Source organism: Streptomyces sp. NPDC058678 (assembly GCF_042714835.1).
Classification (GTDB): Bacteria; Actinomycetota; Actinomycetes; order Streptomycetales; family Streptomycetaceae; genus Streptomyces.
The window spans coordinates 57,672-104,372 of sequence record NZ_JBHXSG010000037.1; the positions used below are offsets into that span (position 1 = coordinate 57,672).

Genomic DNA, 46,701 nt, shown 5'->3' on the forward strand with positions numbered 1-46,701 from the left:
CGGACGGCGCACGCTCTTCCACAGGGGGGTGGTCAGCCGCCAGATGAACAGCGCCGCCAGGAACCAGGTCAGATACAGGGGATCCAGAAGACTGACCGGTCGGTCCGGAACGTTGTCGGTCCACCTGGTGAAGAGGGTGTACGCCGTCTCGAAGACCACGTAGGGGACGACCACACCGGTGACCAGGCGCTTGATCTTCTCCGGGCTCGCGTCGAAGCCGCGCGAGAAGTACCCGGAGATGACGATGAACGCCGGCATGTGGAAGGCGTAGACGATCATGTAGAGCGCGGTGACGGTACGGCTGCCGGAGCGCAGCGGCTCCCAGGCGTGGCCCATCGCCACCAGCACGATCGCCAGGTACTTGGCGTTGTCGAAGAGGGCGTCGCGCTGCTTGGCGGGGCTGGGTGTGGCCGGGGCAGTGGTCGGCGCCCCGACCACCGTCACAGGGCTGTGCGCAGCCTGCGTGGTCTCGCTCACCGGGGCCCCCTCATGCCATGCGGGGAACGCGCACAGAGGAAGACGCGTCGTACGGCAGTTGCGGCTGTGGCGTTCGAGCAGGGCATCCCGGCCGCCTCACCACTCACGGGCGACGTAAACCCGTGTTCCATGTCACGTGGTGCGGACGCCCGTTGCGCGGAGGGAGTTGTCCCCCGCCGCGTAGCTGAAGAATCCCTGTCCGGACTTGCGGCCGAGCAGTCCCGACTCGACCATGCGGCGCAGCAGTGGGGGAGGCGAGTACAGCGGCTCGCGGTACTCCTCGTACAGCGCCTCCCCGATCGCCACCACCGTGTCCAGGCCGATGAGGTCCGCCAGCCGCAACGGCCCCATCGGGTGGGCGCATCCGGCCGTCATGCCGGTGTCGATGTCGTCTGCCGTGGCGGTGCCGGAGCTGACCAGGCGTACCGCCGCCAGCAGGTACGGAACGAGCAGGGAGTTCACCACGAAGCCGGCCCGGTCCTGGGCGACGATCGTCTTCTTGCCCAGCACCTCGGCCGCGAAGGTACGCACGCGCGTCTCCGTGGCCTTCGAGGTGTGCAGCGAGGGGATCACCTCGACCAGGGGCAGGACGGGGACCGGGTTGAAGAAGTGCAGGCCGATCACGGACTGGGGACGCCCGGTCGCGGCGGCGAGCCGGGCGATGGGGATCGAGGAGGTGTTGGTGGCCAGCACGGCGGCCGGGTCGGTGACCACCGCGTCCAGTTGCCGGAAGAGCGCCGTCTTGGCCTGCTCGTCCTCCACGGCGGCCTCGACGACCAGGTCCGCTCCGGCCAGGTGGGACAGGTCGGCGGTGGCGGCGATGCCCGCGAGGGCGCGGGCACGGTCCCCGGGGGCGAGCGTGCCCTTCTTCTCCGCCCTGAGCAGTGAGTCCGCGATGCCGGTCAGCCCGGCGCGGGCCCTCTCCTCCGTCGTGTCGCACAAGGTGACGGACAGTCCCGCGCGGGCGCAGACCTCGGCGATGCCTCGGCCCATCTGCCCGGCGCCCACGATTCCCACGCGCTTGATCGCACTCATGTGTGCCTTCCTCCGGCGACGGATCCGGGCGTCGCCACAACCCGTGGTGCAGCGGTGAGCGTAGTCCGGCCGTACCCCCTCCGACCTGCTTGGACAGTGCGTATTCCGCGCACAAAGATGCGCCGGTTGGTCGTTGACCGGAGTGCCGCGCGGGGCCACGCTGATCGCGCGGGGCAGGCCGCAGACTGGTGGTGACGATCACCGGGAGGCAGACGCGGGCACCGACGACGGGCACCCCCGGCTGACTGGCGGCGCGCCCTGCACGGGTCGCGGACTTCTCCCGCCGCGTGCGCCGGACACCGCGATGGCCGACCCGGCGTCCGGCAGCCGTAGCCTTCGACCGGGAGCAACGCGCGGATGCGCGCGGCCTCGTGGACCTCGAGGGCCCGACGGCACGCACCCCACGCCGGATGCCCGCGTCCGTGCCGCTGAGCCTGCCCACCGGCGCGGAGGGAGCGGCGCCCCTCGCGCACCGCGGCGTCCACCCGGTGACCATGGCGTCCCCGCTGGTCGGCGCCGAAGCCGACCGCCGGCACGACGAGACTGGGGACCGGCCCCTGAGTGCCTCGGCCGGTCACGGCGGTTCAGCCGTGCAGCAGGCCGCGTCCGAGCCAGTCGGATCGGTCGCGCACGCCGGGAAGTGCGAAGAAGTACCCGCCGCCGGTGGGAGTGATGTAGTCGACCAGCGGCTCGTCGACGAGTCGCTGCTGGGTGGCCTCGAACTGGCGGATCACGTCCTGCTGGTAGCAGCAGAAGACCAGCCCCATGTCGAGGTTGCCGACCGTGTCGATGCCGCGGTCGTAGTTGTAGCCGCGGCGCAGGATGCGCGAGGAGTCCGTCCTGGCGGTGCGCGGGTTGGCGAGCCGGATGTGGGCGTCGAGCGGGATCGCCTGGCCGTGCGGGTCCTTGGCGTAGTGGGGTGTGTCGGTCTCCTGGGCGCCGTCGAGCGGGGCACCGCTGTCCCGGCGCCGGCCGATCATCTGCTCCTGCTCGGTGAGGGAGACCCGGTCCCAGAACTCGACGCGCATGCGGATGATCCGGATCACCTGGTAGCTGCCGCCGACCGCCCAGGACGGCTCACCGTCGGTCCCGGTGACCCAGACGAGATGGTTCATCTCGCGGGCGGAGGAGATGTCGGGGTTGGCGATGCCGTCCTTGAAACCGAGGAGGTTGCGCTGTGCGCCGGAGGGGCGGGAGGGGTTCTGGAAGCCGTCGACGCGCCACTTGACCTGCAGGGCGCCGCGGGTGTGCCGGGCGAGGTCCCGCAGGGCGTGCAGCACGGTGTCGGAGTGGCTCGCACAGATCTGGAGGGACAGGTCGCCGTGGCACTCGGTGGCGTCGAGATCGTCGTTGGGGAAGGTGCGCATCGGTGTGAGGTGCCGCGGCCTGGCGGCGCCGAGGCCGTAGCGGTCGTCGAAGAGTGAGGAGCCCACGCCGACGGTGACGGTCAGGTCGTCGGCGGGAATGTCCGGGCCGAGGATGCCGCTGTCGGACGGCGGGGCGCCCACGCCCAGATCCTCGGGGGTGCCGCCGGTGGTCAGGAACCGGGACCGGGTGGTGAGGGTGCGCAGGAGATCGGTGAGTTCGGAGCGGTTGTCGGCGATGACGTCGCAGGAGACGAAAGCGGCGGCGGTCGGCTGAGGGGTGGTGATCCCGGCCTGGTGGGCACCGTGGAAGGGCACCCTCCCGCCCGCCGTGGTGGCGCCTTCCGCCGCTCCGGCCCGCCCGCCGGTGAGTTCCGCCCCGGCGAGTCCGGCCCCCGCCAGTGCGGCGCCGGCCGCGCCGATGCCGAGGGCGGTCCTGACGAAGGTACGACGGCCCGCGGGGCGGGCACCGCCGTGACCTGCTTCCGGGCCCGGCTGCTGGGGCGTCATCGGATGGTTCCTTTCCTGGCATGCGGCGGTGCGGGCAGTGGTGAGGCGCAGTGGTGAGACACAGCGGTGTTCAGGCCGCCTTGCGGATTTCCAACAGGTCGGGAATGGGCGCGAGTTCCTCCAGCAGCTGGCCCATGGCGCCGTCGAGCCGTCGACGGGTGTCGGCGGGGAGTTCACCGACCGGCGTCCAACCCCCGTCACCGCGACGGGCGGAGAGCACCAGCTGCTCGGTGCGCCGCAGCCAGCCGCCCACCGCGGGGGAGACCTTGGGGTCGCGCTCGTCGATCAGCGGGCGCAGCAGGCCGAGCAGCTCCCGGGTGCCGTCGATGTTGGCCTCGGTGGTCGCCAGTTCGGTGCCGCTGCCGTAGTCGGTGGCACCGGTCAGCTCGTGCTGAAGAGTGCCCTCGAGGATCTCGTGGGTTCGCAGTGGCAGGTCGGCCGGGTCGAAGTCCTGATGGGGGAAGTCCTTCCGCAGGGCGGTGACGTCGGCGGTGAGCTGCCCGGCGGCCGGGGCGAGCGATCCGGCCGACTCGCCGTGCCACAGGCCGTACTCGACTCGGTGGAAACCGGTGAAGCCGGGGTCCTTCACCCCGCCGGGCCGTCCGGCCGTCGTCCCGTTGATCTGCGCGTCGAAGGTGCCGAACGTGCCGTAGGCGGCGCCGAGCGAGGCGTACTGCTCATGTGCGGGCAGCCAGTCCTGACGGGCCCGGTCGAGCCGGCCGGCCTTGATGTCGCCCTGCAGGGTCCGGGTCTTGGTCAGCAGGACGGCCAGACCCTTTTGTACGTAGGCGCGATAGGCGGCGAGCGGTGCGGCGAGACCCTTCTCGGTGACGGGCAGCACGGCTTTCACCGTGCTGCCGCCGGTGACCCTGACCGCGGCGGAGGTCACGGCCTCACCGCTGGTCGGCACGCAGCGCCAGGCGTAACTCCCGCCGCCGATCGTGGCGATCAGCGTGCGGGTCGTGCCGGGTGCGATGCCCTCGGCCTCGCCGTAGACGGCCGCCGTGGCCGGGTCGATCAGATACGCCTCGACGGTGATGCTGCCGTTGTTGCGCACCTGGAAGGACTGCCGCCCGCGTTCGGGGGCGGTGAAACCATTGCCGCAGTGCGCGGGGGAGACGGTGATGGTGGTGGCGGAGGCGGGCTTCGCGTCGCCGACGGCCACCAGTACACCCGCGAGCAGGGAGGGAACGGCGAGCGCGGCCACCGGCAGGACCCACCGGGGAAGGCGTCGCCCGGGGGTGACGGCGGGACGTGGGGCGGCCGGTTCCGCGACGGACACGGAAACGGGCGCCGCCGGTGCGGGAGAGGTGGCGACGGGCGCGTCCGCGCCGCGCACGCCCCGGACGAACAGCGCCATCACCACCGCGAGATACACGCCGTAGGCCGTGATCTGAAGCCATGTCATCTGCGGCGTCAGATTGAGTGTGCCGCTGAGCAAGGTGGCGTACCAGGAGCTCGCATCGATGCTTCCCGACAGGTCGACGGCGTACGCCGCAGCCCCCGGCAGCACACCGCCCTCCTGCAGATCGCGCAGCCCGTAGCCGAGCACCCCGGACGCGATCACGATCAGCGCGGCACCGGTGAGGGTGAAGAACCGGGTCAGGTCGAGGTGCAGGACCCTTCGGTACAGCCCCCAGCAGACGGCGGTGGCCAACAGCAGGCCCGCCCCCGCACCGATGAGCGGCCCGGTGGACTCGCCGGCCGCCTGCCCCGTGGTCCACAGGAACAGGGCGGTTTCCAGCCCTTCGCGCCCGACGGCGAGGAACGAGGTGACGACCAGCACGCCCGAGCCCATGCCCAGCGCCGCGGTGACCTTCTCCTTGATCTCGCCGGAGAAACTCCGCGCCGACCGGCGCATCCAGAACACCATGACGGTGACGAAGACGACCGCGACCAGGCTGAGCGCGCCACCGAACGCCTCCTGGGCCCGCCCGGACAGGCCGGCCGAGGTGAACGTCAGCACCGCGCCGAACCCCATCGACACCCCGACCGCGGCGAACACCCCGGTCCACACGTGCGGCAGCCGGGAGCGGTGCCCGGAGCGGACGAGGGTGGCCACCAGAACCGACACGATCAGGCCGGCTTCCAGGCCCTCACGCAGGCCGATCAGGAAGCTCGGTAGCGCGTTGTCCCACACCGGGGGAACTCCTCTCGGGCACGGCCCGGTCGCAGTCCGGCCAGGGCGAGCTGAGTGTAGGCAAACCTAACTAGCCATGACGATGATCCCTGGGTGGGATCCCGCGGCACTCAGGGCCCTGCGGTGAGGCAAGTGAACTGCGACGCAAGGGAGTTGAGGGAGGAGTAAGAGTCCGGTAGGAAGCCGGGGCACGTCACGCACAACGGGACATTTCAGGGGGCGGGCGGGCGGGCGGGCGGGCCGGATCGTGATCTCTGATCAGGCCTGCAGCGGGTTGGTGCGTGTCGCCGCCAGCAGGTACCAGGCGGTGGCGCCCGTGTGCCGGTAGGGGTAGTAGCCGAACCCGAAACCGGTGTCGAGCGGGCTGCTCGCCGAAACCACTCCGGAGCCCTGGGCGACCGCCTTGCCCCCGATGGTCTGGCCGTCACCCAGAAGGTGTTGGGCGCCCTCGATGGAGGCGATCAACCTGCGGGCGCGTGCCTCGTCTCCGGGGGCACGCCGGTTGCGCAGGGCGAGCGCGAGGTGGGCCGTTCCCTCGAACCAGACGCCGTTGCGGTTCGGCTTCGGCCGGCCCTCGGCGATCGGGACGTCCTCGTTGGCCAGGAGACTGGCGGAGCTGAAGGTGACCCCTTCGTAGGACTGGCCCGCGGGTACGGAACTGTTGGGCCGCTCGGCCGTGTCCAGGACGGCCAGTTGCCCCGCGGCCCAGTCCAGCGACCGGGCGTGGGCGGGAGAGGAGAGGGCGAGCTGGGTCCAGGTCTGGGTGTCCTCGGGAATCGGGGACTTGTTGATCGTCACGCCGTCGTTGGTGCCGGTGTAGAAGAAGCCTACGGACGGGTCCCACATCCTCGTGACGAAGGCTTCGGCACGCGCGCGCCGCGTCAGCCACGCCCGGTCCCCGGTGAGCCGGGCGAGCTGTCCGAACAGGCCGACCAGGTCGGTGTTGTGCTCGGTCGAGGTGAAGGGGAGCTTCTCGTCGGCGCCGTTGACGCCGAACTTGTAGCCGCCGAGGGGTTCGTCGGTACGGCCGACGCGCTCGATCCACTCACCGATGCGCACCGCACCCGTGAGGAAGCGGCGCCTTCCGGTACGGCGGGCGAGCGTGGCCAGCGCGATGCCGGCCCAGGCCATGTCACCCACGGCAGTGCCGGTGAAGCCGAACTGCGTCCCGACGTTGGCCGTGCCGTCCGTTCGGACGAATCCGTCCGGCTGCGGGGAACCGTCGTAGAAGGTGTACGGCCCGACGTTGTAGGCCTGACGCAGCCTGCCGTCGTCGTACACCGGGTCGTGGGCCTGGGCGTAGAGGAGCGCGTCGCCGAGGGTCACGGCTCTGGAGCGGCCGTCCGCGGTGCGGGAGGCGAGGTGGGCCAGGATCGTGAGGGCGTTGTCGTAGGTGAACGCCGTGCTGAACAGGCCGGCCTGGTCGGTGTGGCTCTGCGCCATCCGGATGGTGCCGTGATCCGGATAGGCGTCCATGGCGGCGGCGAGGAAGGCGTATGCCCGGCGCTGCGCGGAGCCGCCGCTGTCGGGCGAACGCTCCGCCGCCCGGGCCGCGCCGGATCCGGCCGCGGTGAGCGCCGCGGCACCGACACCGAGTCCGGTCCCGATGAGTGCACGGCGGCTGAGTCCCGGGCGTTGGCTGCCGGTCATTGGTCTCCTCGAAGGTGTGGGACGCGGTGCAGGACATGAGGCACAGCGGCGCTGAGAGCGCTCTCAAGCGTGCGCGCTCATTGTGCTGTCGCAGCACAAGGTGGTCAACGTATGTGACAGAGAAGCCAATTGGGGTCGAACGGGGACGGCGGCCTCGCACGGAAGGGCCCCGGTGCGGCGGTGCCGCTTCCCATGCTGAGAGGCATGGCCCTCTATGACACTCTGGGTGCCAGGTACGGGCGGACCCGGCAGCCGGATCCGCGAATCGCCGCGCGGATTCATGCCGCGCGGATTCATGCCGCGCGGATTCATGCCGCGCTCGGGAACGCCGCGCACGTGATCAACGTCAGAGGGGGGCACCGGCTCCTACGAACCGCGCGTACTCTTCGCGGTCGAGCGCAGTCGGGTCGTGGTCGCTCAGTGCCCACCCGGTGCCGCGCCCGTCGTACGCGCGGTCGCCGAGCGTCGGCCGCTGCGCGACAACGCCGCCGACGCCGTCATGGCACTGCTGACCGTCCATCACCGGACCGACCTGGAAGGCGGAATCGCCGAACTCCGCCGGGTCGCCCGGCATCGCATCGTCGTCCTGAACCTGGGACCAGCAGCTCTTCCGTGAGTGGTTCGGGCTCGTTCGCGACTACCTCCCGCGGGCGGCCGCCTTCGACGACACCCGCGCCGTCCCGATCGACCGGCTGGCCGGCCTGCCCGGGGGAGCGCGCCAGGAAGCCGTCCCCGTCCCGCACGACTGCACGGACGGGTTCGGCGCGGCGTACTGGCGGCGGCCCCACGCCTACCTCGACCCACAAGTGCGCGCCGGGATCTCCCTGTTCGCCAGACCCCGGCTGACGCTCGGCCCGGCCTGGGCAGCCCTCGCCGACGACCTGGCCACCGGCCGCCGGCACCACCACCACGCCGGCCTGCTCGCACGCGACACCGTGGACGTCGGCTACCGGCTCCTCGTGGCAGACAGCTGACCCGCTCGGAGAGGCCGCCGGAAAGGGTGACCACGCGTGAGCCGTCCCAGCCCCAGGTCAGGCGGTCTGTCGGGCGCGCCGGGCGGCGGCCGGCGATCCGGTGGCCGCCCGCAGCTTCCGGCCGCGGCGGGTCGGACCCCAGGGCTTGAGGATCGAGATCACCGTCATGAAGAGATAGGCGGACAGCGAGACGACCGGCCCGAACAGAACGTCGCCGGCGTCGGGCAGTGGTTCGCCCGCTGCTACGGCGGTGACCGCGGCGTTCACCCCGGGGCGCAGAGCGAGGACCGTGGCGGTGGTCGTGGCCAGAGTGAGCCAGAACTTCGTGTAGACCCAACGGTGCCGCGCCAGTCCCCACGGGGTGCCCAGGGAGAGCACCAGGCCGCTGAGAAGGGTGAGGAACGCGAGGGGGATCAGGAGCCAGTCGGCGAAGAGCTTCATGGCTCTGACGGAGCCTTCCACGGTCACCGCGGTGCCGGTGGTGGTCGCGGTGATCCCGAGTGCGAGCAGCCCGAGCGTGAGCCCGAGCCAGCCCGCGGAGGCGACGGCATGGACGACGAGGGAGGCCCGGCGTGCGGGGCGGCTGAGTTTCACCCGAAGCAGCGTGCCGGGTGGCGGTCATGAGGACGTCCGGCAGCGGGAGTAACCCCGCGTACTCGCCTCGGCGTACACGGCGAGAGGCCATCCAGCTCCTCGGCACCCGCCGACGTCCGAGGCCGCGCCGTCAGCCGAACTCCTCATAATGGGTCAAAATAGGTTTTTACACTCAAGGGGACGCTAACCTTCCGGAGAGGTCAATGTCCCGCAACCGCTCGACCGACGACGGAGACGCACTGCTGGCCAGGCTCGGGGCGCTGACCGCTCAGGCGCGTGAGCGAGCCGAGCTCCAGCGTTCCCTGGTCGAACTGGCCGTCGCCCTGCAACGCGGCATGCTGCCCGGAGACCTGCCCGTCGCCTCCGGCTTCCACCTGGCCGTCCGGTACTCGCCCGCCTTCCACGGTCTCAACGTGGGGGGCGACTGGTACGACGCCTTCAGCATGCACGACGGGTGCATCGGACTCTCCATCGGCGACGTGCAGGGCCACAACATCGAGGCCGCCGCGTTCATGGGGCAGGTCCGGGTCGGACTGCGCGCGCTCGCCTCGGTCACGAGCGAGCCGGGCGAACTCCTCTCCAGAACGAACGATCTGCTTCTGTCCCTCGGTACCGACCTGTTCGCGACCTGCACCTTCATGCGGCTCGATCCGTCCACCGGCGTGCTGGAGAGCGCCCGGGCGGGACACATCCCCTGCGTCTGGGCCACCGCGGACGGCAAGTCGGGCATCGCCGAGGACGAAGGGGGACCGCCCCTGGGCGTCCAGCAGGGCCAGGAGTACCCGGTGACCCGATACCGGCTCAACACGGGCGGAGTGTTCGTCCTGCTCACGGACGGCGTGGTGGAGGGACCTTCGCTGAGCGTCGACGAAGGCCTCGACCAGGTGGTGAGTCTCGCGGGTGTCGCCGCCGTCGCGGGCATGGACGCGGGCTCCCTCGCCGCCGCCGTGATCAAGGGAGCGGAGCGGGTGGGCCACGAGGACGACGCGGCCGTACTGGTCGTCGGGCACGACGGACCCGACGTCCGGCAGTAGGCAGCCCCACGCCTCCCGGCTCGCCGACCGGGCGGCCTCGGTATCTGATGGCTGTTGTGGTGGGTATCCAGGATCTGCGTCGACCGGCCCTCTACGCCCTCCAGACGCTGGCTGTCGCCGCTTGCTACTTCGCCGCGGGGCGGCTGGGCCTCATGCGGCAGCTCGTCGTCCAGGGCGCCGTGGTCACACCCATCTGGCCGCCCACGGGCGTCGCGGTCGCGTGCCTGCTGATCTTCGGGATGCGCTCCTTGCCCGGCATCACGCTCGGTGTCCTGCTCGTCGTCCTGTCCATCACCTCGCTGCGGCCCGCCGTGATCGGCACACTCGTCGGCAACACCGCGGCCCCCGTCTGCGCCTACCTCATGCTGCGCGGGGTGGGTTTCCGGAGGGACCTGAGCCGTCTGCGGGACGGTGTCGCACTGGTGTTCCTCGGGGCGCTCGCCGGCATGCTGATCAGCGCGACGGTCGGCGTCGGCCTCCTCGTCCTCCTGGACAAGCTCGACGAGTCCGGCTTCTGGCCCGTCTGGCTGGCCTGGTGGGTGGGCGACGCGATGGGCGTCCTGATCGTCACCCCCATCCTGCTCCTGCTCCACGCGACCCGATGGCCACCGGGCCCGTCCCGTTGGAAGGAGGCCTCGGGACTGGCCCTCATCGCCTGCGGCCTCGTGCCCCTGGCCGCCTACAGCGGCCTCAGCCTGCTGTTCCTCGTCTATCCGCTGCTGATCCTGGCCGCCCTGCGCTTCCAGCTGGCAGGCAGCATCCTGTGTGCCCTCTTCGCCTCCACCGCGGCCACCATCGCGGCGACGGACCAGACCGGTCCGTTCGCTCGGCTGACCCATGTCGAAGTGATGATCAAGCTGCAGGCGTTCAACGGATCCATGGCCCTGACCGCCCTGCTCCTGTCAGCCGTCATCACCGAGCAGCGCAACACCAGACGCTCGGTGGAACGCGCCTGCCAGGACCTGGTGGAGGTCCTGGAACACCTCACCGCGGGAGACGCCCCCCGCGGCCGGCCCCCGAAGGACGCCGACGGCCTGCGTCACCAGTAGTCCGGGCAGTGAGCCGGCGGTATCGGCACGCGGCTTTCGTGTCACCCGGGCCGCTCGGCCGGGCGCCACGTAGCGTGGCCGGCACAGCAAGGCGGATACACACGACGGTCGACCCCCATGGTGGCGTGATGTGCTGGAGTGCGACGGCCGATCTCGTGGCGGGCGTCGGTGTCGCGGCCGTCGGGGTGGCCTGTGTGGCGCGGGTGCGCAGCGGTCGGGACCTGCCGCTCGCCGCGCTGCCGCTGCTGCTCGGGGCCCATCAGATCGTCGAGGCGGTGGTCTGGGCCTCGGACGGAGGCAGCGGACCGGCCACCGTCATCTGGGCCGTCATCGCGCTGCCCCTGTTGGCGGTGTGGGTGCCCGCGGGAGTGTGGTGTGCCGCCCCGCCGCACGCCCGGCCCCGGCTGCTGGTCCTGCTCGCGGCCGGAGTCGCGTCGGCCGCGATGCTGGCGTACGGCCTTGCCGCCGCTCCGGTGACCGCCGAGATCCGCGACCGTACGATCGGCTATGCGGTCGACCTTTCCCATCCACGTCTGCTCGTCGTGGGCTACCTCCTGGCCACCGTGGGCTCCTTGCTGCTGTCCGGCGACCGGCGGCTGCTGGTGATGGGGATCCTGGTCGCCGTGGGCGCCTTGGCCTGCTGGGCTCTGTGGCGGCTGGAGTTCGTGTCGACCTGGTGCGCGTTCGCGGCAGTGTGTTCGGTGGTGCTGTTCGGTTGGGTTCGCGCACGGCCGCCCTCCTCGAAACGTGCCCCGCGGCCTGGGCAGACCTGAAGAGGCGCAGACAGCGCCCATGCGTCGGGGTGTCGTGGAGGCTCCCCCGTCAGGACGGCGCGAGGACGCAGAACTCGTGGCCCTCCGGGTCGGCGAGGCACCTCCACCGGACGTCGCCCTGGCCGAGGTCGAGGTCGGTGGCGCCGAGGGCCCGCAGCCGGGTCACCTCCGCTTCTTGATCGTCACCGGGGTAGGGCAGCAGGTCAATATGAACGCGGTCCGGCACGGTCTTCCCACCGGGCGTGCGGAGGAACTCGAGATACGGGCCGACACTCTTGCCGGAGCGCAGCAGCGCATGGTCGTCGGTCACCTCGTGCAGGGTCCAGTCCATCGCCTCGCCCCAGAACCGGGCCATGGCCCGCGGATCCGCGCAGTCGACCACCACCCGGGCGATCGGTCCGGTGTCCCTGTAGATCTCCCGAGGCTCCAGCACGCAGAACTCGTTGCCCTCCGGGTCGGCGAGGACCGTCCACGACACGTCGCCCTGACCCACGTGGGCGGGCGTCGCGCCGAGAGCCATCAGGCGGGCGACCAACTCCGCCTGATGGGCCGTAGAGGTGGTGGCGAGATCGAGGTGCACACGGTTCTTGGTTGTCGTCTTGGGTTCTCCGACGGTCACGACGTCGACGCAGACGGCGACCGGATCCGGCCAGACGAAGTCGCCGACGGGTTCTACGTTGGTCACGCCGGGTCCCTCGCTCGACACACCCCAGCCGAGCGCCTCCGCCCAGAACCGGCCGACCGCCGCGTCGTCAAGAGCCTTGATGTTCACCTGAACAGGTCGCAGTGCCATGCCGACGATCCTAAGCACTCGCTCGGCGACGGCGCAGGCACTGTCGCCAATCAGAGATCAACTCGCGCACCGACCGCAAGGCGGTGGGAACGAGTTGCGACGTGCGGCCGAGGCCTCCGGCCCGGCCCGGTGGGAAGTCGTGACCGGCTTACGGCCGCCCGTCCGAAGCGGCGGAGGTTACCCGGCTCGCGGCCTTCGGGGCGACGGCCGCCCACGTAGGCCAGGGCGACGTCCGGTGGAGGTGCCTGGCCCGACCCGGAAGGCCACGCGTTCCGCGTCCTCGCTCCGGCCTGACGCGGGGTCTCCCCGCCCGCTCCGCCGCGCCCAGGCGACCGAACTCATCAGTGACGGTGTGACCGTCGAAGTCGTTCACGGCCGCCCCGGCCACACCTCCACCGCGACCACCCAGCTCGCCGACGGAGTCGCCGACAACGAACTCCGCGCCGCCCGACGCCGCCGCCTTGCCGCGAGTGCTCTCCTGCGCCACCGCGAGCCGGACCACGGCAGTTCACGCCCTGGCCCGGCTCGCTCACGAAGGCGCGCCTCAGCGCCGTACGAGGTCGATCCGGTACTTCCGTGTCTGTGACCCGTCCTCACTGGTCACGGTGACGACGGCCGACGTCCGACCGGACTCGCCGGCCCTGTCGACGACCACGCTCGCGTAGGGGTCGCGTGCCGTCGCCGTGACGGCGCTCCGGTTCGGGTCGGCCGTGACGACCCGGTAGGTGGTCGTGTCCGGGTCGAACGACGCGATCGGGTCACCAGCCACCTCGATGGACGTGGCGGCGGCGTCCGAGGAGGCGCCAGGAGCCTGGGCGTACACCTCGATCTCGCTCATGGTGATGTAGCCGCCCTGACGTGCGGTCATGACCACGCGGACCCCGGTCGTCGGCCCTGCCTCCAGCGGGACGTCGACCACGGGTGTGCCCTCGGTCCCGACCGTGATGGCGTCGCTCGCGTCGACCCACGTCGAGTCGTCGGCGGACCGCACCTGCACCTTCAGGCTCTCGGGAAAGGAGGCGCTGCTCCCGTCCCGGTGGAAGTGCGCGACGATCCGGTTCAGGTCGCGTGCCTTCGGGAGGGCGAAGGTGATGGCGTCCGAAGGGTTCTTGGTGTTGCCCGGCTTCCAGTTGGACCAGGCCTTCTCGGAGAGGTCGCCGTTGCGCAGGCGCTCCGCGGAGTAGCCGCTCTCGGTGAACGTGGCGGCGACCGAGACGCCGTCGCCGGATGCGATGTTGGTCTCCGCCGCTTCCGTCACCTGCACGCGTACGGCCGCGTCGGCCGTGCCGCCGCCGACGACCTGCGCGACGCCGCGCAGCGTCACGACCCCGGCCGTGTCGAACGCCCCGTCGGATACCGGGTCCCAGGTCACCGGAAGGTCGGCCCGGCCGCCGTTCTCGCCGACGCCGACGACCGTGGCCGGCAGCTCCGGCTTCCCGCCCACGTAGGTCTTGGCACGGCCGGGCAGCGTCGAGGCGATCGTGTCGACGGTGACCACCGCCGTCGCGGGGATCTTCCGTCCGAGGGAGTCGGTCGCCGCACCCCTGACGCGTACCGTTCCGGCGTCGCGCCACCGCCGGTCCGACGGAAGGTTCCACACCACGGGGAGTGAGCCCCGGGCGCCGTCCCGGAACACCGGTGTCACCGTTTTCGGCAGCTCGGGACGCAGCCCCGGGACGGTGAACGCCTCGGCCGGCTCGGTGCGCAGCACCGTCTCGTCGGTCACGGCCCAGCGCTGGTTCGCCGCCGAGGTCGGGGTGTACGTGGACACGGGGGCGCCGTCGGCCGAGGACTGTCCGGCGACGTCGAGCAGGCGGCCGGTGGCGACGTTGACGAACGTCCAGGTGCTGTCGCCGGTCGTCGACAGGATCCACTGCGCGGCTTCGGAGACCTGGCTGCCCTCCGAATCCTCCAGGACGGCCCGGTTGTCGCGCACCGCTAGCCGCCTGCCGGTCGTGGCGGCGGTGAGGGCGTAGCGCTCACGGTGGTCGGAGCCGCGGGTCAACTTCGCCACGGACCACAGTTGTTCCGCACTGCCGGCGTCGGTCGTGCGGATGACGACACCGCTGCCGTCGTCCGACGGGGCCAACGACTTTCCGCTCTGCGCGCCCTGGAGCCTGTAGTGATGCCCGGGCTGGACGAGGGCGGCGTCCTTCGCCACGCCGCTGACGCCCTCGACCAGGAAGGTCGTGACGGACTTCGCGGGGACGGCGAGCGTGGCCGAACGGTCTTTCACTCGGACCGGTGCGCCCTGGACGAGGGCGCCGTCGGCGCTCGTCACCACGGGCGTGACGGTGGCCCGGGGCGCGACCGTGCCGAAGCGGGAGAGATCGAGGGTGACGGAGCGCGCGGACGCGCCGCTGTTCACGTGCACGACGGTCGCCGCACGTCCGGACTTCTTCACCGCGGCGACGCTGGACGGATCGTCGACCTTCACGAAGTGGTCGCCGGGGCGGATGTGGTGGGTGAAGTTCCGGATGGTGTGGAACTTCGAGTTGGCCCGGATCGGGCAGGTCTCCAGGGTGTCCTCGGCCGTGCAGTTGAACGGGACGTGGATGCTGCCCCAGTTCTTGCCCGCCGCGGCCTGGGGGACGGAGTCCTCGATCGGCTGCCAGAACACCCAGGCGGAGGGCTCCAGTTCACGCATGTCGTCGACCATCCGGGTGGCGATGCCGAGCCCTGGGTCCATGCCGGTGAAGTCGGTGCCGGTGCCCCAGGTGCCCTCGACCTCGCTCATCCACAGCTTCTGGTCCGCGCCCTTGGCGATGTCCCGTGCGCTGGTGCGCATGCCCGTGCCGTAGGTGTGCACGTTGAGCTGGTCGACGGCGGCTCGCGCGGGGGAGCCGTAGGCGTTCCAGTTCTGGGTGAAGATGCTGGGGTTGGTTTCGTCCATCGCGGAGATCTCGGCGTCGGTCCGCGCACCTTCGAGCGCCTTGTCGAGCGCGAGGAGCACGTTCTGCTGGAGCGCCGGGCCCGCGTGTGCGCCTTCTTGGCGTCCGCCCGTGGGCTGACCGTCCGCTCCGAGCTGGGTGCCCCAGTAGGGCGTGTTGGGTTCGTTGAGCGGGGCGATGGTGTCGAACTCGATGCCGTGCGTCTTCTCCAGCTGTTCGGTCACCCGCACCAGGTAGGTGGCGAACTCGTCGACGCGGTCCGGGCGGATCTGGTCCGTGCTCGCGTCGAAGCCCCCGGAGACGTAGCCGCTGACCGTCTGGAACCAGGGTGGCGAGTTGCTGAACGCCTCCCAGCGGGTGATCTTGTCCTTGATCTGGTCCACCCACCAGCGCTGGCCCGCGTCGGCGTCCCAGTCCCAGTGGTCCGGGTTGTTGGGATCCCACCAGTCCGTGTCCTGCCGGGTGGTTCCCTCGGGGGCCTTCCAGAAGCCCTCCATGGTCGCGCCCGTCTTCATGTAGTCCTTGCGGACGTCCGGGGCGTTGCCGCCGCCGATGTTGTACCGCGCGATGTTCAGGCCGAGACCGTCCTCGCCGAACAGCATGTCCACGAGCTGTCTTCGGATGGGCTCGGGGTAGCGGCCCGTGGCGTTGGCGAACCAGACGAGGCTCGTGCCCCATCCCTCGAACTCCTGCTGCTGGTAGGACGGGTCGATCCGCACGGTGACCGTGCTCTGCGGCGACGAGGCCGCGCTCGCCGCCGGTGCGACCACGAGACCCGCGCCGAGCACCAGGGGGACTGCCGGCGCCAACGCCTGGACGATGCGATGCCGATGGGACACGACACTTCCTTTCACAACACAGAGGTGAGCAAGCTTCGTTGACATGCCCAAAACACCTGCTTAGCATTCGGGAAATCGAGAAAGCGCTTTCCGTACTCTGTGTCACCGCTCCCGCACGACCCAGGAAGATCCGCCCAATCGCCCCGGGAGGAACCACATGAGGTCGTCGTTACGCGCCGCGCGCGGCGTTCCCGCTCTCCTGCTCGCCCTGTTGCTAGGCGCCACGGCGGTACCGGCCGGCAGCGGCAGCGCCGCCGCGCAGACCCCGACGCCGGCACCGCTCGCGGAGACGTCCCCCACCGGCTTCGCCGCGGTCAACGCGCTCGGTCAGAACGGCACCACCGGCGGAGCCGCCGGACCGACCGTGACCGCCACCACCACCCAGCAGTTCCTGGACTACATCGACACCACGGGCCCGCTGGTCATCCGGGTCCAGGGCACCATCGACATCACCAGCAAGCAGGGTGTGCGCCCGAACAAGACCATCATCGGAGTCGGTTCCTCGGCCGTCATCAACGGCGGCGGCCTGGACTTCTACCGCTCCTACAACGTCATCGTGCGCAACATCAAGTTCACCAACGCCGAGGACGACGCCGTCAACGTCGGCCAGGAGTCGCACCACATCTGGATCGACCACAACGAGTTCGTCGCGCCCCTCGACGGGGCGATCGACGTCGTCCGCGGCTCCCAGTACGTCACCGTGTCGTGGAACTGGTTCAACCGGACCGACAAGAGCATGCTGCTCGGGCACTCCGACGGCAACGGCAGCCAGGACGCCGCCAAGTTGAAGGTCTCCATCCACCACAACTTCTTCGACGGCTCACGTCAGCGGCATCCACGGGTCCGGTTCGGCGAGCCCGTGCACGTCTACAACAACTACTACAAGGGGAACGCCCTGTACGGCGTGGCCTCCACGATGAACGCGGGCGTGCTGGTCGAGGGCAACTACTTCGAAAGCGTTCCCCACCCCTGCTACTCCGCAGCCGGGTACGACGAGTCTGGACCGGGCCGGCTGGTGCAGCGCGGCAACGTCTTCAACGGTTCCGGTACGTGCGAGGTCAACGGCACGGTGATCGAGCCGCGCACCTACTACGCGTACACCCTGGACCCCGCGGCCGACGTCCCCTCCCTCGTGCGGGCCGGCGTGGGCGTCGGGAAGCTCGGCACCTGAACATCTCCCCGCGAATCCCCCGGGCCCTGCCCCATCCACCTGCCGGCCGCCTCCCGGCGGACGGACCCGTCATGCCGTCGTCCCCACGACTCGACGGCCAACCCCCCACAGGAGAACCCCACATGAGTCCACGACGGACCCCGGAGCCCGCCGGCGCACGCACGGCCGCACCCTGGCGCAACAAGATGGTCGTGGCCGCGCTGGCGGCCACCGTGCTGGCCGGTCCCGGCGTCGCGCAGGCCGTCCCACCGGCCGCATCCGCGCCCCGGGAACAGGTGGCGGCGGCAACCATCACCTGGACCCTCGAACGGGCGGGCAACCCCACGCAGGACCAACGGACGGCCTACGACCTCATCACCGCGGCCATGAACGCAGCGGTGGCCCGCTACAACAACCTCAGTGATCTGGGCAAGAGCATCACGGTCCGGTACGACCCCGGCGTGCCCACCGCCGACGGCAACATCAACGGAACCATTCGCTTCGGCAACCGCAGCTACATGACCGAGAGGACGGCGCTGCACGAGATCGCCCACACCATCGGAGTGGGCACCAGCTCGGGCTGGTCCTCCCACACCGGCGGAGGTACCTGGAGCGGCGCGGAGGCCACGGCCCTCGTCAAGCGGTTCGACGGGTCGGCCGCCAAACTGTCCACCGGCGGTGGGCACTTCTGGCCCTACGGCCTGAACTACGAGAACGAGTTCTCGAACACGGCGGGCGATCGTCACGTCCAGATCGTGGCCGCCATGGTTCGTGACGGCTTGTAATCTCTTGGCCGGCGCCTGGGGGCGTTGACCGTCCCCAGGCGCGAAGCGGCTCACTCGGCCGAACGGCGGCCTCGACTTTCATCTGATCCTATGAATTCCTGCGGAACGGGTTACCGCTGTCCGTCCAGCCTGATAGGAAACCTTCCTAACGATTCAGGTCCGGACCAACTGTCAGCCTCCAACCCCCCACCCCGCTTGGAGTTCCTGTGGACCCTGAGACAGCAGCACCCGCCCATCCCTCCCGCCGCACCCTCCTCGCCCTGATCGGCGCCCTGACCTCCGTCACCGTGCTCAGCGCCCCGCCCGTGGCGGCGGCACCGGCCGCCGCACCGGGCCTCGACGACGCGGCGAAGAAGGAGATCGCCATGAAACTGGTGTCGAGCGCGGAGAACTCCTCGCTCGACTGGAAGGCCCAGTACCAGTACATCGAGGACATCGGCGACGGCCGCGGCTACACCGCCGGCATCATCGGCTTCTGCTCCGGCACCGGCGACATGCTCGACCTCGTGGAGCTCTACGCCGACCGCAGGCCCGGCAACGTCCTCGCCAAGTACCTGCCGGCACTGCGCCGGGTCGACGGCACCGACTCGCACGACGGTCTCGACCCGAACTTCACCAAGGACTGGCGCGAGGCCGCTCAGGACACGGTGTTCCGGGCCGCGCAGAACGACGAACGCGACCGCGTCTACTTCGGTCCCGCGGTCAGGCAGGGCAAGGCGGACGGCCTGCGTACGCTCGGTCAGTTCGCCTACTACGACGCCATCGTCATGCACGGCGACGGGGACGACTCGACCAGCTTCCGCAACATCCGCAAGCGTGCCCTGCGCAAGGCGAAGCCGCCGGCGCAGGGCGGCGACGAGACGGCGTACCTCAACGCCTTCCTCGACGCACGGGTGTGGGCGATGAAGCAGGAGGAGGCGCACAGCGACACCAGCCGGGTCGACACCGCGCAGCGCGTCTTCCTGCGGCAGGGCAACCTCGACCTGAACCCGCCGCTGGACTGGAAGGTGTACGGGGACAGCTTCCACATCGGCTGACCTCGCGCTGCGCACGCCCGCGGGAAGGCGGGCCGGTGGGGCCGCCCGGTGACACGGTCACCGGGCGGCCTGCGCCCGGGGTCACTCTCCGGCAGGGGCGACGCCACTGCCCAGTCGGTCTGTCAGGCAGGCGAGGTACAGGGCCATGGCGGACCGGTGGTCGCGCAGCGGGCGGCCGGTGATCTGCTCGATCTTGTTCATCCGGTAGACGACGGTGTTGCGGTGGATGTGCAGGGCCGCGGACGCCCGTACGAGATTGAACCCGTTCTCGCACCAGGCGGTGATCGTGTCGCGGAGCACCGGCCAGTCCGGCTGGGCCCGCAGGTCCGCGGCGGTCCGTGCCAGCAGGCGGCTGCGGGCGGGTTGGCCGACGGCGGCCAGCACCTGGTGGACGCGCAGGTCCGTGATCAGGTGGACGGGGGAGTCGCCGCCCAGGCGGGCGCCCAGGCGGAGGGCGTCGCACGCGTCCTGGTAGGAATCGTGCAACCCGCCTACGGACGCGGCCGGTTCGCCGATTCCGGCGCGGGCCAGGAGCCCGTCCTGGGCGGCGATGACGTCGATGAGGCGCCGGCAGTCGTCGGCCAGGGACGTGGCCGGGCCGCGGGCCGGAATCCGGTGCAGCACGCCGACCCAACCCGGTGAGGTACCGGCCACAACGTCCTGCGGGTCGGCGAAGACGTCGCGGATCGTGCGGAGCAGTTCCGAGCGGACCAGCGCCATGTCGCGGGCGGGAGGAACGGCCTGACGGCGGGAGCCCGTGTCGGGCACGGGCGGCACGCTCACCTCGAACGCCACCGCGACCCGTTGCAGCCGTAGGTCGAAGCCCAGTTCGGCCGCCCGGAACTCGAGGAAATCACCTTCGACGACCTGGGGATCGTACGAGGCGATGTCGGCGAGCAGCTTCTCGGCCGCCCGCTCGGCGAGCAGGCGGGAACGCAGCATCACGGATTCCCTGAGCAGGATCTCCGTCTGGCGCTTCACCAGCAGTCCGAAGCGGCGTACCTGGGCGGGAGTCCCGGTGATGCCGACCGTGCCGACCGCCTGCCCGCCCGTGACCAGCGGCAGGGTGACTCCGGGGCGTACTCCGCGCAGTTGCTGGGCCTGCGACGCGCTGTGCGTCGCGGGCTCCTTGGTCCGTATGACGTCGACGGACGCCTCGTGGAAGGTACCGACCCGGCTGCTGTCACCGCTGCCGATGACCATGCCCTCCGCGTCGGTGATCAGCACGTTGAAACCGATGACCGCGGTGGTGTCCCCGGCGATCTCCTGCGCGAGTGACGGACTCAGCACGAACGTTCCTCCCGAGGCGGGGATGGACGCACCGTACAGCCGGGCGAGCGGTTTCAGCCATAAGTTCGTACGAAGTGACCGGTGACGTACCGCAGGCCGGTCCATAGCGTATGGCTCCATCACATCCCCGCCGGGGGCACAGCGCGGTGAACGGCGGGTCCCTTCAGCGCCGACGCCCATACGCCGTTCACGCCGTTCCGGAAGGCCCAAGCCGATGACCCGTGTGCGTTCACTTGTTGCCGCTTTGTCAGCGGTTCTCCTGATACCGACAGCCGCCGCCTGCGGCTCGGGCGACGACGACGCCCCGAAGAACGTGTCCGCGAAAACGGCCGCGTTGGGCACGCTCACGCCGGGCGTGATCAAGGTGGCCGTCCAGCCGTACGCCCCCTACACCAGCGTCCAGGGCGACAGAATCGTCGGCCTTGACGGCGACATCCTCAACTACGCGGCCAAGAAGCTCGGCCTCGAGGTCAAGCCCCAGGTCACCGACTTCGCCGGCATGCTCGCCGGAGTGCAGTCACGCCGGGTGGACATCACCATCGGCGGTGTCGCCTGGTCCGCCGACCGGCAGAAACAGGGGCTGTTCACGGACCCGCCCTACTACTCGCCCCCGGCGATGGCCGTCCGGTCCGGCAAGACGTACAAGACGGTCGACGACCTCGAGGGCCTCGACCTCGGAACGGTCGAGGGATACGTCTGGGTCAAGTCGATCCAGGCCGTGCCCGGTGCCAAGCTGCACGCCTACCCCGATGCCAACGGCGTGCTCGACGATCTCGGCGCCGGCCGGGTCGACGTCGGCTTCCTCGACCCGCTGATCATCATCGCGGCGCAGAAGGAACGGCCGGACCTGAAGATCGAGACGCAGTACCTGACGCCGCCGACCGCCGCGCAGGTCAAGGCGAAGCCCGCCTACGCGTACTTCCAGCCGTACCAGACCGGCTTCTACCTGCCCAAGAAGGCAACCAAGCTGGAGCAGGCCATCTCCGCGCAGATCGACGCCATGTACGAGAACGGCGAGATGGCCAAACTCGTGAAGAAGTACGGCGGCGACCCCGAGCAGTTCCTCGAGCCGGCCGCCGATGTGGCCACCGCGCGCCGAGGCGTGGACCGCCCCCAGGACTGGACGCCGCCGACCATCGCCGCCCAGTGAGGGGATGACAGACATGTCCGGTCTCTTCCAAGTCCCCTGGTCCGACTACCGGCCCGACCTCCTCGACGCACTCGGGCGCACCGTCTCCTACACCGTCGTGAGCTTCGTCGGCGCCGTGGCACTCGGCCTGGCCCTGGCGCTGCTCCGCCTGAGCAGGGCGTGGCCGGCGCGTGCCGTCGCCGCCGTCTACACCGAGGTCTTCAAGAACATCCCGCTGCTGGCCATCATCTTCCTGACCTACTTCGGACTGGCCTCGGCCGGAATCCGGCTCGACGTGTTCACGGCCGGCTGCGTCAGCCTCGTCGTCTTCTACGCCGCCTACCTGTCCGAGATCTTCCGGTCCGCGATCAGCGGGGTGCACGACGGACAGACCGAGGCGGGCGAGGCGCTGGGCCTCGGCAAAGTGGGCATCTTCGGCCACATCATCCTGCCGCAGGCTCTCCGGCAGGCGCTGCCCGGCACCAACACCATGCTGGTCGACCTGCTCAAGTCCACCTCACTGCTCGTCACCGTCTCCGCCGCCGAGCTGATGTCCGAGGGGCGGCTCATCACCTCGGCCACCTTCCGGGCGCTGGAGGTGTACCTGGTCATCTCCGCCATCTACTTCGCCCTGTGCTACCCGCTCTCCCAGCTGCTGCTCCTGCTGGAGCGGAAGGTACGAGCCGGCATTCCCCTGTCCCCGTGGCGACGGCGGCGGATGCGCGCGGCCCGCGCCCTGCTCGCCGGCGGCACGACCGCGGACGTACCCGTGAAGGAGGCGGCGGTATGACCGAGCCCGTCATCACCACCGAGGCCCCGGCCCCCAACCCCGCCGAAGCCGTCGTACGGATCGAAGGGCTGCGCAAGTCCTTCGACGGCCGGCTGGTGCTCGACGACGTCCATCTGACCGTCGGCAGAGGCCGCATCGTGAGCGTCATCGGACAGAGCGGCGGCGGCAAGACGACCCTGATGCGCTGCGTCAACCTGCTGGAACGCCCGGACCAGGGCACGGTCGAGGTGGCCGGTCGGATCGTGCACAGCGGCGGCCGTACGGTCTGCCGCGACCTGCCCGCGCTGCGTCGCACCGTCGGCATGGTCTTCCAGCGCTTCAACCTGTTCCCCCACCTCACGGCCGTGGAGAACGTCGTACTGGCGCAACGCAAGGCGGGCATCCCCGAACAGGAGGCACTGGAGCGGGCCGTCGCGCTGCTGCGCCGGGTCGGGGTGGCCCATCGCGGCCTGGCCCAGCCCGACCAGCTCTCCGGCGGCGAGCAGCAACGTGTCGCCATCGCGCGGGCTCTCGCCCTCAAACCCGAGGTACTGCTCTTCGACGAACCCACCTCCTCCCTCGACCCGGAGGCCACCCGGGAGGTACTGAGCGTGATGCGGGAACTCGCCGCGGACGGAATGACGATGCTGCTGGTCACCCACGAACTGCCCTTCGCCCGCGAGGTGTCCGACCACGTCGTCTTCGTCGACGGCGGCAGGATCGTGGAGGAGGGGGCGCCCGAGGACGTCCTCGACAGTCCGGCCCGGACCCGGACCCGGGAGTTCCTCGCCTCGTACGGGACCGCGTCATGACCCAGGTGTTCGATGACCGTGCCGGACCCGTCGTGGTCGTCGGGGGCGGCGTCATAGGGCTGTGCACCGCGTACTACCTCGCCGCGGCCGGTGTCGCGGTGGAGGTCGTCGAGCGGCGCGGCCTCGGCTCCGGGGCGTCCCGGGGCAACGCGGGATGGGTCTGCCTCAGCCATTCAACTCCCGTGCCGGCTCCGGGAATCGTGCGCTATGCACTGCGCTCGCTGGGACGCCCGGACTCGCCGCTCTACCTCCGCCCTCTGCCCGATCCCGCGTTCGTCCGGTGGCTGTGGCGGTTCTGGCGCAGCAGCACTCCGGCTGCGTTCCGGCGCGGGTACGAGGCCATCGCCGAGCTGAACCGCGGCACCTTCGACCTCTTCGACGGACTGCGCGAGGCCGGAGTCGACACGACGCTGACCCGGCCCGGCATGGTGCACGCCTTCCTGTCGGAGGCCGAGGCCCGTCACCACCTCGCGATCCAGCGGGAGATGGCGGACGGCCACTACCCGATGCCCGCCGACGTCACCACGGGGCCCGAAGCGCGTCTGCTGGACCCGGCGCTGTCGCCCCGGGTGCGTGCGGCGTACCTCGTCGAGGGGGAGGGGGTGGTCGACCCGGAGGCGTTCGCCCAGGCCCTCGGAGAGGCACTCGCCGTCCAGGGGGTGAAGGTCCACGAGAACGCGGAGGCCATCGGATTCCGGACGGCGGGCGGCCGGGTCACCGCGCTGCGTACCGCGCAGGGCGACATCCCCTGCGGGACCGTCGTCATCGCGGCCGGAATGCGTTCCCCCGGCCTGCTGCGCTCCCTGGGACAAGCGCTGCCCCTGCAGGCGGGCAAGGGCTACAGCTTCTCGGTGGACCTGGACCCGGCACCCGGGCACACCCTCTACTTCGGCGAGCGCCGCGCCGTCGCCTCACCGATCGGCGGCACCACGCGGATCGGCGGCACGATGGAGCTGAGCGGCAACAACAACCGCCTCGACTGGCGCCGCATCGTCGCCGTCGCCCTCGCCAGCCGCCACTACCTGGGCCGCTGGTTCGACGATCCGGACGACCTGGTCAGCCTGATCCGGGATCCCTGGGTCGGCGGGCGGCCGTTCCTCCCCGACGGGCTCCCCGTCATCGACCGCGTCCCGGGCCACGACAACGCCTTCGTGGCCACCGGCCACGGCATGCTCGGCGTCACGCTGGGCCCGGTCACCGGACACACACTCGCCGAGTACGTCCTCACCGGCGGACGGCCAGGGGCCCTGACGCCCTTCCGCTACGACCGGCTCCGGCACTGACGATCTCGTGCACCCCGGCCGGGGAGTGCCGCACCGTGCCTGCCGGCCGTCCCCAACCGGCAGTAGTGGCGCCGGATGTACGCTGAGCGCGACTCGGCCGTCATCGCGGAAGGACACTGACCCCATGGAGTTCGCCTTCGCCGGCCGGGTGATCGAATGGCGTGGGCCGTCGCCGTACTACTTCGTCGCGGTGCCGGACGAGGAGTCCGCCGACATCCGCGAGGTGGCCGCCATGGCCACGTACGGCTGGGGCGTGATCCCGGTCGAGGCGCGGATCGGCGAGGTCGCCTTCACCACGTCGCTCTTCCCCAGGGACGGCGGCTACCTGCTGCCGCTCAAGAACGCCGTGCGCAAGCCGCAGGGCCTCTCGGCCGGCGACGAGGTGGCCGTGGAGATGGCCGTCCGCCTTCAGTAGGCCGAACCGGGCGCCCAGCCGCCCTTGACGCGAACGACGGAAGCCCGGCCGGCGCGTCGCGAACCACGAGGCCGCGACCCTGTCCGAGGTGCCGTGCGTTGCAGCGGGTCTTGGGGGTGGGTGGTCCGCCGCACGACCTCAAGGCCGCTGAACGGCCCTGCCAGGCACAGCACGCCCACGACCAGGGCCGTCTCGGGTACGACCCGGAAGACGTCGACGTGGTTCGCCGTGATGCCGTAGATGTTCCCGGCGATCGCCGAGACCATGAGCAGCACCACGGCAACGGTCCCGCCCGCGAGCGCGCGGTGGAGCGGCGGCCGGCGGCGCGGACCAGTACCCGGCAGGAAACACAGGAAGGCCGGCCGTGCCCCGAGCAGGGCAGGGCGGAGGCCTCGGACAGGGCTCAGCAGCCCGCCGGTCAGAGTCCCGGCGATCCCGGCCCACAAGGGCCGGCTTTCCCCGAGCGGATGGCTCTTCGCTCCGCGACGCCGTCATGGTGGCCTCCCGCTGGAGATTCCCCCGAGATTGTCGTCTCCATCTCATCCTGCGTCGCAAACGGCCATGGCGCCGACCGTGCTGCGGCCAGGGCCGGGCTCGCGCAGGACTGCGCGCCGCGCCGAGAATTCGGAAGGTCACCTACCGATCACGATATCCGGATTATGTAATTCCGGACAACCTTCGTTAATGATTGGCTGTCTTTGCGGTTAATGAATAGCCAACCTGTGCCCGACGTCACGGTGATTGTCGGAGCGTATGAAGCCATGCCCTATCTCGTCAGGTGTCTGGAATCGATCGAGACACAGACACTGGGCGCAGACCGATTAGAGATCGTCGCCGTCGACGACGGATCGAGCGACGGCACCGGCGAATACCTGGAGGATTTCGCCGCCTCGTCGAAGATACCCACCAGAGTGGTACGGCAGGCCAACTCCGGCGGGCCCAGCGGCCCGCGCAATGTCGGGCTGTCAATGGCTCGCGGCCGCTATGTCTTCTTCCTGGACGCCGACGACCACCTGGGGGACGAAGCCCTGGAGCGGATGGTCGCGATGGCCGACCGCGCCGGCACGGATGTGGTGCTCGGCAAGATGGAGGGAGTCAACCGCGGTGTCGCGAGCTCGATGTTCACCCGGACTCTGGAGCGCGCCGACGTCTACAGCTCGCAGGTCATCTTCACGCTGAGCGCCCAGAAGCTGTTCCGGCGCGAACTGCTCCTGCGCCTGGGCCTGAGGTTCGACGAGAGCCTCGCCACCGGTGAGGACGCGCTCTTCACGATGGAGGCGTATCTGAGCGGCAACGGCGTGTCCGTCGTGGCCGATTACGTCTGCTACTACCTGGTGGGTCGCGACGACGGAAAGCACGCGACGCAAAGAGGCGACTACACGGCCCGCTTCGCCGCCATTCACGCGCTGATGGACCTGATCGCGAGACTCGTGCCGCCGGGTGCCGAGCGGGATCAGCTGATGGTCCGGCCCTTCACGGTCGGCCTGCTGCAGCAATTCGGGGCCGTCCTGCTGAGACAGCCGGAAAGCGAGCGGCTGCACAAAATGAAGCTCGCCGCTCCGATGACGGCGGCGTACTGGACCAAGGGAGTCGCCGACCGGATAAAGGTCGGCGAGCGGCTGATACTCACCTGCGTCGCCATGGGCAGACTGGACGCGTTGCAGAACATTCTGGAATTCATCCGCGCCAAGACGGTGCCGGAAGCGGTCCCCCACGGCCGAGCCGGAAAACTGCACCTCGCCTATCCACATTTCCGCGACCGGCGGGCGGGTATCCCCGACGAGGCGTACACGGTCACCGTGCCGGACTGGTCCGGAAGCGGGCGGGTCATGCCGTCGTCGAAGCGCCGGCCGTCCGTCGCCAGGCGGACGGTGCGGAAGGTCCGCAGAGGCATGCGGAGGCTCCGGGCCCGCGGATGACCCCTTCGAGGATCCCGGCCGGCCGTGAGCGGGCCGTGTCCATGGTCCTCGAACGCGACGGCGGGGCACGGCCTAACCGGCGTCCAACGGCCTTTCGAAGAAGGTCTCCAGAACCACCGTTGCCTGCGTTCCGCTGACCCCGTCGATGGCGTACAGACGACGCAGCACGTCCTGGAGCCCCTCGGTGGTCGCGGTGCGCACCTTCACCAGGACGGCAGCGCTGCCCGCGATGACGTGCGCCTCCTGGATCTCCGGCACGGCTGCGAAGTCCTCGGCCCGGTCGCCCATCCACGCCGTCGAGTCGACGAGCACGAAGGCGAGCACCCCGCGGCCGAGCGCCGCGGGGTCGACGTCGACCGTCGTGGCCCGGATGACCCCCTGCTCGCGCAGCTTGCGCACACGCTCGTGCGCGGCACCCGCCGACAGGCCGACGGCCTTGCCCAGTACCGCGTACGGCTGGGTGGCATCCCGCTGGAGCAACGCGATCAGCTGACGGTCGATGGCATCCACTGATTTCATCTGACAACCATATATGGTTCGGTCGAAGGCGTGTTACGTTGAATCAGATCCTGATCAACCCTTCTGGGAGGATGCCATGCCCGCCGACGGCCCTTACGTGATCCTGGACGAGCGCTTCCGCACCGGAGGCTGCGCGAACGGCGACAGCAGGTTGGAGGTCCTGTACGACGGCTGCCGCTGGGCCGAGGGTCCGCTGTACCTGCCCGCCTGGGGCCAGCTGATCTGGAGCGACATCCCGAACGACCGCATCCTGCGCTGGGACGAGGCCACCGGCATGGTCGGTGTCTTCCGTACCCCGGCCGGCCACAGCAACGGCAACACCCTCGACCCGCGGGGCCGCCTGGTCACCTGCGAGCAGGGCAACCGCCGGGTCACCCGCACCGAGCCCGACGGGAGGGTGACCGTCCTCGCCGACCGCTACGACGGCAAGCGCCTCAACAGCCCGAACGACTCCGTCGTACGCTCCGACGGCACGATCTGGTTCTCCGACCCGGACTTCGGCATCACCAGCGACTACGAGGGCCACCGCGCCGAGTCCGAGATCGGCGCGTGCAACGTGTACCGGATCGACCCCGCCACCCAGGAAGTCCGTCTCGCCGCCGACGGGTTCACCGGCCCCAACGGCGTCATCCTGTCGCCCGACGAGAAGCAGCTGTACGTCTCCGACTCCCGGGCCGCACGGATCCGCGTGTTCGACATCCGCGAGGACGGCACGCTCTCCGACGGGAAGGTCTTCGCCGAGGCCCGCGGCGACGTCCACTTCGACAACATCCGCTTCGACGACGAGGGCCGCCTGTGGGCCGCCGCCCTGGAGGACGGCGTCCACTGCTACGACCCCGACGGCACCCTCATCGGCCGGCTGCGCGTACCCGAGCCCGTCTCCAACATCGCCTTCGGTGGCCGCAAGAACAACCGCCTGTTCATCACGGCCACCACCTCCCTGTACTCGCTGATGATGTCGGTGACCGGGGCGCCGCGCCTCTAGGCCCTCCTCTTCCCGGATCGGCCGGCTTGCCTGCAGTCTCCGTCAGAGGCCGAACTCCTGGGTGGACAGGCCGAGCACCGAACACGCCTCACGCAGGATCTGCTCCTCGGCCGGCGCGACGAATCCGTCCGCACCCGCGACGACGAAGCCGGTCTGTACGACCGCCCTGGCCTCCGTCGGCTTCTTCGCGGCCTTGGCGATCTCCTGCAGGGCCTCGGCCTTGCCCTGCTGGAAGTTGAGCGCCAGCTGGTCGACGTGCTTGTTGAAGCGCTGCCGCAGCTGCTCGGACGGGAAGTTCTGCAGCACGTCGTTGTTCAGGATCAGTGATTCCACATGCTGCCGCTCGGCAGGGTCGACATGCCCGTCGGCGGCTGCGACCAGGGCGCACATCGCCATGCTCGCGTCTCGGTAGGCGCCGCTCTTCAGCTCTGTCTTGAGGGAGGTGAGCTGGGACTTGAGTGTGTTCACCAGCTGCGCCTTCGATCCGCCGGCGGACCCCGAACCCGACCGCCCGTGTCCGCCGGCGCCCCGCGTCCCCTGCGCCTGCTGCTGCAGACCCTTGGCCTGGTCCTTGAGCCGATCCCACATCGCCATCTGTGCTACCTCTGCTTCGCCCGTGTCGTTCCGGTCGTCCGCGCGCGTTCCGCGACTCCTCCTGCCAACTCCTCCCATCTCCCGGAAGTTCCATGGTCGGCCGGCCTTCGCGCGGATGCGCGGAACCGGCCTGTCGAACCCGTCGAACGCGCCAGACGGGGCGAAAAAGTGGCGCGATCCGACGTTGCGGCTTTGTTTCACGGCGCGCAGCCTGACCATTGTGGGAGCGCTCCCACTTGCGCACCTTCGTGCAACACACCCCAGCATCCCCCCACTCGGAAAGAAGGAGATCATGAATTGTCATGATCGCGACAAGAAAGCCGGTGCACGTCTGCCACTCTCCCTGAGCGTGCTCGCCGCGGTGCTGCTCTGTCTGATCCCCTGGAGCGGCACGGCCGTTGCCCACGGTTCGGTCGTCGACCCGGCCTCCCGCAACTACGGCTGCTGGCTCCGCTGGGGCAGTGACTTCCAGAACCCGGCCATGGCACAGGAAGACCCCATGTGCTGGCAGGCATGGCAGGACAACCCGAACGCCATGTGGAACTGGAACGGCCTGTACCGCAACGGCTCCGCCGGTGACTTCCAGGCGGTAGTCCCCGACGGCCGGCTGTGCAGCGGGGGCCGGACCGAGGGCGGCCGTTACAACTCCCTGGACACGGTGGGCCCCTGGAAGACGACAGACGTCGGCAGCAACTTCACCGTGCAGCTGTACGACCAGGCCAGTCACGGTGCCGACTACTTCCTGGTCTACGTCACGCGGCAGGGATTCGACCCCACTACCCAGCCGTTGACCTGGAACGACCTGCAACTCGTCGCCCGCACCGGCAAGTACGCGCCGAGTCAGAACTACTCGATCGACGTGACCACCACGGGCCTCAGCGGCCGCCACGTCGTCTACACCATCTGGCAGGCGTCGCACATGGACCAGACGTACTTCCTGTGCAGCGACGTCAACTTCCGCTGAACGCGGCGGGGCTGTCGCCCGGCCACGGGGTCCCGCTGGACGCACCGCGCCGGCGGGACCCCGCCTCCCGCGAAGATCCGGACGGCAACGCGGATCGCGGCGGCGGGATCGCGGCGTGGTTCAGATCGCGCCGGCGGGATCCCGGCGTGGTTCAGATCGCCAGGACCGCGCGCACCATCTTGCCGCCCCCGCTGACGGGGGCGACGTCGAAGTGCTGGGCCAGGCACCGGACCATGGCCAGGCCCCGCCCGCTCTCGCCCCCGTCGGTCAACGGCCGCACGCGGGGCGGGGCCGGGTTGTCGTCGTAGACCTCGACCGTCACCCGCTCGTCGGACACCTGCAGGCGCAGGCGGCAGGCGCCGCGGCCGTGCAGGGTGGCGTTGGCGACCAACTCGGACACGATCAGCGTCGCGTCGTCGATCTGCCCCGCATCCACCCGTGCCATCCGCGGGCGGGAGCGGGCGAGGAACGCTGAGGTCAGCTTCCGCGCCCGTCCGGCCGACTCGGCACTGTCGGGCAGCACATACTCCACTCGCACGGAACGCCGATGGGTACGCCGATGCGTACGCATGGCGGATCACTTCCCCTCCTGGGCCACCCGGCACCCCCGCGGTCTGGCCGCTCGCCGGCGCCGCGGCATGTCTTGCGCGGCCGGTCCTGCCCACTCGTGATGCCCCGTGCCGGTGATCGGCAACCCGAAGACGGCCGGGCGAGTCGAGTGCGCCCGCTCTGCCGCGTTGTCCGCGAATCCGTGCGACCGGCGACGATCACACGATGACCACCTCGCCCCCCGCCCGCCGGCAGAGGTCAAGGGTGTGCGGATCGGCGCCGTCGGTCGTGATCATGACGTCCACATCGGCGAGCGAACAGATGCGCAGCGAGCCCGTGCCCGGGAACTTCGCCTCGGACGCGACGAGGACGACCCGGTCGGCCGCCTCGATCATGGCCTGTTTGATCGGCGCTTCGACGGCCATGTCGTCCACCACGTGTCCGTTGGTGCGTACGCCCGTGCAGCTGAGCATCACCAGGTCGGCGCTGACCTGACGCAGTGCCGTCTCGGTCAGTGAGCCGACGAAGGACTGGTAGTTGCGGCGCAGGACCCCGCCGAGCAGGATCAGCCGGACGGCCTCGTCGTCCCGCAGTTCGTCCACCACGGCCAGGTTGCTGGTGATGACGGTGACGGGCCGGCCCTTCAGCCGGCGGGCGATCCGCTGGGTGCTGGTACCGATGTCCAGCACGATCACGCTCTCGTCCGGCACGAGGGCCGCGGCGCGTTCGGCCATGGCTTCCTTCATGGACCCGTCGTGGGAGGCCGAGATGTCGAAGGGCTCCTCCCCGGCCGGCGCGCGCAGTGACAGCGCCGCGCCTCCGTAGGTGCGGATCAACTCGCCGTTCCGGTCCAGCAGCTTCAGGTCCCGGCGGATCGTCGACTCGCTGACCTGGAGCCGCTCCGCCAGGTCGCGCACGGAGGCCACCCCGGTCGCACGGATGGTCTCGAGGATCCGCGCGTGTCGTTTGCTCGAAGTCACGAGCAGAGCCTAACCGGATGACCGACTTCGGTCATCAAACCTCGGAAACGGGCTCGTTACTAACCGACTCTTGTCATGTCACGGTGTTCGCGCTCATAGTTGAGCAGCATCCGAGAGTGTCCCCCTTCTCCTCAGGAGCGTCTGGGATGTTGCGACAGTTGCGAAGAGCCAGGGCCGCGGTGGGGGCGTTCGCCCTCGGTGCCACGCTGGTGCTGGTGGCGGGTGCGCTGCCCGCGCAGGCGAGTACGTCGAGTGCACCGGGAGCAGCAGTGAACGCGCGCGACAGGGCCACTGCGGCCGTCGAGGCGATGATGGAGTTCTACGACGAGGACACCGGCCGCTGGGATCCGGAAGCACCGTGGTGGCAGTCGGGCAACGCGCTCCAGGCACTGCTCGACTACACGGCGAAGACCCGGTCCAGGACATACCTGCGGCAGATCGACAACACCATCGAGCAACAGCGCAAGCCCCTGCCCTGGTGGCCGGAGGGCGGCGGCGAGTTCCGGGCCGACTCCACGGACGACACGGGTTGGTGGGGACTCGCCATGGCCAGCATGTACGACCTGACTCGCGATCAGCAGTACCTGAAGATCGCGAAGCTCGACGAGGAGTACATGTACGAGTACTGGGACGACGTCTGCGGCGGCGGCATCTGGTGGGACATCCCGGCCGCGACCTACAAGAACGCCATAAGTGTCGAGCTGTACATCAAGCTCGCGGCGGCCCTGCACAACCGGATCCCCGGTGACACCGTCTACCTGTCGCGCGCGCTCACCGCATGGAAGTGGCTCAAGAACAGCAGCATGATCAACGGCGAGAACCTGGTCAACGACGGGCTGAACACCCAGGGCGGCGGCTGCGCCAACAACGGCGGCATCACCTGGACGTACAACCAGGGCGTCGTGCTCGGCGGACTCGCCGAGCTGTACCGGGCCACCGGCGACCGCGGACTGCTCAGGGATGCTCGGAAGATCGCCGACGCCGTGCTCGGCAGCCCCCTGCTGTCGCCGAAGGGGATTCTGACGGAGCCCTGCGAGGCGACCCACACCTGCGGGTCCGACGGAACGGCGTTCAAGGGAATCTTCGCCCGCAATCTCGGCGAACTCGACGCCCTGCTGCCCGGCCGTCCCTACCGGGGCTACCTTCTCGCCCAGGCCCGCTCCGCCTACCAACACGCTCGCAACAGCTCCGATCAGTACGGGATGAGCTGGGCCGGTCCGTACGACCAGGCGAGCATCGGCAGGCAGGAGTCCGCCGTGTCACTGCTCGTCTCCGTCCTCTGACCCGGATCCTCACAGCGGCCGGCCGTGCGGCCCGTGTCCTGCCGCGCGGCTCCCTCGCTCGGTGAATCGGTAGAAGTGCCCAGGCGGTTCGGCGTTCGAGGAGCGCAGGCGTGACTCAGCGGGCATGAGGTGTCGGAACGGGCGGTCGCCCGCGATGGCGCCCCGTTCCGCGACCCGTCGGACAGGCCCAAGTCGCTCACCGCGTGGTGCTGGGGCACCCGGTTGTCCCAGGGCCCCGTCAGCGAGGCGGCGACCGAGGTGCAACCCAAGGGTTGCTCCTGGAGCCTCAACGTGCAACTCTGGAGTTGCACACGATGGCAGCGACGAAGGAGTTCCCTCATGAGCGAGGACCGGATCGAACGCGAGACCCTGATCGCGGCACCCCTGGAGCGGGTGTGGTCGCTGGTGGCCCAGCCCGGGTTCTGGGTGGCCGACAAGGCGAGCCTGCCCGGCACCGTGGCGAAGGAAGGCGAGTCGATGGTGGCGAAGAACGCCGAGCACGGGGACTTCCCCGTGCGCGTGGAGAAGGTCCAGCCGCCGACGTATCTGGCGTACCGCTGGACCAGCGCGTTTCCCGGAGAAGAGCTGCGCGAGGACAACAGCACCCTCGTCGAGTTCACGTTGACCCCGGAAGGCGACGGGACGCGGCTGCGCGTCGTCGAGAGCGGCTTCGCGGCACTGGCCGGGTCCGAGGAGCTGCGCAGCCAGAACCTGAAGGACCACACCCAGGGCTGGCCGCTGGAGCTCGACGCGCTCAAGACGCGCGCCGAACAGCCCTCCGCGTGACACCGGGACAACGCGACGCCGACGAGGCGGTCGACAGCGTCCTCGCCGCGCTCGCCGACCCCACCCGACGCCAACTGCTCGACCTGCTCGCCGCGCGGGGCGAGGCCACCGCGACGACGCTCGCCGAACCGCTCCCCGTCTCACGGCAGGCAGTGGTCAAGCACCTCGCCGTCCTGGACGCCGCCGGCCTGGTGTCCGGCAGCCGGGTCGGACGCGAGGTGCGCTACGCGGTCCGGCCCGCGGCACTGGACGCGACAGCGCGGTGGATGGCCTCGCTCGCGGCCGACTGGGACCGGCGGCTGGCGAACATCAAACGCGTCGCCGAGGCGGCGGAACGGGACGCGGGCTCGGCGGGGCCTGGCTGACGGGACGCGGGCTCGGCGGGGCCTGGCTTGCGGGGCCTGCGCTCGGCACGCTCCTACTGACGGCACGTGCGCTCGACGGGCCTGGCTGACGGGACCCGCACTCAGCAAAACCCGACTGACGGGACCCGCGCTCTGCAGGACCTGACTGACGGGACGCATGCTCGACGGGACCCGACTGACGGGACCCACACTCGGCAAAACCCGACTGACGGGACCCGCGCTCTGCAGGACCTGACTGAAAGGAGCAGGCCATGGATACGACAGCACTTCGCCGTGCCTACGACACACTGCTCGACGTGGCGGCCGGCCCCGATCTCGGTGACGCGGCCGACGGGGGATGGAACGCCGACCGGATACTGGCCCATCTCCTCAGCGTCGACGCCGCGACCGCGGCGGTCGCTCTCGGCGTCGTCGCCGGCTCGCGCCCCACCTTCGACAACCGGATCGCCCTCGACGCCTGGAATCTTGACCGGATCATCGCCGAGCACACAGGCAGGGCGGACCTGATCGGCCACGTCCGGAGCCAGGCGGCCGTCCTTTGCGACATCGCCGATCAGCTCGACGAGAAGGCCGCCTCGGTTCTGGTGCCGTCGCTCCTCCTGTCCAACGGGGCACTCGTGCTGGACCAGCCGCTGCCGCTCGCGGCCCTCATCGACGGCCTCGCCACGGACCACGTGCCCGGACATACCCGGCAGCTGCTCGGCCTTCGCGTCGCCGTCCCCGGGCGCACCTGAAGAACAAGCGGTCAGCCCCCTTCAGCCGCCGTCGCGGTCCCGGCCGCGCCGGCCGACTCCAGGGCGTGGTCGATGAAGCGCTGGGCGATGGGCGGCAGGGCGCGGGAGTTGAGCCAGGCGATCCCGATGTCCCGGGCGCCGCGTACGTCGGTGATCTCCAGGTAGCGGATCGGGGAGTCCGCGGTCGCCGTGACGTCCGGGGACGAGGGGATCAGGGACACGCCGAGACCGGCGGCGACCAGGCCCCGCAAGGTCTCCACCTCCTCTCCCTCGAAGCCGACGAGCGGGGTGAAGCCGGCGTCGCGGCAGAGCGTCTCGGTGATGTCGCGCAGTCCGTATCCGGCCTTCAGGAGAATGAAGCGCTCCTCGGCCACCTCGGCCAGGCGGGCCCGGCCGCGCCTGGCCAGCCGGTGACCGGCGGGGACGGCCAGCCGTAGCGGCTCCACCAGGAGGCGCCGCCACGTGATCAGCGGGTGCGCGGGCTCACTGCCGGTGATGATCAGATCCGCGGTGGCGTCGAGGAGGTGCCGGGTCAGTCCGATCTCGCCGTCCTGATGCAGCTCGAACTGGGCCTGGGGGAGAGCCTGTCGGAATTCCGTGACGAGCCGGGGCACCAGCCAGGTGCCCAGGGTGTGGAGGAAGGCCAGCGACACCACACCGCCGTCGGGGTCGACGATCTCGGCCACGGCCCGCCGGCCCCGGTCGTAACTGGCGAGCACCGCGTCGACGTGTTCCTTGAACACCCTTCCGGCGGGGGTGAGACGCAGCACGCGTCCGACGCGTTGGAGGAGTTCCGCGCCGACCTCGTCCTCGAGCCGGTTCAGGGCCCGCGACAGGGCGGGCTGGGTGATGCGGGCGTCAGCCGCGGCGTCGGTCACCGTCGTTCCCTCTGCCACGGCCTGGAAGGAGCGCAGTACCTCAAGGTCCATCGGGCCATTCTCCCCGCTCATGGATCACCAGGAGTTCGGGACGCACCAGCATGGATCACCGTCGCACGGAGAGGGGCAGGAGGCGTCCCGCCCGTCCCACCCACCCGCGCCGTCCGTACGCCGGTCCATCGGGCCAGGCCGCCCGTCCGGTACATCCAAGGGGCCCGCCCCTGCTACGGGTTCGCGGCCGCCGTGCCCGCCACCGCCTGTGCGGTCACCTCGTCGCAGAGCCGCTCCGCCGCCGTGATCGCGTCCTCCAGGTCGGCCGGCGACCGGCCGGGCCGGGCCGGTTCGCCGCGCGCGTGAGCCACGGCCCGGCGCGCATCGGCCAGCTGGTGGTACGCGGCACGGCGCAGCGACTGGCGCTGGACCGGGCCCGCTTCCGGGGCGACGTCGCGGTAGCGGCGGGCGGCCGCGACGGCGGCCTCGGTCTGCGCCTCCGCCCGGTGCGCCGCGGAGTCGGGCCACACCGCGAAGTGCGCGACGAGCACCAGCGCGGAGGCCAATGCGGTGTCCAGAATGCGCGTGCCGTACAGCGGCCGGTCGTCGCCGAGCAGGTCGAGGAGCACGAACACGACAGCGGTCAGGCCCAGCGTGGCGAGCGCGTAGTGATGGCGCACGCCGACGGCCATCAGCGCGCCGAAGACGGCCACGACGCCGATCACGGTGTACGGGCCCGGCGCCAGCAGGGACACCGCCCCGATGGCGGCCACGCCGACGACCGTGCCGACGCAGCGGTGCAGTGCCCGGGTGAAGACCGGGCCGAAGTCAGGCTTGTACACGAAGGCCACCGTCATGGGGAGCCAGTAACCGCGGGGCCCGTGCAGTGTCTCGGCGAGCAGATGGGCGACGAGCACGCACGCTGTCAGCAACGTGACGTAGCGCAGGCGCGCCGCCCGCCCGGGCCACGAGTGCGCCGGCAGGCGCAGCGCCGGGTCGGCGGCGTCGGCTTCGCTGTCGACGGCCACGCACACTTCGGCCAGGGCGTACCTGCCCGGCGAGTCGGTGTCGAACGCCGGCACCGCCTGCTCGGTCGCCGGGGCCGGGGCCGGAGCCGAGTCGCGGCCGGGCAGCAGGCGCTCGGCCAGGCGCAGCGGCACGCCGGTCACGGCGGGCGGGAGCGGACGCGCCTCCCACATCAGCGCCGTCACGGCCTCGCCCAGCTGTACGGCACTGTGGAACGCCCGGACCAGCTCCCGGACTTCCGCCTGTTGTCGCTGCCCGGCTCGCGGGGCGAGATGGGCGGCCATCACCTCGTGGGCGTGGTTGAGGGCCAGCGTCATGCGTCGGCGGGTCTCTTCGGCGGCATGGGTGCCGGCCGCGGCCAGCGCCTCGCCCGCGCTCCGGTACACGGCGAGCACGGCGGCCCGCTCGACGTGGTGCCGGCGCCACAGCCACGGAGCCGCGGACAGCGCAAGGACCAGGGCGACACCGGCGAGCAGGGCCAGCGGCGGCTGCCACCACGGCCCCGGCACGGGAATGCCGCTGCCGACCGTGACGCCGAGCAGCAGGTGCATGCCCGACACGGACGCGATCCGCCCCCGCAGGCCGACGGTGCCGGCCACGAGCGCGGCAGCCACCAGGCATCCCGCCACGACCGCCTGTTCCCCGCTGCGCAGGGCGAGTCCACCGGCGAGCAGGCCGAGCGCGCTGGACACGCCGGTCCAGCCCAGCCGCCGCACCCGGACCCGGTAGGGATCGGACCCGTCCTGGCTCACGCCCCACAGGGCGCCGATCGCCGCGATCACCGACGGCACCACCCACCCCGTGCGCAGCCCGACGAGCAGCGGCAGCGCGAGGGCGACGGCGCCCCGCGCGGCCGCCGCGAACGGCAGGCGTACGGGCGCTACGCGGGCGCGGGAAAGCGGCCACCGCAGACGGGGCGTACGGGGCGGTCGCGCGTTTGCTGCCGGCGTCATGCGGCCTTGTCCCTTCGGTTGCCGGGGCGGATCTTCGCGTGGGCGGGGTCCTGTTTCGCTCGCAGGTGCCCCGAGGCCCGAGTCAGCCGACCAACTCGATGAGGAGCGGGAGGGTGACGAAGGAGAGGAGCAGGCTGAGTACGACGGCGGAGCCGATGGCCTGGATGTCGGCCTTCGAACCATGACGGGCGGCGAACATGAGGGGGACGGGGGAGACGGGGAAGGCGACGATCAGCGCGGCCTGGGCGGCGTCGGCCGCGGAGGCCACGGCCAGACCGACACCGTAGACGAGCAGCGGCAGGACGACCACGCTGGTCAGGGAGATCGCCCACACCACCGGGGTCAGCTTCGGGCGGCCGATGCGGGACACGGAGACGCCGACGTACAGGAGCGCGGCGGCCGAGGAGGCCCCGGCGAGCAGGGTCAGCGAGGCGTCGGCGACCTCCGGCAGGCCGACTCCGCTCACCGACAGAATCAGACCCAGGACCGGACCCCAGCAGAACGGCTCGCGCAACGAGAGTCCGACGGTGCGCAGCGCGGAGGGACGGTGCTCGGGAGACGCGGCGCCGGTGGCGACCGGCGCGGCGGCTTCCGCGGGCGCGCCGCCGCCGACCGTCACCAGGGCAGGTCGCCGCAGCGCGGAGGTGGTGTCCGCCGTGGCCGCTGCCGTCCCGGGCGTCGGGTGTTCCGGCATGCCGAGCAGGATCAGCACGACCGGGTCGAGGACGACGTTGACGAGGATGCCCGCGACGGCGATCGGCACGGCGGCCTCCGCACTGCCGTACAGACCCCCGAGGATGGACGTACCCATGAAGGCGTACTGCGGCTGGACGCACGCCAGGGCGAACAGGGCCGCGCGCCGGAGCGGACGGCGGGCGGCGAGGCGCAGAACGCCGAGCAGGGCGGCGTACACCCCGAGCAGGCCGAAGGCGAGCAGGCCCACCAGGGGCAGTTGCTCGACCAGCACGTGCCGCGGTGTCTGCCAGATGCTCAGCAACAGGGCGGCCGGCAGGGCGATCTGCATGGTCAGCTCACGCAGCGCCTGTGCTCCGCCGGCGTCGAAGAGCGCGCGGCGGCCGGTGCCGTAGCCGACCGCGATGATGAGGAAGACCGGCACCACGACGGTGAAGATCTCGGCGAAAGACATGACTGCGTCAATCCTTTGGAAAGGGGGCTCGGCCACGGGGCCGGTGACGACACGTCAGAGAGCCGAGTCCTTACGGTTGTTGATTGCTGCGGACGAGAGGGAAGATCCGCGGCCCGGCGTCCGTCAGACGGCCTCGATCGGCGGGTACACCGGCTGCCACATGGCCGCGCGGACGCGCTCCTCGATGGTGTCCTCGGCGGTCTCCCGGGCGACGCCGTCCTCGGTGGCGGCGCGGGCCACGGCCACGGCCACCGCGGTGGAGGTGTCGCGCAGCCGGTCGATCAGAGGCAGCACCGGCGCGCCAGGAGCGGCGGCGTCGGTCTGCTCCGCGACGGCGCGCGCCGCGGCGACGAGCATGCCGTCGGTGATGCGTTCGGCCCGGGCGACGACGGCGCCCAGCCCCAGGCCGGGAAAGACCAGCGCGTTGTTGGCCTGTCCGATGTGGTGGGTGACGCCGTCGGCCTCGACCGGGTCGAAGGGGCTGCCGGTGGCGATCAGGGCACGGTTGTCGGTCCAGTGGAGCAGGTCGGCGGGGACGGCCTCGGCCAGCCGGGTGGGGTTGGACAGGGGCAGGATGATCGGGCGGTCCGTGTGTGCGGCCATGGTGCGGACGATGTCCTCGGTGAAGGCCCCGCCCTGCCCCGAGGCCCCGATGAGGACGGTGGGGCGTACGCGGTCGACGACCTCGGCCAGCGGGATGCCGCCGACGGTGTCGTCGTGCCGCCAGTCGGAGACCTCGGCGCCGCGACGGACGTAGCGGGTCTGGAAGTCGCGGAGATCCTGCTGGCCCTCGGTGAGCAGGCCGTGGCGGTCGACGGCCCAGATGCGTTCGGTGGCCTCCTGCGGCGTCAGCCCGTCGGCGATCAGCGCGTCGCGCAGCTGGTCGGCGATGCCGATGCCGGCGGTGCCGGCGCCGAAGAGCACGATGCGGTTCTCGCGCAGCGGGACACCGCCGGCGCGCACACCGGAGAGCACGGCGGCCAGGTTGACCGCGCCGGTGCCCTGGATGTCGTCGTTGAAGGTGAAGACCTTCTCCTGGTACCGGTCCAGGATGCGGCGGGCGTTGGCCGGCCCGAAGTCCTCCCAGTGCAGCAGGGCGTCGGGGAACAGCCCGGTGGCCGTGGTGACGTACGCGTCGATGAAGGCGTCGTAGGTCTCGCGGTCCACGCGCGGGTGCCGGTTGCCCAGATACAGCGGGTCGTCCAGCAGCTCCTGCCGGTTGGTGCCCACGTCCAGCATCACCGCCAGCGTGCGGGCCGGGTCCACGCCCGCGGCGGCGGTGTAGACGGCGAGCTTGCCCACCGCGATGTCGATACCGCCCACGCCCCAGTCGCCGATGCCGAGGATGGCCTCGCCGTCGGTCGCCACGATCAGGTCGACGTCGCCGGCGCCCAGCCCGGACGCGCGCAGGGAACGCTCGATGTCCTCGGGCGCGTCCACCGACAGGTACACGCCGCGCGGGCGGCGGTACTCGTAGCTGTAGCGCTCGATCGCGGTGCCGACGGTCGGGGTGTAGACGATCGGCAGCATCTCGGCGAGGTGGTCGGCGAGCAGCCGGTGGAACAGCACCTCGTTGCGGTCTCGCAGCGCCGTCAGATACACGTTCTTGGCGAGGTCGTCGGGCTGGGAACGGAACTGCGTGTAGGCGCGGGCGGCCTGCTGGTCCTGGGTCAGCACCTGCGGCGGCACCAGGCCCTCCAGCCCCAGATCCTTGCGCTCCTGCAGGGTGAAGGCGGTGCCCCGGTTCAGACGCGGATTGTTCAGCACGGCATGCCCGCGGGCGGTCGTACGGATCAGACCCTCGGCGGTGTTCCACCGCGTGCCCATGACTACTCCTCAACGGTCGGGAACTGGGGACACCGACCAGCCTGGGAGATCACGGATGCATGCGTCCAATGCCTGGACTCAACATGATCCATGACCTGACGGCATTCGAGCATCTGAGCTGCGGTTTTGCTGCCACGGCGAAGTCGCCCGCCGGGTGCGAATGTGATGGACGCCGCCTCGCGTGTCCGCTCCGCCGCCGACGCCGGGTCTCACGCTGCCCTTGCGGACCTCGGTGTGTTCGCGCTGTGACACGACTGTGGCCGGAGGCGTGGCCTCCACCACTTCGGATCGATCACCGCCGGACCAAGATCAGTGGATGTCCAGAGACCTCATCAGCCCCGGACGGCGCTTACTCGTCGCACCGGGCCGCCCCGCCGTCGTGGTTCTCGCCGCGGTCGGACTCGTCGCCGGTGTCCTGACGGGCTGGCCGGCCCTCGACACCGTCAACGGCTGCGGGTACCCCGTCAATCCGTACCCGTCCGAAACGGCCCGGGACTGGGTCCGCCACGCCGACGTCGTGATCGTGGGACGCGCCGTCCGGGAACGGGAGAGCGACCGCAGGGAGCTGGCGGCCGGCGCCTACCGCTACCAGCTCGAGCGCACCGTCGAACTGACCAGGGAATCCGTCCCCTTCACCTCCCGAAGCCGTTCCCACCCTGCCGTGGGCTCCACCGTCGACTACATCGCCCCCGGCTGGAAGATCTTCCGCTCCGACGGCACCACCCGCGTCGACGACCTCGTGGGAGACGCCCCGCGCGTCGTCCCCGGCCACACCTACATCCTCGCCCTCCGCTGGCGGGACGGCCATTGGGTGGCCCTCGGTGAGGGAGCGGTCGTACCGTTCGACGACCATGTCGTGGGCCGTGGGGAGTGGTGCGGGAGCGTCCTGGACACCGACGGCTTCGCCCAGGGTGAGCGGATCTCACGGCACGACGACCACAGCCTCGAGAAGTCGCTGGTCGGCGAGGGCGAGGACGCGCTCAGGCGCGAACTCGACCGTGCGGCACGGCAGAAGAGCGCGGACTGAGCATCCCTGGCCCGCCCCGGTTTCCCGCTCCTCCACCTGCTCTCCCTGGCCATCGGTACGTCGCTCCCAGCCGGGTGGTTTCCAGCCGAGCGGCCGCGGCAGCGTTCACCAGCGGGGTGAGGTCGAGCCCGAGCTGCCGGGTCTCGCAGCGAGAGACGTGGACCACGGCGCCACCGACTGGAGCGGGACGAGTGAGTTCGCCGCGGCGATGGCCGGTCCGGGCGCAGTCCCGGTCGCTGGCGGGAGGATGACGCCTGCCGCGCCGAGGACTTCGAGCGTCCCGATGACGCTGCCGAGCGGCACGAGGACGCGATCGACGCGGGACGCCACGAGCGGCCGGCCCGACGGTGCGCTGCCGCTGCCGCTGCCGCTGCGGCGACGGGACCGTGGCGCCCATTGCCAGGAGTGCACCCCGCCGACGCCGCTCGTGGCTCTCGTCCCGTCAGTCCTCCGGCAGCGGCCGCAGCCGCAACGTGAGGATCTGGAAGGGGCGCAACGTCAACTGCACGGCCCCATCAGCGTGTTGGTGGCTCGTCGGGTCGTCGAGGGGGCGTTCGAGCAGGTCGGTCGCGGCGACCGAGGCCACACGGAACCCGGGGGTGAGAGTGGCGCGGGCACGGGTGCCGCGGGACTCGTAGAGGCGGACGACGATGTCGCCGGTGTGGTCGTCGGCGAGCTTGACGGCCTCGACGACCACCCCTTCGTGGTCGACGGAGACCAGGGGGGCGACGGCCGTGCTGCCCGGCAGGGCGCGCTCGGACAGGTTGAAGCGGTAGCCCTCGCGCACGGCGTCGGTGATGTCGGCGCCGATGACAAGGGCGTAGGCCAGCCGGTGGGTGCCCTGGTCGGCGTCGGGGTCCGGGAAACGGGCGGAACGCAGCAGGGAGAGCCGGACCGTGGTGGTCGTACCGCCGTCGGCGCGGACGTCCCGGGTGACGTCGTGACCGTAGGAGGAGTCGTTGACCAGCGCGACGCCCCAGTCGGGTTCACCGACGTGCAGGAAGCGGTGGGCGCAGACCTCGAACTTGGCCGCGTCCCAGCTGGTGTTGGTGTGGGTGGGCCGTTGCACGTGCCCGAAGGGGATCTCGGCGGTCGAGTGCGCGGCCCGTACGTCCAGCGGGAAGGCCGCCTTGAGCAGCTTTTCCCGCTCGTGCCAGTCGACGACGGTGTCGACCACGAGCCGCCGGGAGCCGGCCGGCAGGGTCAGGGTCTGCTCGATCCTCGAATCTCCGAACCTGCGGACCACCCGGATGCCGTCACTGGTCGCGGTGACCGAGTCGGCCTCGGTGAGGTCGCGGACGGTGTTGCGGTAGAAGACGTCGACGTCCCACGCGTCCCACTGATTCGGGAAGTCCTGATGGAGTTGGAGCAGGTTGCCGGTCGCGCCGGGCGCCAGCGCCTCCCGGCCCACGGCGATGTCGTAGGCGGAAGTGATCAGGCCGCGGCCGTCCACCGCCACCCGGACCAGACCGTTGTCGAGGAGGAACCCGTCCTCGTCCGCCACCGGCGGCACGGGCGGGTCGGCCGGCTCGGGGCGCAGGCCGGCGCCCAGCGCCTGGACGCCGCCACGGGCGTGGGGTGCGGCGTTGAAGACGACCGTTCCTCCGGGCGGCCCGGCGAGCGCACGCTGGGCCGCGCCGATCAGCTGCGTCAGCTCCTGGGCGACGGCCGCGTAGGTCTCCTCGGCCTCGCGGTGCACCCAGGCGATCGAGGTCCCGGGCAGGATGTCGTGGAACTGGTGCAGGAGAACCGTCTTCCACAGCCGGTCCAGTGCCTCGTACGGGTAAGGGTGCCCGTGCCGCACGGCCGCCGTCGCCGCCCACAACTCCGCCTCGCGCAGCAGGTGTTCGCTGCGCCGGTTGCCCTGCTTGGTGGCGAGCTGGCTGGTGAGCGTACCCCGGTGGAACTCCAGGTACAGCTCCCCGGACCACACCGGTGCGCCGCCGCTCTCCTCGTACTCGGCGTGCGCGCGCTCGAAGAAGTCGGCGGGCTTGTCCATCTCGACCCGGGCGGAGCCCTCCAGGTTCCTCAGCCGGGCGGCGCGGGCCAGCATCTCGCGGGTGGGGCCGCCGCCGCCGTCGCCGTAGCCGAACGGGATCAGTGACTGGTTGACGGCGGCCTTGTCCTGGAAGTTCCGTACGCTGTGGGCGACTTCGGCACCGGACAGGTCGCTGTTGTAGGTGTCGACGGGCGGGAAGTGGCTGAAGATCCGGGTGCCGTCGATGCCCTCCCACCAGAAGGTGTGGTGCGGGAACTTGTTGGTGGTGTTCCAGGAGATCTTCTGCGTCAGGAACCAGCGCACCCCTGCCAGCTTCATCAGCTGCGGCAGGGCCGCGTTGTAGCCGAAGGTGTCCGGCAGCCACATCTCCTCGGTCTCGACGCCGAACTCCTCCAGGTAGAACCGCTTCCCGTGGACGAACTGGCGCACCAGGGCCTCACCGCCCGTGATGTTGGTGTCCGGCTCCACCCACAGGCTGCCGGTGGGCAGGAACTGCCCGGTCTTCGCCTTCTCCTGCGCCCGCGCGTACACCTCGGGACGGTGCTCCTTCAGCCAGGCGAGCTGCTGTGCCTGGGACATGACGAAGGTGAACTCCGGGTGTTCGTCCATGAGTTGGGTGACGTTGGAGACGGTGCGGGCCACCTTGCGCACGGTCTCGCGCAGCGGCCACAGCCAGGCGGTGTCGATGTGGGCGTGCCCGACAGCCGAGAGCCGGTGCGCGCTCGCGTGCGCGGGTGCCGCCAGTACCGGGGCGAGGGCGGCTCGCGCGGCGGCCGCGCCGCCGCTGACGTCCTGCAGGTCGATGGCGTCCAGGGCCTGTGCGACGGCCCGCAGGATCTGCCAGCGGCGCGGGGAATCGGGGGACAGCTCGTGCATCAGCTGACCCAGGACGTCCAGATCCTGTACGAGTTCGTGGACGCCCCGGTCGAAGACGGCGAGGTCCAGCCGTCGCAGCCGGTACAGGGGCTCGCCGGGGTCGCAGGCCGGGTCACCGAGCCAGGGTGCGCGCCCGCCGACCGAGGTGGGCCCGAAGGTCAGTTCGTCGGGGCCGGTGTGCATGACGACCGGATTGGCGGCGGCCTCGACGAAGGCCACGAACTCCTCGCCGCCGACCGCTTCTTCGGCGACCGGCAGCCAGGTGTTGCGCGGGTTGAGCGCCTTCACCGCCGTGCCGTCGGCCCGGTAGACCAGTCCCTCCGCGGAGAAGCCGGGGGAGTGGGGGGAGAAGCCGAGGTCCAGTACGGCCTCGACGGTCGCGCCGGCCCATTCCGCGGGGATCCTGCCGCTGACCTTGAACCAGCTCGTGGTCCAGGCGGGTCCCCACCGGTCGCCGACGCGGGCCGGGCGGTAGGGCGCGGTAAGGCCCTCGTGGACCGGCACCGGTTCGCCGGTCACGTTCCAGACCGCTACGTCCAGGGGGACGGACCGGGCGTGGACCGCGGGGCGCAGACGCTCGTTGAGGACGCGGGCGAGCCGCTGTTCGGTGACGTCACGGTCGTTGTGCATGGGGTGTCTTCTCCGTGGTGGCGGGGCAGGTGGGGGTACGGCCGTGCGCGTGGGGTCAGCCCTTGAGCGCGCCGCCCAGGGCGAAGCCTCCGCCGAGCTTGCGGGCCAGCAGCAGGTAGAGCAGGACGACGGGCAGCGAGTACAGCAGCGAGAAGGCGGACAACTGCCCGTACTGGGTCTGGTCGTGGGCGCTGAGGAAGGTGAACACGCTGACGGAGGACGGGAGTTTCTCCGGGGACAGCAGCAGGATGAAGGGGACGAAGAAGTTCCCCCACATGCCGATGAAGGTGAAGATGGTGACCACGACGACACCGGGACGCATCAGCGGCAGCACCACCCGCCACAGCACCTGCATCGTGTTCGCGCCGTCGATCCGGGCGGCCTCCTCCAGGACGATGGGGACGCCGTCCATGAAGTTCTTCATCAGCCAGATCCCGAACGGCAGCGCGGAGGCGGCCAGGAACAGGGTGGTGCCGGGCATCGAGTCGATCAGGTTGACCTGCACGAACATGCTGTAGACGGGGATCATCACGGCGGTGATGGGCAGTCCGGTGGAGAACAGGATGGTGTAGAGGAAGGGCCGCCGCAGCCGCGAGCGGTAGCGCGACAGCGGGTAGGCGGCGAACACCGACACCACCACGGTCACGGCCGTCCCGAAGCCGCACAGCAGCAGGCTGTTGAGCATCGGCCGGTAGGTGGTGTCGATGTTGAGAACCGCGTCGAAGTTGTCGAGCGTGAGCGACGAGGGCAGCGTCAGACGGAAGGAGTTGATGTCACTCACCGAGGCGAGCACCATCCACAACAGCGGCAGCACGTACAGCAGCGACACCGCGAGCAGGACGGCGTTGACCGCGACGCGGCCGGGCCGCAGGCGGCGTCGCCTCCGTGTGGCGGGCACGACGGCGGTGCGCCCGGTGGAGGTGAGGGGCGGCGGCGTGGCGACGGCGGCCATCAGTCGTCCTCCAGTTTCAGGAGCCGGATGTACACGACGGAGAACAGGGCGCCGACCACCAGCAGGACCAGGGCGATGGCGGTGCCGTACCCGATCAGGCTGTTCTGGAAGGCCTGTTGGTACATGAAGATCGGCAGGGTCTCGCTCTTGTTGCCGGGGCCGCCGCGGGTCATGGTGTAGATCAGGCCGAAGACGGAGAGCGTCTGCAGGGTGATCAGCATCAGGTTGGTGAGAATCGACGGCCTGATCACCGGCAGCACGACCCGCCACAACCGCTGCCAGGGGCCCGCGCCGTCCATCTCGGCGGCCTCCTCCAGCTCCTGGGGCACGTCGTTGATGGCGGCGGTGAAGACCATCATCGAGAACGCGGTGCCGCGCCAGACGTTCGCCAGGCACACCGCCAGGATCGGCATGGTGTACAGCCAGTTCTGCTGCGGCAGACGCAGGGCCTCCAGAAGTGAGTTGAGCGAGCCCTGGTCGTAGAAGAACGCGTACATCAGATAGCCGGCGACCACCTCGGGCAGCACCCAGGCGGCGATGACCACGCCGTTGACGAGCGACCGTACCGGCTTGGTGGCCTTCTGCATCAGGACGGCCAGCGCGAGCCCGAGCGTGTTCTGGCCGACGACGGCGGAGCCGACCACGAGCACCAGCGTCAGCTTGACCGCGTTCAGGAAGTCGGTGTCCTTCAGCGCCCTGGTGAAGTTGTCCAGCCCGACGAAACGGGTGCCGGAGGCGCCGGTGAGCTGCATGTCGGTGAACGCGTAGTAGACGCAGTACAGGATCGGACCGCCCAGGAAGACGGCCAGCAGGAACGCGGCCGGCAGCGTCGGCAGGCCGCGCAGCAGCGCGCGGACGGCGGGGGCGTAGGTGGTCGTCGGGACCTGCCCGGACCTGGGCACGATCGAGCCGGTCTACCAGCCG

42 protein-coding genes (1 of these 42 cut by a window edge) are annotated in these 46,701 nt (G+C 70.6%); 21 read left to right on the forward strand and 21 right to left on the reverse strand.

The genetic code is table 11. The annotated features are described in order from the left end of the window. The 5 genes from ACFWWR_RS29445 to ACFWWR_RS29465 form a co-directional block, all read right to left on the reverse strand. On the reverse strand, nt 1-477 hold the start of the coding sequence (locus ACFWWR_RS29445) for an acyltransferase family protein (protein ID WP_383868806.1). It extends 669 nt beyond the left edge of the window; 477 of the gene's 1,146 nt are visible here — the first part of the coding sequence; it begins with the start codon at nt 475-477; the stop codon falls past the left edge of the window. Between the two features lie 132 nt (nt 478-609). Beyond that, a complete protein-coding gene (locus ACFWWR_RS29450) occupies nt 610-1,512 on the reverse strand; it encodes a 3-hydroxybutyryl-CoA dehydrogenase (RefSeq protein WP_383868803.1) in 903 nt (300 codons plus the stop codon). 584 nt (nt 1,513-2,096) lie between these two features. Continuing rightward, nucleotides 2,097-3,386, reverse strand: coding sequence for an iron uptake transporter deferrochelatase/peroxidase subunit (gene efeB / locus ACFWWR_RS29455; RefSeq protein ID WP_383868800.1), 1,290 nt, complete (start codon nt 3,384-3,386; stop codon nt 2,097-2,099). A 70-nt stretch (nt 3,387-3,456) separates the two neighbouring features. Further along, nucleotides 3,457-5,526 (reverse strand): iron uptake transporter permease EfeU, encoded by a 2,070-nt coding sequence (efeU, locus tag ACFWWR_RS29460; RefSeq protein WP_384306260.1) that lies wholly within the window; start codon nt 5,524-5,526, stop codon nt 3,457-3,459. Nucleotides 5,527-5,784: 258 nt separating this feature from the next. Then, nucleotides 5,785-7,176, reverse strand: a complete 1,392-nt coding sequence (locus tag ACFWWR_RS29465; protein WP_384306263.1) for a Tat pathway signal sequence domain protein — start codon at nt 7,174-7,176, stop codon at nt 5,785-5,787. Nucleotides 7,177-7,585: 409 nt separating this feature from the next. On the opposite strand from ACFWWR_RS29465, the gene ACFWWR_RS29470 reads away from it, so the two are divergent. Next, entirely contained in the window at nt 7,586-7,792 is a 207-nt protein-coding gene (locus ACFWWR_RS29470) for a methyltransferase domain-containing protein (RefSeq protein WP_383868792.1), read from the forward strand. Between the two features lie 190 nt (nt 7,793-7,982). After that, nucleotides 7,983-8,150 carry a hypothetical protein gene (locus tag ACFWWR_RS29475; protein ID WP_383868789.1) on the forward strand — a complete coding sequence of 56 codons (168 nt, stop codon included), beginning with the start codon at nt 7,983-7,985 and terminating at the stop codon, nt 8,148-8,150. Nucleotides 8,151-8,207: 57 nt separating this feature from the next. Here ACFWWR_RS29475 and ACFWWR_RS29480 read toward each other — a convergent pair whose 3' ends face one another. Beyond that, a complete protein-coding gene (locus tag ACFWWR_RS29480; RefSeq protein WP_384306265.1) occupies nt 8,208-8,744 on the reverse strand; it encodes a DUF2269 domain-containing protein in 537 nt (178 codons plus the stop codon). A gap of 203 nt (nt 8,745-8,947) precedes the next feature. On the opposite strand from ACFWWR_RS29480, the gene ACFWWR_RS29485 reads away from it, so the two are divergent. From ACFWWR_RS29485 to ACFWWR_RS29495, 3 genes are all read left to right on the forward strand, one after another. Next, the gene (locus tag ACFWWR_RS29485) at nt 8,948-9,778 is read left to right on the forward strand and encodes a PP2C family protein-serine/threonine phosphatase (protein ID WP_384306268.1); all 831 of its coding nucleotides are present in this window, start codon (nt 8,948-8,950) and stop codon (nt 9,776-9,778) included. A 47-nt stretch (nt 9,779-9,825) separates the two neighbouring features. After that, on the forward strand, nt 9,826-10,827 hold the full coding sequence (locus tag ACFWWR_RS29490; protein WP_384306270.1) for an MASE1 domain-containing protein: 1,002 nt from the start codon (nt 9,826-9,828) through the stop codon (nt 10,825-10,827). Nucleotides 10,828-10,955: 128 nt separating this feature from the next. Further along, a complete protein-coding gene (locus ACFWWR_RS29495; protein ID WP_383868777.1) occupies nt 10,956-11,600 on the forward strand; it encodes a DUF6629 family protein in 645 nt (214 codons plus the stop codon). Nucleotides 11,601-11,649: 49 nt separating this feature from the next. Here ACFWWR_RS29495 and ACFWWR_RS29500 read toward each other — a convergent pair whose 3' ends face one another. Both ACFWWR_RS29500 and ACFWWR_RS29505 read right to left on the reverse strand, forming a co-directional pair. Further along, nucleotides 11,650-12,393: a VOC family protein gene (locus ACFWWR_RS29500; protein WP_384306272.1), complete on the reverse strand. Its 744-nt coding sequence runs from the start codon at nt 12,391-12,393 to the stop codon at nt 11,650-11,652. 544 nt (nt 12,394-12,937) lie between these two features. Then, nucleotides 12,938-16,123 (reverse strand): glycoside hydrolase, encoded by a 3,186-nt coding sequence (locus tag ACFWWR_RS29505; protein ID WP_384306275.1) that lies wholly within the window; start codon nt 16,121-16,123, stop codon nt 12,938-12,940. 157 nt (nt 16,124-16,280) lie between these two features. On the opposite strand from ACFWWR_RS29505, the gene ACFWWR_RS29510 reads away from it, so the two are divergent. From ACFWWR_RS29510 to ACFWWR_RS29520, 3 genes are all read left to right on the forward strand, one after another. Beyond that, nucleotides 16,281-17,294: a polysaccharide lyase family 1 protein gene (locus ACFWWR_RS29510; RefSeq protein ID WP_383868769.1), complete on the forward strand. Its 1,014-nt coding sequence runs from the start codon at nt 16,281-16,283 to the stop codon at nt 17,292-17,294. 185 nt (nt 17,295-17,479) lie between these two features. Then, on the forward strand, nt 17,480-18,058 hold the full coding sequence (locus ACFWWR_RS29515) for a hypothetical protein (RefSeq protein WP_384306310.1): 579 nt from the start codon (nt 17,480-17,482) through the stop codon (nt 18,056-18,058). 206 nt (nt 18,059-18,264) lie between these two features. Then, complete coding sequence (locus tag ACFWWR_RS29520; protein ID WP_383868763.1) at nt 18,265-19,095, forward strand: chitosanase; 831 nt, start codon at nt 18,265-18,267, stop codon at nt 19,093-19,095. Between the two features lie 81 nt (nt 19,096-19,176). Here ACFWWR_RS29520 and ACFWWR_RS29525 read toward each other — a convergent pair whose 3' ends face one another. Further along, nucleotides 19,177-20,385, reverse strand: a complete 1,209-nt coding sequence (locus tag ACFWWR_RS29525; protein ID WP_384306278.1) for a CdaR family transcriptional regulator — start codon at nt 20,383-20,385, stop codon at nt 19,177-19,179. A gap of 244 nt (nt 20,386-20,629) precedes the next feature. Here ACFWWR_RS29525 and ACFWWR_RS29530 point away from each other — a divergent pair, with 244 nt between their 5' ends. The 5 genes from ACFWWR_RS29530 (at nt 20,630) to ACFWWR_RS29550 (ending at nt 24,793) form a co-directional block, all read left to right on the forward strand. Further along, on the forward strand, nt 20,630-21,535 hold the full coding sequence (locus ACFWWR_RS29530; protein WP_383868759.1) for a substrate-binding periplasmic protein: 906 nt from the start codon (nt 20,630-20,632) through the stop codon (nt 21,533-21,535). A gap of 4 nt (nt 21,536-21,539) precedes the next feature. Then, the gene (locus ACFWWR_RS29535) at nt 21,540-22,304 is read left to right on the forward strand and encodes an amino acid ABC transporter permease (protein ID WP_384306280.1); all 765 of its coding nucleotides are present in this window, start codon (nt 21,540-21,542) and stop codon (nt 22,302-22,304) included. Continuing rightward, nucleotides 22,301-23,095: an amino acid ABC transporter ATP-binding protein gene (locus tag ACFWWR_RS29540; protein ID WP_383868754.1), complete on the forward strand. Its 795-nt coding sequence runs from the start codon at nt 22,301-22,303 to the stop codon at nt 23,093-23,095. Before ACFWWR_RS29535 ends, ACFWWR_RS29540 begins: the two co-directional genes overlap by 4 nt. Continuing rightward, nucleotides 23,092-24,378, forward strand: a complete 1,287-nt coding sequence (locus ACFWWR_RS29545) for an NAD(P)/FAD-dependent oxidoreductase (protein ID WP_384306282.1) — start codon at nt 23,092-23,094, stop codon at nt 24,376-24,378. The genes ACFWWR_RS29540 and ACFWWR_RS29545 overlap by 4 nt, the downstream gene beginning before the upstream one ends. Nucleotides 24,379-24,502: 124 nt before the next feature. Beyond that, a complete protein-coding gene (locus tag ACFWWR_RS29550; RefSeq protein WP_217238546.1) occupies nt 24,503-24,793 on the forward strand; it encodes a DUF1905 domain-containing protein in 291 nt (96 codons plus the stop codon). Here the strand turns inward: ACFWWR_RS29550 and ACFWWR_RS29555 are convergent. Then, on the reverse strand, nt 24,787-25,068 hold the full coding sequence (locus tag ACFWWR_RS29555; protein WP_384306284.1) for a hypothetical protein: 282 nt from the start codon (nt 25,066-25,068) through the stop codon (nt 24,787-24,789). The genes ACFWWR_RS29550 and ACFWWR_RS29555 overlap by 7 nt on opposite strands. Before the next feature lie 432 nt (nt 25,069-25,500). Here ACFWWR_RS29555 and ACFWWR_RS29560 point away from each other — a divergent pair, with 432 nt between their 5' ends. After that, entirely contained in the window at nt 25,501-26,712 is a 1,212-nt protein-coding gene (locus ACFWWR_RS29560; protein ID WP_384306287.1) for a glycosyltransferase family 2 protein, read from the forward strand. A 72-nt stretch (nt 26,713-26,784) separates the two neighbouring features. Here the strand turns inward: ACFWWR_RS29560 and ACFWWR_RS29565 are convergent, their stop codons facing one another. Beyond that, the gene (locus tag ACFWWR_RS29565; RefSeq protein ID WP_383868962.1) at nt 26,785-27,222 is read right to left on the reverse strand and encodes an Lrp/AsnC family transcriptional regulator; all 438 of its coding nucleotides are present in this window, start codon (nt 27,220-27,222) and stop codon (nt 26,785-26,787) included. Between the two features lie 85 nt (nt 27,223-27,307). Between ACFWWR_RS29565 and ACFWWR_RS29570 the strand changes: the two genes are divergently transcribed. After that, nucleotides 27,308-28,216 (forward strand): SMP-30/gluconolactonase/LRE family protein, encoded by a 909-nt coding sequence (locus ACFWWR_RS29570; RefSeq protein ID WP_383868743.1) that lies wholly within the window; start codon nt 27,308-27,310, stop codon nt 28,214-28,216. Between the two features lie 42 nt (nt 28,217-28,258). Here ACFWWR_RS29570 and ACFWWR_RS29575 read toward each other — a convergent pair whose 3' ends face one another. Beyond that, nucleotides 28,259-28,810 carry a tellurite resistance TerB family protein gene (locus ACFWWR_RS29575; RefSeq protein WP_383868740.1) on the reverse strand — a complete coding sequence of 184 codons (552 nt, stop codon included), beginning with the start codon at nt 28,808-28,810 and terminating at the stop codon, nt 28,259-28,261. Nucleotides 28,811-29,102: 292 nt separating this feature from the next. Between ACFWWR_RS29575 and ACFWWR_RS29580 the strand changes: the two genes are divergently transcribed. After that, on the forward strand, nt 29,103-29,774 hold the full coding sequence (locus tag ACFWWR_RS29580; RefSeq protein WP_384306290.1) for a lytic polysaccharide monooxygenase: 672 nt from the start codon (nt 29,103-29,105) through the stop codon (nt 29,772-29,774). A 151-nt stretch (nt 29,775-29,925) separates the two neighbouring features. Here ACFWWR_RS29580 and ACFWWR_RS29585 read toward each other — a convergent pair whose 3' ends face one another. After that, entirely contained in the window at nt 29,926-30,312 is a 387-nt protein-coding gene (locus tag ACFWWR_RS29585; protein WP_383877356.1) for an ATP-binding protein, read from the reverse strand. Nucleotides 30,313-30,541: 229 nt separating this feature from the next. After that, nucleotides 30,542-31,303 (reverse strand): DeoR/GlpR family DNA-binding transcription regulator, encoded by a 762-nt coding sequence (locus ACFWWR_RS29590; protein WP_383877354.1) that lies wholly within the window; start codon nt 31,301-31,303, stop codon nt 30,542-30,544. 146 nt (nt 31,304-31,449) lie between these two features. Between ACFWWR_RS29590 and ACFWWR_RS29595 the strand changes: the two genes are divergently transcribed. From ACFWWR_RS29595 to ACFWWR_RS29610, 4 genes are all read left to right on the forward strand, one after another. Next, complete coding sequence (locus ACFWWR_RS29595; RefSeq protein ID WP_384306293.1) at nt 31,450-32,586, forward strand: glycoside hydrolase family 76 protein; 1,137 nt, start codon at nt 31,450-31,452, stop codon at nt 32,584-32,586. Nucleotides 32,587-32,925: 339 nt separating this feature from the next. Continuing rightward, the gene (locus ACFWWR_RS29600) at nt 32,926-33,372 is read left to right on the forward strand and encodes an SRPBCC domain-containing protein (RefSeq protein ID WP_383877350.1); all 447 of its coding nucleotides are present in this window, start codon (nt 32,926-32,928) and stop codon (nt 33,370-33,372) included. Beyond that, the gene (locus tag ACFWWR_RS29605) at nt 33,369-33,737 is read left to right on the forward strand and encodes an ArsR/SmtB family transcription factor (protein WP_383877348.1); all 369 of its coding nucleotides are present in this window, start codon (nt 33,369-33,371) and stop codon (nt 33,735-33,737) included. The genes ACFWWR_RS29600 and ACFWWR_RS29605 overlap by 4 nt, the downstream gene beginning before the upstream one ends. A gap of 251 nt (nt 33,738-33,988) precedes the next feature. Next, a complete protein-coding gene (locus ACFWWR_RS29610) occupies nt 33,989-34,471 on the forward strand; it encodes a hypothetical protein (protein WP_383877346.1) in 483 nt (160 codons plus the stop codon). An 11-nt stretch (nt 34,472-34,482) separates the two neighbouring features. Here ACFWWR_RS29610 and ACFWWR_RS29615 read toward each other — a convergent pair whose 3' ends face one another. The 4 genes from ACFWWR_RS29615 to ACFWWR_RS29630 form a co-directional block, all read right to left on the reverse strand. Beyond that, nucleotides 34,483-35,400 (reverse strand): LysR family transcriptional regulator, encoded by a 918-nt coding sequence (locus ACFWWR_RS29615; RefSeq protein ID WP_383877344.1) that lies wholly within the window; start codon nt 35,398-35,400, stop codon nt 34,483-34,485. A 173-nt stretch (nt 35,401-35,573) separates the two neighbouring features. Next, entirely contained in the window at nt 35,574-37,319 is a 1,746-nt protein-coding gene (locus tag ACFWWR_RS29620) for an FUSC family protein (protein WP_383877342.1), read from the reverse strand. Between the two features lie 82 nt (nt 37,320-37,401). Beyond that, nucleotides 37,402-38,466: an AEC family transporter gene (locus ACFWWR_RS29625; protein WP_383877340.1), complete on the reverse strand. Its 1,065-nt coding sequence runs from the start codon at nt 38,464-38,466 to the stop codon at nt 37,402-37,404. Between the two features lie 123 nt (nt 38,467-38,589). After that, nucleotides 38,590-40,293, reverse strand: a complete 1,704-nt coding sequence (locus ACFWWR_RS29630) for an NAD-dependent malic enzyme (RefSeq protein ID WP_384306296.1) — start codon at nt 40,291-40,293, stop codon at nt 38,590-38,592. A gap of 316 nt (nt 40,294-40,609) precedes the next feature. On the opposite strand from ACFWWR_RS29630, the gene ACFWWR_RS29635 reads away from it, so the two are divergent. Next, nucleotides 40,610-41,320 carry a hypothetical protein gene (locus tag ACFWWR_RS29635; protein ID WP_384306299.1) on the forward strand — a complete coding sequence of 237 codons (711 nt, stop codon included), beginning with the start codon at nt 40,610-40,612 and terminating at the stop codon, nt 41,318-41,320. 442 nt (nt 41,321-41,762) lie between these two features. Here the strand turns inward: ACFWWR_RS29635 and ACFWWR_RS29640 are convergent, their stop codons facing one another. The 3 genes from ACFWWR_RS29640 to ACFWWR_RS29650 are packed head-to-tail and all read right to left on the reverse strand — an operon-like array spanning nt 41,763 to nt 46,625. Further along, on the reverse strand, nt 41,763-44,825 hold the full coding sequence (locus ACFWWR_RS29640) for an alpha-mannosidase (protein ID WP_384306302.1): 3,063 nt from the start codon (nt 44,823-44,825) through the stop codon (nt 41,763-41,765). 55 nt (nt 44,826-44,880) lie between these two features. Beyond that, nucleotides 44,881-45,777 carry a carbohydrate ABC transporter permease gene (locus ACFWWR_RS29645; protein WP_384306305.1) on the reverse strand — a complete coding sequence of 299 codons (897 nt, stop codon included), beginning with the start codon at nt 45,775-45,777 and terminating at the stop codon, nt 44,881-44,883. Further along, nucleotides 45,777-46,625 (reverse strand): carbohydrate ABC transporter permease, encoded by an 849-nt coding sequence (locus tag ACFWWR_RS29650; protein ID WP_384306313.1) that lies wholly within the window; start codon nt 46,623-46,625, stop codon nt 45,777-45,779. Before ACFWWR_RS29650 ends, ACFWWR_RS29645 begins: the two co-directional genes overlap by 1 nt. Nucleotides 46,626-46,701: the final 76 nt, after the last annotated feature.

Bases quoted from the DNA above. Each gene is read 5' to 3' on its own strand.
- ACFWWR_RS29485 (WP_384306268.1), top strand. From the start codon at position 8,948: ATGTCCCGCAACCGCTCGACCGACGACGGAGACGCACTGCTGGCCAGG.
- ACFWWR_RS29510 (WP_383868769.1), top strand. From the start codon at position 16,281: ATGAGGTCGTCGTTACGCGCCGCGCGCGGCGTTCCCGCTCTCCTGCTC.
- ACFWWR_RS29560 (WP_384306287.1), top strand. From the start codon at position 25,501: ATGAATAGCCAACCTGTGCCCGACGTCACGGTGATTGTCGGAGCGTAT.
- ACFWWR_RS29610 (WP_383877346.1), top strand. From the start codon at position 33,989: ATGGATACGACAGCACTTCGCCGTGCCTACGACACACTGCTCGACGTG.
- ACFWWR_RS29640 (WP_384306302.1), bottom strand. From the start codon at position 44,825: ATGCACAACGACCGTGACGTCACCGAACAGCGGCTCGCCCGCGTCCTC.
- ACFWWR_RS29535 (WP_384306280.1), top strand. From the start codon at position 21,540: ATGACAGACATGTCCGGTCTCTTCCAAGTCCCCTGGTCCGACTACCGG.
- ACFWWR_RS29500 (WP_384306272.1), bottom strand. From the start codon at position 12,393: ATGGCACTGCGACCTGTTCAGGTGAACATCAAGGCTCTTGACGACGCG.
- efeB (WP_383868800.1), bottom strand. From the start codon at position 3,386: ATGACGCCCCAGCAGCCGGGCCCGGAAGCAGGTCACGGCGGTGCCCGC.
- ACFWWR_RS29465 (WP_384306263.1), bottom strand. From the start codon at position 7,176: ATGACCGGCAGCCAACGCCCGGGACTCAGCCGCCGTGCACTCATCGGG.
- ACFWWR_RS29540 (WP_383868754.1), top strand. From the start codon at position 22,301: ATGACCGAGCCCGTCATCACCACCGAGGCCCCGGCCCCCAACCCCGCC.
- ACFWWR_RS29545 (WP_384306282.1), top strand. From the start codon at position 23,092: ATGACCCAGGTGTTCGATGACCGTGCCGGACCCGTCGTGGTCGTCGGG.
- ACFWWR_RS29615 (WP_383877344.1), bottom strand. From the start codon at position 35,400: ATGGACCTTGAGGTACTGCGCTCCTTCCAGGCCGTGGCAGAGGGAACG.
- ACFWWR_RS29450 (WP_383868803.1), bottom strand. From the start codon at position 1,512: ATGAGTGCGATCAAGCGCGTGGGAATCGTGGGCGCCGGGCAGATGGGC.
- ACFWWR_RS29580 (WP_384306290.1), top strand. From the start codon at position 29,103: ATGAATTGTCATGATCGCGACAAGAAAGCCGGTGCACGTCTGCCACTC.
- ACFWWR_RS29550 (WP_217238546.1), top strand. From the start codon at position 24,503: ATGGAGTTCGCCTTCGCCGGCCGGGTGATCGAATGGCGTGGGCCGTCG.
- ACFWWR_RS29645 (WP_384306305.1), bottom strand. From the start codon at position 45,777: ATGGCCGCCGTCGCCACGCCGCCGCCCCTCACCTCCACCGGGCGCACC.
- ACFWWR_RS29635 (WP_384306299.1), top strand. From the start codon at position 40,610: ATGTCCAGAGACCTCATCAGCCCCGGACGGCGCTTACTCGTCGCACCG.
- ACFWWR_RS29515 (WP_384306310.1), top strand. From the start codon at position 17,480: ATGGTCGTGGCCGCGCTGGCGGCCACCGTGCTGGCCGGTCCCGGCGTC.
- ACFWWR_RS29600 (WP_383877350.1), top strand. From the start codon at position 32,926: ATGAGCGAGGACCGGATCGAACGCGAGACCCTGATCGCGGCACCCCTG.
- ACFWWR_RS29630 (WP_384306296.1), bottom strand. From the start codon at position 40,293: ATGGGCACGCGGTGGAACACCGCCGAGGGTCTGATCCGTACGACCGCC.
- ACFWWR_RS29570 (WP_383868743.1), top strand. From the start codon at position 27,308: ATGCCCGCCGACGGCCCTTACGTGATCCTGGACGAGCGCTTCCGCACC.
- ACFWWR_RS29495 (WP_383868777.1), top strand. From the start codon at position 10,956: ATGTGCTGGAGTGCGACGGCCGATCTCGTGGCGGGCGTCGGTGTCGCG.
- ACFWWR_RS29620 (WP_383877342.1), bottom strand. From the start codon at position 37,319: ATGACGCCGGCAGCAAACGCGCGACCGCCCCGTACGCCCCGTCTGCGG.
- ACFWWR_RS29490 (WP_384306270.1), top strand. From the start codon at position 9,826: ATGGCTGTTGTGGTGGGTATCCAGGATCTGCGTCGACCGGCCCTCTAC.
- ACFWWR_RS29625 (WP_383877340.1), bottom strand. From the start codon at position 38,466: ATGTCTTTCGCCGAGATCTTCACCGTCGTGGTGCCGGTCTTCCTCATC.
- ACFWWR_RS29595 (WP_384306293.1), top strand. From the start codon at position 31,450: ATGTTGCGACAGTTGCGAAGAGCCAGGGCCGCGGTGGGGGCGTTCGCC.
- ACFWWR_RS29575 (WP_383868740.1), bottom strand. From the start codon at position 28,810: ATGGCGATGTGGGATCGGCTCAAGGACCAGGCCAAGGGTCTGCAGCAG.